A 57,671-nucleotide genomic window follows, 5' to 3' on the forward strand; every position below is an offset into this window, starting at 1 on the left:
CTTCTGATGGATCGGACTACGTTGATTGCAAATACCTCCAATATGCCGGTGGCGGCGCGTGAGGCAAGCATTTATACCGGCCTAACTCTGGCAGAATATTACAGGGATATGGGCTATCACGTGGCGATTATGGCAGATTCCACTTCCCGCTGGGCGGAAGCGCTGCGGGAGCTTTCGGGACGTCTGGAGGAAATGCCGGCGGAGGAAGGATTTCCGGCTTATCTGGCCAGCCGTCTCTCTGCCTTTTATGAACGGGCCGGGTATGTGGAGAACTTAAATGGCACAGACGGAAGCGTTACGATTATTGGGGCGGTTTCCCCCCAGGGCGGTGATTTTTCTGAACCGGTAACCCAGAATACCAAGCGTTTTGTCCGCTGTTTTTTGGCGCTGGATAAATCACTGGCTTATGCAAGGCATTATCCTGCCATCAACTGGCTTACCAGCTATACAGAATATCTGAATGATTTGGAAGGATGGTATGGGGCCAATGCAGGGGCGGATTTTATTCCCTGCAGGAATGAACTTCTGAATATTCTTACCACAGAGAGTCGCTTGAATGAGATTGTCAAGTTAATCGGAAGCGATGTGCTGCCGGACGACCAGAAGCTGATTCTGGAAATTGCAAGAGTGATTCGGCTGGGCTTTCTGCAGCAGAATGCATTTCATGAGGAAGATACCTTTGTGCCTCTGGAAAAACAGCTTCGGATGATGAAGGTAATCCTGTATCTTTATGATAAATGCAAAGAGTTAATCGAGATGGGAATGCCTATGGCGCTGCTGCGGGAAAACCGTATTTTTGAGAAAATAATTGCCATTAAATATGATGTGGCCAATAAAGATTTGTATAAATTTGATGAATACCGGCAGATGATCGATGAATTTTACCGGAGTCTGCTGGAAACCAATGCATAGGAGGGTGGATATGTCAATTGAATATTTAGGATTAAGCGAAATCAATGGCCCCCTGATTGCATTGGAGGGCGTGAAGCATGCCTTTTTTGAAGAAATGGTGGAATTCGTGGTAGAGGGCGGCAAGCGCAAAAAAGGGAAAATTGTTGCCCTGGATGAAGATAAGGCAGTGATTCAGGTCTTTGACACTACCGATGAAATGTCTTTGAAGAACACCCATACCAGGTTAAGCGGCCATCCCATGGAAATTGGCCTGTCACCAGAGATTCTGGGAAGAACCTTTAACGGGTTGGGAGAGCCTATCGACGGACTGGGAAGAATCAATCCGGAGGTGACTCTGGATGTGAACGGACTGCCTTTAAATCCCTGTGTCAGAGAATATCCCAGGAACTATATCCAGACAGGAATCTCTGCCATTGACGCATTGACGACGTTGATTCGGGGACAGAAGCTTCCGATTTTTTCCGGAAACGGACTGCCCCACGATCAGCTTGCCGCCCAGATTGTAGAACAGGCGTCTCTGGGAGAAGGCTCCAAGGAAGAATTTGGCATTGTGTTTGCCGCTATGGGAGTGAAATATGATGTGGCAGAATTTTTCCGACGGAGGTTTGAGGAAAGCGGCGTAAGTTCCCATGTAACCATGTTTCTGAACCTGTCTAATGACCCGGTGGCGGAGCGTTTGATTACGCCTAAGGTAGCGCTGACTGCAGCAGAATATCTGGCGTTTGAGAAAAACATGCATATTCTGGTAATCCTTACGGACATGACTTCATTTGCAGAGGCTATGAGGGAGGTGTCTTCTTCCAAAGGAGAAATTCCCAGCCGGAAGGGGTATCCCGGATATCTCTACAGTGAGCTGGCAACCTTGTATGAGCGCGCCGGAATTGTGCAGGGGAGAAGCGGTAGCGTAACTCAGATTCCGATTCTCACCATGCCCAATGATGATATTACCCATCCCATTCCTGACCTGACCGGATATATTACGGAAGGACAGATTGTACTGGAGCGTTCTCTGCATCAGAAGAATGTCTATCCTCCCATCAATGTGCTGCCTTCTCTGTCCCGTCTGATGAAGGACGGCATTGGGGCGGAATATACCAGGGAGGATCATCAGGATGTAGCCAACCAGCTCTTTTCTTCCTATGCTCGTGTGGGGGAGGCGAGAGATCTGGCAAGCGTTATCGGTGAAGATGAATTGTCGGAAACAGATAAGAAATATCTGGAATTCGGCATAGGATTTGAACAGGAGTTTGTGTCTCAGGGAGCCAGTGAGAACCGTACCATTGAAGAAACATTGGACATTGGCTGGAAGCTTCTGCATATCCTGCCCAAAGAGGAATTAGACCGGATTGATACAAAAATATTAGAAAAACACTGGTGAGGTGACTAGATGGATCCGAATACATTTCCAACAAAAGGCAATTTAATGCTTGCGAAAAATTCCCTGGCGCTGTCCAGGCAGGGCTATGAATTGATGGATAAGAAGCGGAATATCCTAATTCGGGAACTGATGGATCTGATAGAGCAGGCAACGGATATTCAAAAAGAGATTGACGTGACCTTTACCAGCGCTTATCAGGCATTGCAGAAAGCCAATATCCAGATGGGGATTCATGAGGTGGAGGCGTTAAGCCTCAGCGTGCCGGTGGAAAATTCCATTTCCATTAAGCGCAGAAGCGTGATGGGAACGGAAATTCCCAAGGTGGAATATGAGGAAAGCAAGCTGCAGCCTTCTTATCCTTTTTATGGGACGAAAATGTCCCTGGACGAAGCTTGTGAGAAATTTCAGAAAGTAAAGGAATTAACCATACGGCTGGCTCAGGTGGAAACCTCTGCCTACCGTCTTGCCTATAATATCAAGAAAACTCAGAAACGGGCCAATGCGCTGCAGAATATCACAATTCCCAAATATGAGACGCTGACCAAGAGCATACAGAGTGCCCTGGAGGAAAAAGAAAGAGAAGAATTTACCAGATTGAAAGTCATTAAGCGGATGAAGAGCCGTTAATAGGAAGAAGCACTGGGAATGAAGGAGATTTACTGGAAGAGGTTATGAAAGCGGTATGGAAAAAGCAGAAGGAATGGAAGCATACAGGCAGCAGATGCCTGCATTTGAAGTAATCAATGAAGTGAAGAAAGCGATTATCGGAAAAGACGACTGTATTGTGAAGGCTGTGGCGGCAATTCTGGCAAGAGGGCATATCCTTTTAAACGACATTCCGGGAGTGGGCAAAACCACCCTCGCTATGGCCTTGTCCAAGTCTATGTCCCTGCAGCAGAATAGAGTGCAGTTTACCCCGGACGTGCTGCCCTCAGATTTGACAGGATTTTCCATTTATCAGAAGGAATCCGGAGCCTTTGTCTATCAGCCGGGAAGCGTAATGTGCAATCTGCTGCTGGCGGATGAGATCAACAGAACTTCTCCCAAGACCCAGTCGGCTCTTTTGGAGGTAATGGAGGAGCAAAAGGTAACAGTGGACGGTATCAGCCGGCAGGTTCCCTCTCCGTTTATTGTGATTGCCACCCAGAATCCGGTGGGAAGCGCCGGCACCTGGATGCTGCCGGAGGCTCAGCTTGACCGTTTTATGGTCTGTCTCCGGCTGGGATACCCCAGGATAGAGGATGAAATTGATATTTTAAAAGGAAAGCAGATCCGGGAAGAGGTAGAGGCAGTGATTTCCAGAGAGGAACTGCTGGAAATGCAGGAGATGACAGAGCAGGTGTTTGTCCAGGATGAAATCTATCAATATATTGGAACTCTGGTAACCTCCACCAGAAATCATCCTATGGTGGAGCTGGGAATCAGCCCCAGGGGTTCTATTAATATTTTGCAGATGGGCAAGGCCCTCGCTTTTTTGCGGCAGAGGGAGTATGTGATTCCAGAGGATGTCAGGGATGTGTTTCTTTCTGTCTGCGCACATCGGATGGTATTGAATGCCAAGGCAAGAGTGGCCCATATGGATGCAGAGCAGATTCTGCAGGAAATGTTAAGGGCCATGCCGATGCCGAAAGCCGTAAAGGGACGAAAATGAGAAAAATACTTTTGTATGCGCTTGCAGCGGCAGGCGCAGGTTATGCGGCAATAATTTATAACAGTAAAGGGTTTCTGATGTTGTTTGGGGCTGCGGTATTACTGCTGCCTTTTTTGCTATGCATGTTGTGGTACAGCAGAAAACATATGGATTGTGAGCTATTGTTTTCCTCTTATCCGGAGGAAGATGGCAGGTATCGAGTGAGACTTTTCGTAAATAATAACAGTCCCTTTTATCTGGCGGAAGTCCGTGCAAAGGTAGTGCTGAAACGTCTGGAAAATAAGGAAAAGTATACCGTAAAGATTGCGGGCAGAGTTGGCGCCGGGAAAAAAGTGAAGCTGGAGGGAAACGCAGGAAGTCTGGAATTCGGGGCGTGGCAGGCAGAATGCCGTTATTTGGCCTGTTATGACTGTCTGGGGCTGTTTGCCTGGAAAAAGAAAGTGAAGCAGAAAAAACAGGTGATGATTTTTCCGGCATGTTATGAGACCAATGTTAAGGCAGGCATTCGTACCAGGTTGTTTCTGGCGGATGGAGAAGTTTACCATCCACAGAGCAAAGGGGATGATCCGGCGGAGGTTTTGAAACTGCGGGGCTATCAGAAGGGGGATCGGCTGAATAGGGTTCATTGGAAGCTGTCGGCCAGAAATGAGGAATTAATCGTGGCTGAGATGAGTATGCCTATCGGCTGCAATGTGGCATTGTTTTTAGACGCCTGTACGAATACGATAAACCGGGAAATGCGCAGAGCTTACTGGGAGGTATTGAACACTGTCTCTCAGGAATTGCTGATACAGGAGTGCTTTCATTATCTGGTGTGGTACAATGAAGGGGAACAGAGACTGCAGCGTAAAGCGGTTCGGGAGTTTCAGGATTTGACGGATTTCTGGAGTGGGATTTTAAGATACCGGATGGGGCGGTGTGCTTTTCAGAAGGAATACGGACAGGAATTTCGGGGAGAAAGCTACGTTACCGGGATTTTGTGGAATCAGGAACTGGAACTGTATTGTAATGGGGAGTTTCTGGTGAAAGCGGAACCTGGGCGGGTGAAGGAACAGTTGTTGGAGTTGGAATTGACAGTATGATTTTTCATACAAGGAGGAATATTATGAATCCAATGATCAAGTACAGAGGCGGCAAATCAAAAGAGATTTCTCATTTTATCAATCATATGCCGAAACAATATTCCAGGTACATAGAACCTTTTTTGGAGGAGGGGCTTTATATTTTTACCTTCAGCCAGAAAAGGTGATTATAAATGATGTTAATTTTTATGCTGTATTCTTTTTATAAAGAAATGCAGGAAAAATATCCTGATGCCAGAATTCAATTAGATAGGCTACAGAAAATATATGAAGAAAATCAGGCAGCATATTTTTATTTTCTTAGATCCACCGTATGATTGTATTTTCAGTGATTATGGAAATGACAATTATAGAGATGGATTTGGGGAAGATGAACATAAAAGACTGGCCAGTGATTTTAAAAATTTGTCAGCAAAGGCATTGTTGGTTATTGGGAAAACGCTGTTAACGCAAGAATTATATGGTAAGTACATTGTAGAAGAATATGATAAGCGGTGAATATATGCGCAAAGAAGTAGAAAAAATCTTTCAGGAACAATTGATTCAGGAAAAACTCAGACAAGGGAATCGAAAGATAATTCATTGGATAAATTTGTAAGAACCAAAGTAAGTAATTTACGTGATTATACAGATGCATGTTACAGATATTTGCGTGCAACAGGCATGGTTGAAATATCCCAAAGAGGGAATTCGCTGTCAATTATGTATGAGAAAAAACAAGAGGTAGAATTCTTTTTAGATCATGTTGATAGAAAACCAATTTTTGTAGATGATGAGGCAAAGTATAAGGATTATCTATTTAATGCGTCGCTGTCAATATTGTATTCTGATGATCGGGAACGGTTGTTGACGCAAGTTTCTGAATTTATGGAAACGTCGCTTGATTTCACTCAAATTATGACATAACAGTTGAAAGATAAATTAGAGGAAGTGATTCAAAATAGAAAAACAGCAATTATTGAGCAGCAGGTGAGGGATTTAAAAGAATATAAAGAGTATAGTGATATAATGGAAGTTTTTAATGATATTAAGGATAATACGTTATATGATGCGCCGTTGATGCTGGAATGGAACACATGGCGGGCGATGACGATGCTTGATGGCGGTGAGATAAAAGCAAATTATGGTGGACAGTCTGTAATAGTGCCTGTGGAATTAGATGTATTTATTAATATGGTTGAACAGTCATATAGGGCAGGATATGTTCCAGATGCAGAACAGATAAAAGGGATTTTTAAGTATTCAATAGAACAGGCAAAGTTAGCGCAGGATGAAAATGAATGGTATGCAAAAGTGAAGAATAAAATGTTGAATTGGTTATAAAGCAAGCATATCGGAAACAACTGTAATTAAAAGAAAATTGGAGATAGAAATGGCAGCAAACCTACATGATAAGAAAGCGTCAACTGAATATGGCAGGATACCATTCTTTTACCGGTTAAAAGCCGGAATCTCTTTGTTTTTGGCAATTTACGGCATATTCCTGTGTATGGAAAACCTTTTGCTGTCTGGAACGGCCAATCGTGGCCTGCTTTTATTGGCAGGCCTGATCCTGATTCTGACAGAAATCATGTATCTGGGGAAAAAACAGAGGGTGATAGTCAGTCTGTTGTTTGTAATGGTTCTTGGAACAGCAGTGCGTCTCAATCAGCCGATTTTTTCAGAGGGAGGGAAAGAAATTGCCAACCGCGTACTGGAATTGATTAACAGATATTACCGGACGGAATACCTGACCTGGTTTGTGAAGCCAGAGGGCTCAGAAAAAATCTGGTGTTTTATGCTTTTGTGCGCTCTGCTGGGATTTTTAGAGAGCTTGTTGGTCGTATCAGTCAGCAGCCGGGCTTATGAAGAAAATAAATCTTATTTTAAGAAATGGAAGGTGCGTGTTGCTTTTTTAATCGTTCCGGCGTTGATTTTTGTGCTGGGAAGCTATGTGGGAATTCCTCCTTCTGAGACAGAGGTGCTGCTGATATTGGCGGGATTTCTGGCATGGAACCTGGAGCTGAAGGAGAAGGGAGCATGGATTCCAGGAACGGGACTTGCAGTGATTCTTGTGCTGGCGGCGATTTTTTCTGAAAGCGGTCTGGCCCGGCAGCTGATGGCCCGCTGGCATACTCCTTGGTATCAGAACCAGCTTCAGTTGGAAGATCAGCTGCTGGAACTTGTGGATAAAGTCAGCGGTATTCAATTGTTTTCGGGTAATAAAGCACAAAGTGAGTATATGCTTGGCAATGACAAGCCAAATCAGACTGGAAAAGAATTATTCCGAATTACAACGGATAAACGGCCGGAACAGACGTTTTACATCCGGGGATTTATTGGCGGGGATTATGCGGGAGGAAGCTGGAAAGCAGTATCGAAGCAGGAGTTTTCTGACTGGGCCCAGAACCAGGGGATTTCCAATCAGGCAGGAAGGGAAGCGGTGCAGAATTACCCTTACCAGACCTTAAAAGAGCGTGAAAAAACAGATCAGGGCTATGTGGCCCGGGATGTAACCATAGAACTTAAGAATCCTGTTTCAGGTTATACCCTGTCTCCTTATTATAGTGAAATTCCTGAGGATCAGCCTGCAGAGGGAGATGGAATGCTGTCGCCCCAGGGGCAGAAAGAATTTATGTGGAACAGCTTTCTGTTTCTGAAAGACTGGCAGCGGGAAGGATTTCACTCTGTCAGCGCCTGGGAACAGAAGGTATCAGTCCGTGACCTGTCAGGTCAAACAGAAGAAGAGAGAATCTGGGAGAATTATTGTTCTTATGTGCAGCAGGTCTATACCCGTCTGCCAAAGCAGGGGTTGGAACGGGTGAAAGAACTGGCAGAGCCTTATGCGCAATTAAATTTGTGGGGCAATCAACTGGATTTGGACAAACTGCAGGGAAAAGAGGACTCCCAGGGAGCTTTTGAAGAAGAGAATCAGGAAGAGGGGGTTTTTGAAGAAGAGAATCAGGAAGAGGGAGTTTTTGAGGAAGGGAGCCAGGAAGAGGAAACTTTTGGGGAAGAAGGGGAGCCAGGTCAGGAGATTCAGCCAGGTCAGGAACTTAGAATTCCGGAATACAGGATTATGCAGGTAAAGATGCTTCTCTGGTCTAATACGGAGTACAGCCAGAATCTGGAACCGGTGCCGGAGGGAGAGGATTACACAGAGTATTTTTTGCTGGAGCAGAAAAAAGGATTCTGCGTTCATTATGCTACGGCAGGGACGCTGATGCTTAGAATGCTGGGAGTTCCTGCACGATATGTCAGCGGATATGTGGTATTTCCGGAGGATTTTCATAAGAACAAAGACGGTACCTTTACTGCTGTGGTAAAGGATCAGCGAGGTCATGCCTGGACAGAAGTTTTTCAGAATGATACAGGGTTTTATCCTTTGGAAGTGACGCCGCCATCCTACTTAACAATTCTGGCGGATTTGGAGCCTGGAGAGGATGTGGAGGAAGCGCTTCAAGAATGGGAACAAGGAGGAGAGGAAGAAGCGTTAAATGAGCCGACTCCTGAGTCAAAACAGCAGGAGGAAGAGAATACCCATCCTCCTGCATTAGAAGAGGAGCAGCCAGAGGATCAAGAACCGGCAGCAGCAAAGACGGAAAGCAGCGCCAAAAGGGATGAAAACAGAGACGCTGCCATTCCAGGGCCAGTAAAAGCAGCCAGCGTCAGTCTGGCAGGAATTGTGCTTATTTGCGGGATGTTCTGGAGTTGGAAGAAATATATGCAGAGGAAGCGGCAGGCGGAATTTTATCAGGAAAATCGCAGCAAAGGTGCGCTGGCTATGGGAAAAGCCCTGGAAACATTACTGAAATCAAAGGGGTTGGAGCGTGAAAAAAGTATGGGGGATCAGGAGTATGGAGCATATTTGGCTCAAAAGCTGCCGGAGTTGGAGTGGGAGAGGGCAGTTTCTATTTGGCAGAAAGCGGCCTTTTCCCAACAGGGCATTACGGAAGAGGAATTCCTGGCAGCGGAGGAATTTTATCAGAAATCGGTGAGAGCGCTGAAGAAATAGAGGGTTTGGAATCTATACAGATTTTCCAAGAAAAATTTCTCTTGACAAGAAAATGCATAAATGTATACAATAATCCATGGAAATTATTTTCCAGCAAGGAGGGTCTGGTTTGAATGGAGCAAGTCATTCACTGGGACAGCAGGTCTTTCAGAAAATCAGGGAAGATATTTTAAATGGAACATATTCCAGAGGAAAAGAATTGAAAGAAAAGCCGATAGGAGAAGAACTGGGCGTGAGCCGTACGCCGGTGCGTGAGGCCCTGCGGCAGTTGGAATTGGAAGGATTAATTACGATTATTCCCAACAAAGGAGCCTTTGTAGTAGGATTTTCCGGTCAGGATATCCGGGACATTTATGAGATGCGTTTGGCCCTGGAAGTGCTGTGCGCCAAAAGGGCGGCCCTGTCTGCCGATAAGATTCAGATAGAGATGATGGAAGAAATTCTTTATCTGGCAGATTTTCATCTTAATAAGGGGCATATGGAACAGATGATGGGGCTGGATGATAAATTTCATGGAATACTTTATGAAGCCGGTGGAAGCAAGATGCTGGAGCATGCATTGAAAGACTATCACCATTATCTGAGCCGGGCAAGGAAAATCAGCCTGGCAGATTCAAAGAGGGCTCATCAGTCTAACCAGGAACACTGGAAGATTTTAGAGGCCGTGAAAGACAGGAATACAAAAAAAGTGGAACAAGCAGTCAATCTGCACATCAGCAGAGCAATTCAAAATATGGAAACATCAGGAGGAAGAGAGCATGGATAAAATTAAAATGACAACGCCGCTGGTAGAGATGGATGGGGATGAAATGACCCGTATTCTCTGGAAAATGATTAAGGACGAGTTATTGTGCCCGTTTGTGGACTTAAAGACGGAATATTATGATCTGGGACTGGAATATCGGAATGAGACGGACGATCAGGTAACCTTTGATTCCGCCAACGCCACGAAGAAATACGGCGTTGCTGTGAAATGCGCTACTATTACGCCCAATGCAGCCCGCATGGAGGAATATGATTTAAAGCAAATGTGGAAAAGTCCCAATGGAACCATCCGCGCAATTTTGGACGGAACGGTATTCCGCACCCCCATTACCGTAAAGGGAATTGAGCCATGTGTGAAGAACTGGAAGAAGCCCATTACCATTGCAAGACATGCTTATGGGGATGTGTACAAGGCCAGTGAGATGAAGATTCCGGGAGCAGGGAAATGTGAACTGGTCTACACGGCAGAGGACGGCACTGTGACCCGGGAGCTGATTCATGATTTTACCGGAGCAGGCGTGATCCAGGGGCAGCATAATCTGAATGGTTCCATAGAAAGCTTCGCAAGAAGCTGCTTCAATTATGCATTGGATACCAGACAGGATTTGTGGTTTGCAACCAAGGATACTATTTCTAAGAAATATGACCATACCTTCAAGGACATTTTCCAGGAGATTTATGATAAGGAATATGATGAGCGATTTAAAGCAGCTGGAATCGAATATTTCTACACGCTGATTGACGATGCAGTAGCGCGTATTATGAAAGCGGAGGGAGGATTTATTTGGGCATGTAAGAATTATGACGGAGATGTCATGAGCGACATGGTAAGTTCTGCCTTCGGATCCCTTGCCATGATGACTTCCGTATTGGTATCTCCCGAAGGGTATTATGAATATGAAGCAGCCCACGGAACCGTACAGCGTCATTATTATAAGCATCTGAAGGGAGAGGAGACTTCCACCAATTCCGTAGCCACCATTTTTGCATGGACGGGAGCCCTTCGTAAGAGAGGAGAACTGGACAAGCTGCCGGAACTTTCTGCATTTGCAGACAAGCTGGAAGAGGCTTGCCTGTCAACCATTGAATCCGGCAAAATGACAAAGGATCTTGCGCTGATTACCACATTGAAGGATGTGACGGTATTAAACAGCGAAGGCTTTATCAAAGCAATCCGGGAGAAATTGGAAACATTACTGTGAAACCCCTAAATTTTCCCAGTAAGGATGGCAGAGTATGAGGATAGTTATTGTTAAGGAGAGAGAATTATGATTTTAGCCTGCCAAAATATCAGCAAAGCCTTTGGCACCGATGAAATCATACAACATGCTTCTTTTCATATTGAAGAAAATGAAAAGGCGGCGATTGTAGGAATCAACGGAGCAGGAAAAACCACCCTGCTCCGGATTATTGTGGGAGAATTGGAGGCAGACGAAGGAAATGTGATTCTGGCAAAAAAAAGAAGCCTGGGATATCTGCCCCAGAATCCGGATATTGAAGGAAATCGGACGATTTATGAAGAGGTGCTTTCCGCTAGGGAAGAATTGGTTGCCATGCAGGAAGAATTGATTGGCATGGAGCGGGAAATGAGCCGTGTCACCGGGAAAGAGCTGGAACGGCTGATGGAAAGCTACAATCGCCGGAATCTGGAATTTGAACAGAAGGGCGGTCCATCTTATAAAAGTGAAATTGTAGGGGTGCTTAAGGGGCTTGGATTTGAGGAAGAAGAATTTGCCAAGCATATGCAGGAATTGAGCGGCGGACAGCGTACCCGGGTGTGTCTCGGCAAGCTTCTGGTGACGAAGCCGGACGTCATTCTGCTGGACGAGCCAACCAACCATCTGGATATCGGTTCCATTACCTGGCTGGAGACATTTCTTCTGAATTACAAAGGGGCGGTGGTGATTGTAAGTCATGACCGCTATTTTCTGGATCGGGTGGTACGGAAAGTGGTGGAAGTGGATCGCTGTAAGGTATCGGTGTTTTCTGGCAATTACAGCGATTACGCCGTGAAAAAAGCCCAGGTGCGGGAGGCCCAGTTAAAACAGTATTATAACCAGCAGCAGGAAATTAAACATCAGGAGGAAGTGATTGCAAAACTGAAATCCTTCAATCGGGAAAAGTCCATCAAACGGGCGGAAAGCCGAGAAAAAATGCTGAATAAAATTCAACGTTTGGAGAAGCCCACAGAGGTAAATACAGATATTCATCTGCATCTGGAACCGGGGATTGTAAGCGGAAATGATGTGATTTCTGTGGAAAATCTGGCAAAAGCCTATCCAGGTCAGCCGCTGTTTGCGGATTTGTCCTTTGAAATCAAGCGGGGGGAACACGTTGCGTTGATTGGGGATAACGGAACGGGCAAAACCACGATTCTGAAAATCATCAATGATATGGTAAAAGCGGATCAGGGTACCGTCAAACTGGGAACCAATGTGCATATCGGGTATTATGATCAGGAACATCAGGTGCTCCATTCGGAGAAAACCCTGGTGGAGGAAATTTCAGATGAATATCCTTATCTGACCAATACGGAGATCCGAAATGTGCTGGCGGCTTTTCTCTTCACGGGAGATGAGGTATTTAAGCGGATTTCAGAATTAAGCGGCGGAGAGCGGGGCCGTGTGTCCCTGGCAAAGCTGATGCTTTCAGAAGCGAATTTTCTGATTTTGGACGAGCCCACCAACCACCTTGATATTACCTCTAAGGAAATTCTGGAGCAGGCGTTGAATTGTTATACGGGAACGGCTCTCTTTGTAAGCCATGACCGGTATTTCATCAATAAGACAGCCACAAGGATTCTGGATTTAACTGGTAATACGCTGGTAAATTATATCGGAAATTACGATTATTATCTGGAAAAATGCAAAGAACTTACCGATATTTATGTATCGGGCAAAGAAACCGTTCAGAAAGCGGAAGCTGTCAGCAGCAATAAGGCGGATTGGAAACAGAAGAAAGAAGAACAGGCAAGGCAGCGGAAGCTTGAAAATGACAGGAAACGGACAGAAGACAAGATTGAAGCAGCAGAGCAGCGGATAGGAGAACTGGAGGAAGCATTTTCTGACAGTGAGATTGCAACGAATTCAGCAAAGCTGCAAGAGCTGCATCAGGAATATGAGGAGAAGCAAAAAGAACTGGAAGCGCTGTATGAGCATTGGGAAACATTGATGTAACCCAAGATTGCGGTTAAGAAATAAATAGAAAGTTTCACACATTGACATATATTATCAGATTCATTATAATAAAATGAAGTGAGAAAAGCGGCGAGCGGATGCCCGTGAGACAGGAGAAGAGAGAATGGAAAAAGAAATATCACAGGCAGTGATCCGAAGAATGCCAAGATATTACAGATACCTGGGGGAACTTCTGGATGACGGAGTGGAACGGATTTCCTCCAATGAATTGAGCACAAGAATGCGTGTGACTGCATCTCAGATCAGGCAGGATTTGAATAATTTTGGTGGGTTTGGACAACAGGGCTATGGTTATAATGTGAAGTATCTTTATGATGAGATTGGCAAGATTCTGGGAATGAATCAGCGGCACAATATCATCATTGTGGGCGCCGGCAATCTAGGGCAGGCGTTAGCCAATTACGTCAAATTCGAGAAATGGGGATTTGTGATTATCGGATTATTTGATGTGAATTCGGCGTTGAAGGGGATTTCCGTCAGGGGAATCGAAGTGCGTATGATGGATGAACTGGAGGAGTTTCTAAAGAAGAACCAAGTGGATATTGCAGCGCTTACTCTGCCTAAGGAGAAGGCGGATGAAGTTGCAAACTGGCTGGTGAACCTTGGAATCCGGGCGATCTGGAATTTTGCACATTTGGATCTGGAGCTGCCGGAGCATGTGGTGGTGGAAAACGTGCATCTTTCAGACAGCCTGATGCAGTTATCCTATAATATTGTGAGAACAGAGAAATCAAAAGATAAGAAGTGAGCATATGAGTAAAAGGAAAAATACAAGCCCCGGATTTGACAAAATTGCACAGACAAGAGAGCTTCCGCCGCTGGTGCTGGATCAGAAATGGCACCAGCTGTTTCTGGATGGCAGCAAGCCTGCAAAGGTGGCGAAGCTGGAGCAGAAAGTAAGCGGCCATTTGTCCCGTCAGGGCCACTTGACCCAGGAACTCAAAGAACTGAAATCTTTGAAAAACAAACTGATGAAAAATATAGTTGCAAACATGGATGAAATTGGGGAAACAGGACAGGAGACCAGGAAGCTTCAGGAGGATAGAAGGCTGATTACAGAGATTAATCAGCGGATGGACTCCTGCCGTCAGGAATTAGACGAACTGCAGGAATTGATGAAAAAGGACAATGAGGAGCTGATGACGGAGACCTTGGAGTACTGCTATGGAATTATGAACAGCAATGAGAAGGAACAGGAAGAACTGGCCCAGTGGATTGCAAAGACCCGGACGGAGCTGAAGATAAAGATTATCCGTAAGGACGCCATTGAGGATCAAAGCAGGGCAATCTATGCGTATCTTCATGATATTTTCGGCGCCCAGGTGATTGGCGCGTTTGATTTGAAATATGGAGAGGAATATAAAAAAGCAAACAAATAAAAGGCAGTCTTGGCAGAGAAACGCCGGGGGTGTCTTTTTTCGGAATTTGCAATGGATTTTTCCGGAAAAATCCAGTCTTTTTGCAGAGGTTTTGCGGAGAATCCAGGCAGGAGGTTGAGATGAAGATTCTGGTAAACAGCAGGCAGATGAAGCAGTGTGATAAGAATACTATAGAGCGTTTTGGCGTGCCCTCTCTGGTGCTGATGGAGCGGGCAGCCTTAAGCACAGCGGAAGAAATTGACAGATATTTCCAGGTAAATCAGGGACAGGGCACAGTTTTAAGCCCAGCGAAGAAAACCGACAGATTTTTCCAGGTGAGTCAGCAACAGGGCACGGCCTTAACCACAGTGGAGGAACCTGGCAGGCAGCTTTGCAAAAATCACAGGAAGAAATTATCAGTCCTTGCAGTTTGTGGATTTGGAAATAACGGCGGAGACGGACTTGCCATCGGCCGTTTGCTCTGGCAGCGTGGATATGAGGTTACAATTGTTATGCCGTCGGAATCGGGAAAACTTTCCGAAGAGACAAAAATTCAGAAAGAGATATTATGCAATTACGGACTTGAGATAACAGATTCCATGCCAGAGGGGGAATTTGACGTTGTGATAGACGCGCTGTTCGGGATCGGGCTCACCAGAAATCTGGAGGGAGCATACCGGGAATACATTACAGAAATGAATGAAAAATCCGGACTGAAAGTGGCGGCAGATATTCCTTCCGGCATCCATGCAGATACCGGGGAAGTGATGGGCGTTGGGTTTCGGGCAGATGTGACAGTAACCTTTGCATTTGCCAAGCCTGGGCTTTTGCTGTATCCAGGCGCGGAATATGCCGGGAAAGTTCTGGTAAAGGATATTGGAATTGATGCTTGCAGTTTCCTGGAAGCGAAGCCGAACCTGTTTGCTGCCGAATCGGAGGATTTGATGCGGATTCCCCGAAGGAAAAATCATTCCAACAAGGGAAGCTACGGGAAAGTCCTGACGGCGGCAGGACATAAGAATATGGCGGGAGCTGCTTTTTTAAGCGGAAAAGCCTCCTATCTTACCGGGGCAGGGCTTGTAAGGATATTTACAGAAGAACAGAACCGGGTGATTCTGCAGGAGCTGCTGCCGGAGGCTATTCTGACCACCTGGGAAGGTACGGAAGTTTTGGAAGAAACGCTGTCAGAGGCTCTTTTCTGGGGAACGGTAATTGCAGTTGGCCCGGGGCTCGGCACAGAAAAAAACGCTGGGAAAATAATAGAATTAATCTTAAAGAAAGCGAAGGTTCCGGTCATTCTGGATGCAGATGGATTGAATGTCATCTCAGACCATTTAAAATGGCTGAAGGAAGCGGCGGCTCCTGTAATTGTGACGCCCCACCTGGGAGAGATGGCAAGGCTGACGAAGAAAAGCATTTCTGATATACAAAAGAATTTATTGCAGGCTGCACAGGAATTTGCAGAAGAATATCAGGTAATATGTATTTTAAAGGATGCAGGAACTATCACAGCATTGCCGGACGGCAGGGCCTATATCAATACCAGCGGAAATCACGGGATGGCGACGGCTGGTTCCGGAGATGTGCTGACCGGAATTCTGGCGGGGCTGGTTGCCCAGGGAATGGCGCCTTGGGAGGCGGCTTTTACGGGGGTATATCTCCATGGGGCGGCTGCGGAGAAACAGGTGCAGCAGACTGGAACCTACGGAATGATGGCCCGGGATATTCTGGATGGAATCAAGATGGTTCTGAAAGAAAAGGAAGGGATATCACAATGAAATCATACAGCAGGGCGTATGCGGAAATAAATCTGGATGCAGTCATTCATAATATTTCCCAGATGGAAAAAGCTATTGGGAAGGATACGAAGATTATAGGAGTAATCAAGGCGGACGGATACGGGCACGGCGCTGTTCCAATTGGAAAAGAACTGGAAAGGTTGGAATCTGTCTGGGGGTATGCAGTTGCCACTGCAGAGGAAGCGGCAATTCTGCGCAGAAATGAATTAAAGAAGCCTGTATTGGTTCTTGGCACTGTTTTTCCGGAGCAGTATGGAATTTTGGCAAAACAGGAGATCCGGGCTACGGTATATTCCATGAAACAGGCCAAGGGGCTTGAGGATTTTGCAAAAGAACAAGGTCAGTCAGTGAGGATTCACCTGAAAATAGACACGGGCTTAAGCCGCCTTGGATTTCAGGTGACGGAGGAAGCGGCAGATGAACTGGCACAGATTGTTAAGATGCCACATATGATAGTGGAAGGGATATTTACGCATTTTGCAAAGGCGGACGCCCAGGATAAAACCATGGCGAAAGACCAGTTCAGGCAGTTTCTGAAGATGAAAGAAATGCTGGCGCAGCGGGGAATTTCCATTCCTGTCAGCCATTGCGCCAACAGTGCGGCTATGATTGATATGCCAAAAACCAACATGAGCCTGGTGCGGGCGGGAATAAGCCTTTACGGCTTGTGGCCTTCCGATGAAGTCAGGAAAGAACATCTTGATTTGCAGCCGGCGCTGTCTTTAAAGAGCCGCATTGTGTTTCTGAAAGAACTGAAACCGGGGAGGACTGTCAGCTACGGGGCCACTTATGAGACGAAAAAAACTCAGAGGATTGCCACAATTCCTGTGGGATATGCAGATGGGTATGCCAGAAGCCTTTCTAATCGAGGCTATGTGCTGATACATGGAAAAGCAGCGCCTATTTGCGGCCGCATCTGCATGGATCAGTTTATGGCGGATGTTACAGATATCCCGGAGGCGGCTGAGGGGGATACGGTAACCCTGATAGGCAGGGATGGTTCTCGGGAGATTTCTATGGAAGAAATCGGAGATTTGTCCGGCAGATTTAACTATGAATTTGCCTGTGACCTGGGAAAACGCATTCCAAGGGTATATGTACGGGAAGGGAAAGTGACAGAAACCAGAGATTATTTTGGAGAATAAACTGTATACACACGAAAAAATTGGGAAGAATAGGAAATAACCTATAAAGTTTTGGAGTGTGAGAAAAGTGATTATTCATCGAGGAGATATTTATTATGCGGATTTACGGCCGGTGGTAGGGTCTGAACAGGGAGGGGTGCGTCCGGTGCTGATTATACAGAATGATGTTGGAAACCGGCACAGCCCTACGGTAATTTGTGCGGCCATTACCTCAAAAATGAACAAGGCGAAACTTCCAACTCATGTAGAGCTGGAGGCGTCAAGGTATGATTTGATGAAAGATTCTGTGGTGCTGTTAGAGCAGCTTCGCACCATTGATAAACAGCGGCTGAAGGATAAAGTATGCCGCTTGGACAGTGAGATACTGAAAAAAGTAGACAGAGCGCTTGAGATCAGCCTGGAATTGTATACATAAATCTTGACTAATATGCATGAAAATGGTATATTTCAAGTGTTTTAGAATACAAATGCAAAAGGAGCATGAAAAATGGATGATGGCGGGAGTCCGGTCATAGGGCTTATAGTATTTTTGGTTTTGGTGGCAGTCAGCGGAGGATTGTACGGCTTTCTTACGGCATTGGAAGAGGTGACGGAGAGCCAGGTACAGAAACGGGCGGAAGAAGGCAGCAGGCATGCGGCCTGGCTTCTTTTAGTGATGGACGATCCTTACAAAACCAGGCACGCAATTCAGATTATGGTAACTTTTGTCAGCGGTATCTTCGGAATTTACCAGATACGCATGTTGGGAAATTTTCTGGTCCACAGTTTATCGCAGGAGGGGGCAGACCCGGGAATCCGAAGCTTATGCTTTGTTCTGGCGACGGTGGCGGGAATTTTCTTTTTTGCGGTAGTCGGAATTATTGCGCCTCAGAAGATTGCGGCAAGGAAACCGGAGCAATGGCTCTTTGCGCTGGCGGGGATTCTTCACGGTATGGTGTCTGTGCTGAGATTTTACACTTACCCGGCGGAGAAGATTTCCAATCTGGTAGTCAGGCTTGCGGGTGTGGACCCAAATGCAAGTTTTGACGATGTGACGGAAGAAGAAATTATTTCCATGGTAAAGGAAGGACATGAGCAGGGAGTTCTGCAGGCCAGTGAAGCGGAAATGATTCACAATATTTTTGCCTTTGATGACAAGGAGGCCAAAGATATTATGACCCACCGCAAGCATGTGGCGGCCATTGAAGGCAGGACGCAGCTGAAGGATGCTTTGGAATTTATTCTGGAGGCAAATAATTCCAGGTTCCCGGTATACAAGGACGATATTGACAATATTATCGGAATCATACATATGAAGGACGTTATGATTGAGAGCCGGAGAGGGGAGCATCTGGACTGGGCCGTACAGGATATCCCGGGACTGGTCCGGGAAGCGTTTTTTATTCCGGAGACAAGAAATATCAATGACTTGTTTAAAGGCATGCAGTCGAAAAAAAACCATATGGTAATTGTGGTGGACGAGTACGGACAGACAGCGGGCATTGTGGCCATGGAAGATATTCTGGAAGAAATTGTCGGAAATATTTTTGATGAATATGATGAAGAGGAAACTACCATCATAAGTCAGCCGGACGGAAGCTTTATGATGAGCGGACTGGCGCCTTTTCAGGAAGTCTGCGGAATTCTGGAGCTTGCTTTAGAGGAAGCGGAGTATGAGACTTTAAACGGATTTCTGATTTCCCTGATTGGAAGGATACCGGGGGAGCAGGAACAGTTTGAACTGGACTGTGAGGGGTGGCGTTTTCATGTGCTTTCCGTCAGGGACAAGATGATCCATACGGTAAAAGTGACAAAACACGAGAGGATTTTCCGGGAACCGGAGGAGAAACTACAACAGAATGTAGAAGCTGAAATCAAATAGCATACTAAATCTTGTCATATTTGCCAGAACATGATAGAATACAGAATAGAGAGAAAGAGAAGCAGAAAAGAGGAAAACATATGTCAGGACATTCTAAATTTGCCAACATCAAACACAAGAAAGAAAAGAATGATGCGGCAAAAGGGAAAATTTTTACGATTATTGGACGCGAAATTGCAGTTGCGGTGAAAGAAGGCGGCGCAGATCCGGCGAATAACAGCCGTTTGAGAGATGTAATCGCAAAGGCAAAGGCCAATAATATGCCCAATGATACCATTGACAGAGGAATTAAGAAAGCGGCGGGAGACGCCAATGCTGTCAATTATGAGTTTGTATCATACGAGGGCTATGGGCCGAATGGGACGGCGATTATTGTGGATGCTTTGACAGACAATAAGAACCGGACAGCGGCAAATGTAAGGAGCGCATTTACCAAGGGAAATGGGAATGTAGGGACGCCCGGGTGCGTATCTTATATGTTTGACAAGAAAGGACAGATTATCATTGACAAGGAGGAATGCCAACTGGAACCGGATGATCTGATGATGACTGCGCTGGACGCAGGAGCAGAGGATTTTTCCGAAGAAGAAGACAGCTATGAAGTTATTACAGATCCGGACTCTTTCAGCGAAGTCCGGCAGAAGTTAGAAGATGAAGGAATACCCATGGCTTCGGCGGAGGTAACCATGATTCCTCAGAACTGGGTGGAATTAACGGATGAAACTGCAATTAAAAATCTTCAGAAAACGTTGGATCTTTTAGAAGAAGATGATGATGTACAGGCTGTGTATCACAACTGGGACGAATAAAGTATTGAGTTTATGTGAAGTTACAAAACCGAATTTTAGAAAAAAAGTACAGGGGGACCAAAATGAAAAACTTAAAAATAGGTACAAAATTATTAATAACATTTATGCTTATCATCATTTTATTCTGTGCGACAGTGGTAACTGCAATTAACGGATTAGATGAAAGCGCCGAAAAGTATTCAGAATTTTACAATGTGGGATATCAGATTACCAATAAAGTTATGAACATGCGCCGCGGACTGCAGATTATTGTAAAAGATATTTCCTTTGTGACGATGGAAGAGGATGCAGAGCAGATCGAGGTTTACAAAGCAGATTTAGAGAAGGAGCTGGATCTTCTGTCAGAAAACGGCGACTGGCTGTTCCAGAATTTTACAGGAGATAATAAGCTGCTGGAAGAATTTTCCGCCTATATCACAGAGGCGGTGGAAATGCAGAAAACCGTGATGAAGCTGGCTGAGACGGATCGGCCGGGGGCCCAGAAAATGCTGTTGGAAGAATATCAGCCCATGGTTGAAAAAGCTGTAAATTCCCTGATTAATGTCAGTGATGTGGCAGAGAAAAATGCAGAGTCAGATTATGAACTTACGGTTAATATGCAGAAAAATCTGAAGTTGATTCAGTACGGCATGGCAGGCGGGGCTCTGCTGATTACATTGATTCTTTCTCTTTATCTGACAAGGGCAATTACCAAGCCTTTGAAGGAACTGGAAGATTCTGCAGAGAAGATTGTATCTGGTAATTTTGACATTAAAGTAACTTATGAGTCAAAGGATGAGTTGGGCAGACTGGCAAAGGCGTTTAAGAAGATGACAGACACATTGGAGGATATTATTACAGACGCTTCCAGGCTTCTGAGCGAAATGGCAGACGGCAACTTTGACGTGCGCACCCATGCGGAAGAAGAATATGTGGGAGAATTCCAGGGCTTGTTATCCTCCATACGCAGGCTGAACCGTGATCTGAGCATAACGCTGGGACAGATTAACCGAAGCGCCGATCAGGTTGCAGCAGGTTCCGATCAGGTGTCCATCGGCGCCCAGGCTCTTTCTCAGGGTTCCACGGAACAGGCTGCTGCAGTGGAAGAGTTGGCTACTACAATTGCGGGTATTTCCACCCAGGTGAAGGATACGGCGGAAGATGCGCTGAAGGCAAAAGAACAGTCTACCACAGCGGGAGACGAAGCGGAAGAATGCAACAGACAGATGCGTGATATGATGTCTGCAATGGAAGAAATTACACGTACTTCCGATGAAATTGGAAAGATTATTAAGACCATTGAAGATATTGCGTTCCAGACCAATATTCTGGCATTGAACGCGGCAGTGGAGGCTTCCAGGGCAGGTACGGCAGGAAAAGGATTTGCAGTGGTTGCAGACGAGGTGCGCAACCTTGCAAGCAAGAGTTCTGCCGCTTCCCAGAATACGGCAGAATTAATTGAAAGCTCCATCAAGGCAGTGACCCGAGGCACCAAGATTGCAGATTCTACGGCTCAGTCCCTGGTGAAAGTAGTGGACGAAGTTCGTTCTGCTTCCGGCAAGGTGGATAAGATTGCAGATGCGGCAGAAGAGCAGGCAGGCGCAATTGAACAGGTTACTCTGGGGATCAACCAGATTTCCAGTGTGGTACAGACCAACTCTGCCACCTCCGAAGAGAGCGCAGCAGCCAGTCAGGAGCTTTCCGAACAGGCAGATATGCTGAAACGGCTTGTTGCAAAGTTTATTCTCCGTGCAGAATATGCCCTGGCTTCTACTCCGGATCAGGGATATGATCAGGGCGGACACTCCGGCGATTACATAAATCTGGATTAAGAACGAAGATAGGAATCAATCAGGCAATCGCCGTTTTTCCGAACAGGAAGGCTGTGCGGCAGGAGGAGAAGGCACATGAGCAATTATCAGATAGAGACAAAATGTATTCAGTCCGGCTGGCATCCTGGAAAGGGAGAACCGAGAGTTCTCCCCATTTACCAGAGCACTACATTTAAATATGACACCAGTGAACAGATGGGCAGGCTGTTTGATCTGGAGGACAGCGGGTATTTTTATACCAGACTGCAGAATCCCACCAACGATGCAGTGGCAGAGAAGATCTGTGAACTGGAAGGCGGAGTGGCTGCGATGCTTACGTCGTCCGGACAGGCTGCAAATTATTATGCAATATTCAATATTTGTGAAGCGGGAGATCATATGATATGTTCTTCCACTGTGTATGGCGGCACCTTTAACCTGTTTGGGGCAACGCTGAAGAAACAGGGGATTTCATGCACTTTTGTGGATCCTGACGCTTCTCTGGAAGAGCTGTCCCAGGCGTTTTTGCCTAATACAAAAGCAGTGTTTGCAGAATCCATTGCCAATCCGGCATTGGTAGTTCTGGATATTGAGAAATTTGCTAAGGCAGCCCATGATCATGGAGTTCTCTTGATTGTGGACAATACATTTCCAACGCCTATTAATTGCCGTCCTTTTGAATGGGGCGCAGATATCGTCACCCATTCCACCACCAAATATATGGATGGACATGCAATGTGCGTGGGAGGCTGTATTGTGGATAGCGGGAATTTTGACTGGAATCAGCATGCGGAGAAATATCCGGGGCTGACTCAGCCGGATCCCACCTATCATGGGATTGTTTATACGGAGAAATTCGGCAAAGGGGCATATATTACCAAGGCAACGGCGCAGATTATGAGAGATTTGGGTTCCATCCAGTCTCCCCAGAATGCGTTTTTGCTGAATGTAGGATTGGAGACACTGCATCTGCGAGTGCCAAGGCATTGTGAGAATGCCAGAGAGGTTGCGGAATTTTTGAACGGCCATGAGAAAGTGGCATGGGTAAATTTTGCAGGTCTCAAAGACAATAAGTATTATGATTTGGCGAAGAAGTATATGCCAAATGGCACCTGCGGCGTAATTTCCTTTGGGTTAAAAGGAGGAAGAAAAGTTTCCGTAGATTTTATGGATAGGCTGAACATGATTGCAATTGTGACTCACGTTGCAGACGCCCGTACCTGTGTCCTGCATCCTGCCAGCCACACCCACAGGCAGATGACAGATGAACAGTTAGTGGAAGCAGGCGTGGCGCCGGATTTGATTCGTTTGTCCGTTGGAATTGAAAACGTTCAGGATATTCTTGAGGATCTTGCGCAGGCTTTAGAAGGCGTAGACAATGATTAATTTTGGAGGAGTAGATATGAGAAAAATTCTGTTTGCAGCATCAGAGTGTGTACCTTTTATTAAGACAGGCGGATTGGCCGATGTATGCGGCGCTCTGCCCAAGGAATTTGATAAAAACGAATGGGATATCAGAGTTGTGCTTCCGAACTATACTTGTATTCCGGAAAAATGGCGGAACCAGTTTGAGTATGTCACTCATTTTTACATGAGCTGCGGAAGTTACATACAAAATAAGTATGTGGGCGTTTTACAGTATAAGCTGGATGGAATTACTTATTATTTTATTGATAATCAGGAATATTTTGATTGTTTTCTGCCGTATGGAGACATCAGATTCGACGTGGAGAAATTCGTGTTCTTTGACAAGGCGGTATTGTCCATGCTTCCGCTGATTAATTTCCAGCCACAGATTATTCATTGTCATGACTGGGAGACAGGTTTTATACCAGTGTATCTGAAAACAGAGTTCCAGGGAGATATGTTCTTCTGGGGCATGAAATCCATTATTACCATTCATAACCTGAAGTTCCAGGGAATCTGGGATGTAAAGACCATGAAGGGCCTGACAGGCTTCCCCACAGATTTGTTTGTGCCGGATAAGCTGGAATTTAAGAAAGACGCCAATATGCTGAAGGGCGGTCTGGTATATGCAGATTATATTACCACAGTAAGTGATACCTACGCACAGGAGATTCAGACCAATTATTATGGCGAAGGATTAAACGGGCTGCTGGCGGCAAGACACATGGATATGCAGGGAATTGTCAACGGCATTGATTATAATGAATATAATCCGGCAGCGGACAGCAAGATTTATGTGAACTATGATGCAGGAAGCCACAGGAAGAAGAAAGCCTTAAACAAAGAAAGGCTGCAGCAGGATCTGGGACTTGCGGTAGACAAGAAGCGTTACATGATTGGACTGATTTCCCGTCTGACGGATCAGAAGGGTCTGGATTTGATCAATTATGTGATTGAGCGGATTATTGATGATTATACCCAGTTGGTTGTAATCGGGACCGGAGATCCTCAGTATGAGAATATGTTCCGTCACTTTGCATGGAAATATCCGGATAAAATTTCCGCAAATATCTGCTATTCTGATGATTTGGCCCATAAGCTGTATGCGGCGGCAGACGCATTCCTGATGCCCTCCAGATTTGAGCCCTGCGGCCTGACCCAGATGATTTCTTTCCGCTATGGAACCATTCCGATTGTGCGTGAAACCGGCGGTTTGAAGGATACAGTACAGCCTTACAATGAATATGATAATGTAGGAGACGGATTCTCCTTTACCAATTATAACGGAGAGGAAATGCTGAATATCATCAATTATTCCAAGCAGATTTTCTTTGATAAGAAGCGTCAGTGGAACCAGATGATAGACCGCGCTATGGCCAATGATTATTCCTGGAATGCTTCCAAGTTCCGATATGAAGGACTGTATAAGTATTTGATGGGCGAGTGTTAAGAGATTTTGATTGCCCAGGAGGTGGAAAATATGCCTGTGAATGAAAAAGAAATCAATTGCAATCTGTTTGATCAGCTTTCTTTGTTGGAAGAAATTGAAGAAATTGCAGAAGAAGAAAATGCAGTAAAGACGTTAAAGATGATTGCAAAGAAAAAGAGACAGGTGGAAAGAAAATTATACCAGTCACCGCCGTTAGGGAAAGAAGAATAAGAGAATAGAAAAAGAGGCTGTCGGAAAATGACAGTCTTTTTTTGTCACATTTCCTATTCTTCCGATGGAATTTTTAAAACAGTACCCAAAATGAGTGGGTTCCAATACAGTGATTTGAAGAAAAATTACGATATAATTTATTTACATGGAGGGAATGGCAATGATAAGCCAATATCACAAAAGGGCTTCTACATTTTGCAGAGCAGGGAAATTTGGCAGCTGAAAAGCCTTGACGCAGGAACAGGCTATTCATTTTTCTGGAAAATAAAGAGCTTGCTTGCCAGGTAGTTCAGAATAATTACCAGTACGTTGGATAAAATTTTTATCAGCATATCATTTTGATGCAGCAGATCTACGAAGAACGCCATCATTGCCAGATCCAGGATTCCGGTAGCCAGGCGGCAGGAAACAAAGGCCAGCCCTTCACGAAAAATACCGGCATTTCAACAGCGGCGGCAGAAACCAGGAATTTCCATATCAGCTTTGTATAAATTTTTATAGAATTTTCGATACTATGATTAAGAAATTATGCGAAAATTCTATAGAATGGAGAAAAATATGGAAGAGAATTTAAAACAGCAAGATAAGAACCAGGGGGAAAATGAAGAAATCAAGGAAATGGGACAGCTTACCTTAGAGCAGGGAAAGGATCGCCACAAGATCCATCTGTTGTCCATTATCGGAGAGATTGAGGGACACGAGAGTCTTTCTCCCAATACTAAGACCACCAAATATGAACACGTATTGCCCAAACTGGCTTCCATTGAAGACGATGACAGTATAGACGGCGTTATGGTAATTATCAATACGGTGGGCGGGGATGTGGAATCCGGTCTGGCTATTGCAGAAATGCTTTCATCCCTGAGCAAACCCACTGTTTCCCTTGTATTGGGGGGAAGCCATTCCATTGGGGTGCCCTTGGCAGTTTCCACAGATTATTCTTATATTGTTCCTACAGGCACAATGGTGATCCATCCGGTTCGTCTAAACGGACTGGTCATCGGTGCGCCTCAGACTTATGATTATTTTCAGCAGATGCAGGATCGGATAACCGGATTTGTTGCCAGCCATTGCTTTGCCAGCCAGGAGCAATTGGAAAAAATGATGATGAATACCAGTATGCTGACGAAGGATCTGGGTACGATTTTGGTAGGCAGCCAGGCAGTGTCTGAGGGGATTATCAATGAAGTGGGAGGCATTGATGAAGCCATGAAGAAACTGCATCAGATGATTGAGGAAGGAAGAGGGCAAAACAGCGAAGAAGCATAGGACAATCCTTCTTCATATGCGGAAATTTTTGCACAGGATCAAGATAATTTCCGAAACCAGTTGAGTTTTTAGCGGTTATGAGGTATATTATTAGTAAGAGGAGCAATAAGTGACAAGTAAAGGACAGGTGACGCGTATGAAGAAATATATGAGATGTTCTCTGGAGGTAGAAGCGGTAAAATATGAACTTGGCAAGGGCCTGGAAGACGGATTTATGCCATGGACTTCTGTGATAACTACTGGTTGGATTAAGTCGGATAATCTTATTCAAATTACCCGTGAGGACGGCGTAGTGGTTTGTCCCTTTGTTCAGAACCGCAGGGGACTTACGTTTCTTCGGGAAGACGACTATATTATCGTGGAGAAGGATATGGAGCGGCATGTGTGCGGGAAGGATAAATTTTCCAAACGTTTTCAGCCAGTGGAAGAATAAGGAGATTGCCTGTTGAATTTTAATTGAAAAACATCTTTAATGGGATTTCGGAACGGAACAGTTCCTAAGTATATAAGATTTTGAAAATTCCATTCAGGATGTTTTTTTAATTAATGGAGGCGGATGGAAAAGAAGGCGGAATGATATGGAAAGTTCTGTTTCTGTGTATGAAAGCCGGAAAAACTTTCTCAGACATAGGAGGTACATAAATGTCATTGCAGTTGATTTTTGGAGGTTCCGGCAGCGGAAAATCAGACTATGTATACCGGAGGCTGTTGGAGCAGTCAAAAATAGAAAAGGATAAGACATTTTTTGTCTTAGTGCCGGAGCAGTTTACCATGCAGACCCAGAGGGAGCTGGTAAGGCGGCAGGAAAACCACAGTATTATGAATGTGGATGTGGTCAGCTTTCCCAGGCTTGCATACCGGGTTTTTGACGAGCTGGGTATGGGAAAGCTCAGCATCTTAGAGGAAACAGGTAAGAATCTTCTGCTGCGCCGGGTGGCGGAGGAGCAGCAAGAGAATCTGAAGCTTTTGAAAGCCAGTATGAAAAAAACTGGATATATCAGTGAGGTAAAATCTGTAATTTCTGAACTGACGCAGTACCGGATTCTGCCTGGGCAGCTGGACGCCTTTATTCAGGATGAAGAGCAGTCGCCGCTGTTTCGCCATAAGATTCAGGATATTCAGACGATGTATCAGGGATTTTTGGATTATCTGGAAGGAAAATATATTACGGCAGAGGATCTTTTAGAAGTTCTGGCGCAGACGGCGGACCGTTCCCAGATTCTGAAGGGTTCTGTCATTGTGCTGGATGGATTTACCGGATTTACCCCAGTGCAGTATTATCTTTTGGAAACGCTTTTAAGGCTTACTGATGAGATTGTGGTGACGGTGACGCTGGATGAACGAGAAAACCCCTATCAATGCCAGGGGATTCAGGAGCTTTTTTATATGAGTAAAAAGACCATTGGAACGCTGCTGAGTCTGGCGGAGCGCAATCATATTGAAGTAAAGGAGCCATATTGGGTGCGCCATACAAAAAACAGCCGGTTTGCAGCTTCCCCTGCACTGCTGTGGCTGGAGCGGAATTTGTTCCGCTTTCGGCCCAAGCCCTATTTGGTTTCCCCTGCTGCCCAGCATAGGGAAGCAGAGAAAGTCAGCCTTTCTGCTGAGACGGCGGGAAACCATCAGGATATCCGGTTCTTTTCCCTGTTAAACCCCAGGCAGGAGCTTCATTTCATTGGCAGAGAAATCAAGCGGCTGGTACGGGAGGAGCATTACCGTTACAAAGACATTGCTATTGTATGCGGAGATGTGGAGTTGTATGGAAATTATGCAAATGAGATATTTGACGCTTATCAGATTCCCTTGTTTTTGGACGCCAGAAAAAATATTGTGTTCCATCCCATGACAGAATTTATCAGGCAGTCCCTTCTGCTGCTGGAGCAGGATTTTTCCTATGAAACAGTGCTGGGTTATCTTAGGTGCGGCCTGTCAGGATGGGACAGGGAACAGGTGGATTTACTGGAGAATTACCTTCTGGCAGAAGGAATTCGGGGATTTAAGAAATGGCAGGAGCCTTGGGTGCGAAGAGGCTGCGTACAGTCTCAGGAAGAACTGGATCGGATCAATGAGCTGCGGGAGCAGTTTGCGGAACAGTTTGCGCCTCTGCGGGAAAGTTTTCAGAAGGAGAAGGGGAGTTATCATACAGTGCTGGAGGAATCCAGGGCTTTTTATCTTCTGATGTATCAATTGAATGTGGAAGGCCAGTTAAAAGAATATGAAGAGCAGTTCAGCCAGGAGGGAGAGAACGCTCTGGCCAAAGAATATGCCCAGATTTATAAAATTGTGATGGATTTGCTGGATAAGATGGTAGAGCTTCTGGGAGAAGAGCGGATGGGCGTTCGGGAATACAGGGAGATTTTGGAAGCGGGCCTGGAGGCCGCTGCTGTGGGGATTATACCTCCGGGATATGATCGGGTGGTATTTGGTGATATAGAAAGAACCAGGCTTTCCGATGTCAAAGTTCTGTTTTTTGTGGGCGTGAATGATGGGCTGATTCCCAAAGCGTCCCAGCATGGGGGAATTATTTCTCAGTCTGATCGGGAGTGGTTTGCTTCCCACGGCATGGAGCTTGCGCCGACGGACAGAGAGCGGAGTTTTATCCAGAAATTCTATCTGTATCTGAATCTGACCAAGCCTTCGGAAAAATTATATATAACCTGGTTTCGGGTCAGCCAGGATGGAAAGGAAGCCAGGAAATCTTATTTAATCAGCGCCATGTTTAAAATGTTTCCGGATATTCTGCCGGTGCGGGTGGAAGAAGCTTTGGGCATGGAGCAGATTGTAACGCCCAAAAGCAGCCTGAAATTTTTGGTGGAGGGCCTGAAAGCGGCCCAAAAAGGAATGATGTATCCCGAGTGGAAGGGGCTGTGCCGCTGGTATCTGTCTGAGGAGCTGTGGAAAGAGAAGGCGTCCCGGTTTTTGGAAGCGGCGTTTTATCAGTATCATGCGGCGCCTGTGGGGGCCAAGGTAGTTCGCGCCTTGTACGGTAAGGTGCTGGAAAACAGTGTGACCCGCTTAGAGCAGTTCAGCGCCTGCGCCTTCGGGCATTTTCTCCAGTATGGGCTGAAGCTGGAGGAACGGAGTCTGGGAGAATTTGCGCCGGTGGATATGGGGAATATGTTTCACGAGGCATTGGAGCGTTATTCCAATCACATGGAGGAAGAGGGCTACCATTGGTTTGATGTGCCGGAGGAAGTAAAAGAAAGGCTGATTCAGCAGGCAGTGGAGGAAACGCTGGGGTCAGGCCTTGGCAGCATGCTGTTTCAGGAGGCCAGAACTGCCTACCTTTTGGAACGGATGAAGCGGATTTTAAGGCGTACCATTGAGGCCATCACAGAGCAGATTCAGACCAGCCATTTTACGCCGGAGGGATATGAGATTTCCTTTTCTTTTGTGGAGAATCTGGAAGCGGTGAATTTTGTGTTAAGCGAAGAGGAACGAATGCGCCTCAGAGGCAGAATTGACCGGATAGACGCCAGAAAAGAGGGAAATCAGGTCTATGTGAAGGTGATTGATTATAAATCAGGAAACCGGGAATTTCAGTTGTTGTCGTTGTATCACGGATTGCAGCTTCAGCTTGTAGTTTATCTGAATTCCGCCATGGAGCTTATGAAACGGAAATACCCGGACAAAGAAGTGCTTCCCGGCGGCATGTATTATTACCATCTGGACGATCCGGTGGTGGAAGGAAACTCCGCCAGTACGGATGCAGAAATCCAGGAAAAAATATTGGAGGAACTGAAGCTGAAGGGAATTGCCGGGGAAGGGGAAGATTCAAGCGTCAGCAAAAAATCAAAAAAAGCCGGGACAGAGGAATTTCAGATTCTCTCCCGCTATGTCAGCCACAAAATCCGTGATATCGGAAGGAAAATTTTTGATGGGGAAATCGGCGCAGAACCTTATCAGCTGGGAGACAATACCGGCTGCGATTATTGTCCCTACCATGGCGTCTGCGGATTTGATCCATCCTCCCCAGGCTGGAATTACCGGAAGCTGGAGAATATCAGGGATGAAGCAGAGATTTTGGAAAAAATGCGAAAGGAGCTGTAGGAGACGTGGAAAAGCAGTGGACCAAAGAACAACAGCAGGTCATTGAACTTGAGAACAGGAATCTCCTGGTGTCTGCAGCGGCGGGAAGCGGAAAGACCGCAGTGTTAGTGGAGCGGATTATCCGGAAAATTACGGATGTCAGCCGTCCGGTGGATATTGACAGGCTTTTGATTGTGACTTTTACCAATGCGGCGGCTGCGGAAATGCGGGAACGTATCGGCCTTGCCATAGAAAAGGCTTTGGAGCGGCAGCCGGAACACAGCCATTTGCAGAAGCAGCAGACTTTGCTGCATAATGCGCAGATTACCACCATACATAGTTTTTGTCTCTATGTGATACGCAATTTTTTCCACCGGATTGAGCTTGATCCTGATTTTCGGGTGGCAGAGGAAGGGGAATTGAAACTGCTGAAAAGCGATGTGCTGGATCAGGTTTTAGAGGAATATTACAAAGAAGCAAAGCCGGAATTCCTTGCCCTTTCAGAAACCATTGCCACTGGAAAAAATGATCTTCCTCTGAAAGAAACGGTGCTGAAATTATTTGAGTTTGCCATGAGTTATCCCTGGGTGGAGGAGTGGTTAGAGGACTGTAAAAGGCCTTTTCAGGCAAAAAACATGGAAGAGTTTGAAAGCCTTCCTTTGGCAGAAGAATTGCTGTCTTACTTCAACAGTATTGCCGGCCAGTGGGCTTTGCAGATGAAAATCTGCAGAAATCTCAGCCGGGAAGAAGACGGGCCTCTGATGTATGAAGAGCTTTTGACAAAAGAAGCCCAGGCCATGGAAAGCATTGCAAAGTGCCGAAGTTATTCCCAGTACTATGAGAAAATTCGTGGATTTTCCTTTGGACGGCTGCCGGCTGCCAGGAAATTTGACGGAGATCCGGCCAAAAAGGAACGGGTGCAGAAGCTGCGGAATGAAGTAAAAAATTCCGTCAAAAAAATTACAGAACAGTTCTTTTTCCAGAGCCCGGAGCAGATGCTTTGGGATATGAAAAAAAATCGGCCGTCTGTGGATATGCTCATCCAAGTGACCCTTTCTTTTATGCAGAAGTTTGCAGAGAAGAAACGGGAAAAAAATATGATGGATTTTAATGATTTAGAGCATTTCGCTTTGAAGATTCTGGTGGAGGATACGGCTGGAAAGCCCTCAAAAACAGCTTTAGAGCTGAGAAAAAATTATGCGGAAATCATGGTGGATGAATATCAGGATTCCAACTATGTGCAGGAGACAATTTTAAAGGCTGTTTCCAAGGAGTCAGAGGAAATTTTCAACATTTTTATGGTAGGAGATGTGAAACAGAGTATTTACCGGTTCCGAATGGCAAGGCCGGAGCTTTTTATGGAAAAATACCATACCTATACCCGGGAGGAAAGTAACTGTCAGAGAATTGATCTGCATATGAATTTCCGCAGCAGGCCAGAGGTGCTGCAGAGAGTGAATGATATTTTTTATCGGATTATGAAAGAGGATATTGGAAATATTACTTATGATAAGGAAGCGGCTCTTTATCCGGGCGCAGTGTTTCCGGAAGGGGAACCGGGAATGTTTGAGCCGAAGCTTCTGGTCATTGAGCCGGAGGAAGAGAATAAGGATCTGAAAGTCCAGGAGCTGGAGGCAAAAGCCGTAGGGCTTGAAATCCAAAAGCTGATGCAGACACAGCAGGTTACTGCGCAAATGCCCCAAAAGGATCATCCGGGAACGCTTCGGCCGGTTCGTTATTCCGATATGGTGATTCTTCTCCGTTCTATGACTGGCTGGGCAGATGCGTTTGTAAAAGTTCTCGGCGAAATGGGAATTCCTGCAAGGGCTGCTGCCGGAACAGGATATTTTTCGGCGGTTGAAGTGCAGACGGCATTGAACTTGCTGCGGATTCTGGATAATCCAAGACAGGATATTCCTATGGCTTCTGTGCTGGCTTCCCCCATTGTGGGGCTTGAGGGAGAGGAGTTGGCAGTGATACGGACTTCCTGTCCCGATGGCAAATTCTACCAGGCGGTTATGGAATACGCCAAAACCAGAGCCGGAGAGGAACAGTATACAAAAGGAATATCGGAAAGCAAGCTGCAGAAAAAATTAAGAGAATTTTTGTGCTTTGTGGAAAAGTTCCGGAAAAAGATCAGCTATACACCGATTCATGAACTGCTCTGCCAGGCATTGGAAGAAACCGGGTATCAGGCTTATGTATCTGCTCTGCCGGGAGGAGAAATCCGGCAGGCAAATCTGGAAATGCTGATAGAAAAAGCGATTGCTTATGAAAATACCAGTTACCGGGGGCTGTTTCATTTTATCCGTTATATGGAACAATTGCAGAAGTATGATGTGGATTTTCCCCTTGCAGAGGGAGAGGAAGCAGAAGATGCAGTGCGGATTATGAGTATCCACAAAAGCAAGGGGCTGGAATTTCCAGTGGTATTTGTGTCAGGTCTTGGAAAAATGTTCAATGCCCAGGATATCAGGGAACGAGTAGTGCTGCATCCGGGGCTTGGCATTGGCATGGATGTGGTGGATCTGGAACGCCGCCTGCGGACGCCGGGGCTTACCAGACAGTTTTTAGCCAGAAAAGTAACCATGGAAAACATTGGGGAAGAGCTGCGTGTGCTTTATGTGGCGTTAACCAGGGCAAAAGAAAAACTGGTATTGACGGGAGTGCTGAAAAAGGCCGAAGAAAAGCTGGAAACTTTGCAGGCCATTCCCACAGAAGACGGTTTTCTTACGTTTTTAAGCCGCCTGAACAGCAATACCTTTCTGCAGTTTTTACTGCTGGCGGCAAGCAGTATGAAGGATAACCTGCCGGTTACGCTGATAAAGCAGAGGGAGCTTGAGGAGCTGGAAGTTCAGGAGGCCGTTCAGGAAGGGCTAACCAGAATTCAGCTGCTTGCCGGATTAAAGGAGGCCCAGCCGGAATGGGAGAAACGGATTGAGGAACGTTTCTCCTATGAATATCCATATGAAAATGAGGTGACGATGCAGACGAAGGCGTCGGTATCGGAAATCAAGCACCGGGCAATGGAGCGGTTTCTTGAGGGAGAAACTGTGTTGTCAGTTCCGATTACAGGAATGCAGCAGGAGGATTTTCAGCGATATATTCCTGCATTTATGGAAGGCGTGCAGGAAGAGAATCTTGGAGCAAAACGGGGAACTGCCATGCACCGTGTTCTGGAATGCTATGATTTTACCAGGCCCTTGGAAACATTGCAGGGGCAGCTTCAGGAAATGGAAGAACAAAAACAGATGGAACGGGAGCTTCTGGATCTCATTTCTATTCCTGCATTGGAAAAATTTCTGGGAACAGATTTGGGAATACGGATGCAGGAGGCGGCAAAGCAGGGGAAATTATATCGGGAGAAACCTTTTGTGATGGGGAAGCCTGCCAGTGAAGTGTTAGAGGACAGCGACAGTGAGGAAATGATATTAATTCAGGGAATTATTGACGTGTTTTTTGAAGAACCGGACGGAATCGTACTGCTGGATTATAAAACAGACCAGGTGAAAGCCGCCTGGGAGCTTGCGGGCCTTTACCGTGCCCAGCTGGGATTGTACCAGGAAGCCATTGAACGTTCTGTTGGAAAGAAGGTAAAGGAACGGCTGCTGTATTCCTTCTGCTTGGGAGAAGTGGTTCCTGTGTAAAATTTTCTATTAAGGAAGAGAAAGGAAGGATAATTTTGATTTATGATAATAAGCGAGTGAAAATCGGCGAAAGGACTATTCTTTTGCGCAGCGCCAGGGAAGAGGACGCAGAAGCGCTGCTGTCCTATATGAAAATCATTTATGGGGAAACGCCGTATCTGATCCGTGAGCCGGGGGAAGTTACTCTTACCCTGGAACAGGAAAAGAATTTTATCAGGGAAAGGGAAGAGTCAGCCCGGGACCTGCTGCTGCTGGCCTTTGAAAATGGGGCGCATATTGGCAACTGCTCTGTCTCAGGTCTTGGCAATTTTTCCCGCTATGCTCACAGGTGCGATGTGGCCATTGCGCTGTATCAGAAATACTGCGGCAGCGGAATTGGCAGAAAAATGATGGAGGAAGCGTTATTTGCAGCCCGTAATATGGGTTACGAGCAGGCAGAGCTGGAGGTGGCGGCTAGCAATCTGCGTGCCATCCGGCTGTATGAGAGTCTTGGGTTTCAAAAGTATGGGACCTTTCCGAATAATATGAAATATAAGGATGGCGCCTATGAGGATGCTGATTGGATGATGAAGAAGCTGGTACAGTGATTCTTGTAGTGACGGAAAAATAGCAGGAGGCTGCTGTAAATGAAGAAAAGTTTTAATGTGACAGGATTGTGTATATCGGAAAAACATTATATGGTGGATTTGACGGACCGAATCAGCCAGATTCGGAAAATGGTGGATGCCGGAGATTATTTTACCATAAACTGTGCCCGCCAGTATGGAAAAACAACCACATTGACTGCATTGGCAAAAGCGCTGGATCAGGATTACCTTGTAGTAAGTCTTGATTTTCAGGTTCAGGGAAGTGCAGCGTTTCAAAATGAGAATGCGTTTTCTCTTGCATTCCTGAAAATTTTCCTGAGGGAAATGAAAAGGCAGGAAAACAAAATAATTGGTATGGAAGAGCTGATTGCAGAAATGCAGGAGGCATTTCAGAGAAGAGATGGAAGATTTGACTTGCTGGCGCTGTTTGAATATCTTTTGTCAGTTTGTGGAGATTCTGAAAAAGCGCTTGTGCTTATGATCGATGAAGTAGACAGCGCGTCGACTCATCAAGTGTTTTTAGATTTCCTTGCTCAGCTGCGGAGCTATTATCTGGAGCGGGACACGAAGGGAACAAAGACCTTTCATTCTGTGATTCTTGCAGGAGTATATGATGTGAAAAACCTGAAAAGGAAATTGCGTTCTGAGGATGAACATAAGAGAACCAGCCCATGGAACATTGCAGCAGATTTTGATGTAGAGATGAGCCTGTCGGAACAGGGAATTGCAGGAATGCTTCGGGAATATGAGGAAGAATGCCATACAGGAATGGATATAGAGGAATTGGCAGGGCTGTTGTATCATTATACCTCCGGTTATCCATATCTGGTATCCAGATTGTGTAAATTGATGGATGAAAAGATATGTTCCACTGATATTTGGAAACAGTCTTCAGACAGGGGCAAAGCTTCAGCGGCTGTGGCAGAAAAATATTCAACAGAGATTTCCGGGCATTCTCAGAATGTGTGGACGAAAAATAGTTTTTTGGAAGCTGTGCGGATGCTGCTTTCCGAAAATAACATGTTGTTTGAATCTTTGATTGGCAAGCTGTCGGACTATCCCGAATTAAACCGAATGCTGAGAGAACTTCTGTTTTTGGGAAAGAGCATTACTTATAGTCCTACCAATCCAGCAATTAATCTGGCAAGTATGTTTGGCTTTATAAAAAATGAGAGCGGAAAAGCTGTGCCGGCAAACCGTATTTTTGATACTTTGCTATATAACCATTTTCTTTCGGAAGATGAGATACACTCTTTGGAAATCTATAAGGCGTCTCTTCAGGATAAGAGGAAATGAATATAATACCCGCGGCGAAAATCAGTTGGCAGGATATTTGGCTGATTATGGGCTGGATCAGGGATATATGCTCAGCTTTTGTTTTAATAAAAAAAAGCAAATAGGCGTTCATGAAGTTATTGCAAAAGGCAAAGTGATTATTGAAGCAGTCGTATAGACCACAGAAAGGCGGTAAACGTGAAAAAAGTAATGATTTTTGATTTTGATTATACATTAGGAGATTCCACAAAAGGAATCATTGCAAGCATTAATTTTGCATTGGAAAAAATGAACCTGAAACCTGCGCCAGAGGACCGCATTGTGAAGACTGTCGGCCTGTCTTTGGAAGAAATTTATGAAGTTCTTACCGGCAGGAGCGACAGTGGGGAAATGGAAACCTTTAAACAGTATTTTCGGGAAAAAGCTGATGAAGTGATGGTAAATAATACCAAACTCTACGGCGGGATAAAAGAAATGCTGGAGCAGGTACATAGCAAAGGGCGTAAGACTGCCATCGTTACAACCAAGTACCACTATCGAATTAAGCAGATTCTTGCAGCTCATCAGATGGAGCATTTGATTGACTCTATTATCGGGGTGGAGGATGTAAAAAAACCAAAACCCGATCCGGAAGGAGTCTGGAACATCAAAGAGCAGTTTGGGGTTTCTTTGGAGGATATTCTGTATGTGGGAGACAGCCTTGTAGACGCTAAAACAGCTCAGGGAGCAGGCGTAGATTTCATTGCAGTTTTGACAGGAACCACTGTCGCAGAAGATTTTCAGGAATATCCGTATTTGAAAATATTAAACAGCGCGGCGGAGCTTGGCAGTCAAAAAGAGGCGATGCTGTGAAAAAACAGCTTTCCGTTATCGCTTTAAGAAAATGAAAGGAACAGGTGAGTGTCATTGAAATACAGATTAATTCTTGCTTCCGCATCTCCCAGGCGGAAAGAGCTTCTGACGCAGATTGGCGCAGAATTTGAAATAATTCCGGCAGTGGGGGAAGAAGTGATTGTCAGTGCAAAGCCAAAACAGGCAGTGCTGGATTTATCCCGCCAGAAAGCAGAAGAAGTGGCCCGAAAGTTTTATCAGGAAGCCGGAAATATTGTGATACTGGCAGCGGATACAATTGTGGCTTTTGACGGAGAAATACTGGGGAAACCCAAAGATCCGGAAGATGCAAAAAGGATGCTGGGAATGCTTAGCGGCCGGGAACACAGCGTATTTACCGGAGTGACAATGGTTGTAAAAGCTTCTGGTTCTGAAAAAATAATTTCTTTGTATGAAGAAACGAAAGTTTTTATGTATCCCATGACAGAGAAGCAGATTCAAGCTTACATAGAAACGGGAGAACCCATGGATAAAGCGGGAGCTTACGGGATTCAGGGAAAATGCGCCGTTTATATTGAAAAGATTGTGGGAGACTATAATAACGTGGTAGGACTTCCAGTGGCGGCAATTTTTCAGAAATTGGAAAAATCAGGCATTGAAATTTTGTGAGATTCATACTATCATAGAAGCAGCAGGAGGGAATAATATGAATGAGTATGATGAAATTTGTCTGGAATATTTTTTAAAGCATCAACTACAGTTATTTGATGAAAAAGTAGTCAGGAATCCTGAAGAAGCGGAGGAATTTCTGGAAGACTGCATGGCGGTGATATGTGGGAATATCCGTGAAGTGCGGGAGTATTTCGAAGAGGAAGGGGCTGACATTGCCCAGATGAGTGATGAAGATCTGGAAGATGCATCTGAAGTATTTGCACTGCCGGACGGAAGATATCTGGTGGTAGAAGCCTAGGAAAGAGAAAACGCCACGGAGAGTTTCTGGTGATGGAAGCAAAGACAGGAGAAAACTATGAGTAACTATGACGTAATTATTGTAGGAGCAGGTCCTTCCGGGATATTCTGCGCCTACGAGCTGATTCATAAAAATCCGGATCTTCGGGTATTAATGTTGGAGAAGGGAAGAAGAATTGAAGAACGTCAGTGTCCCAAGCGGAAAACGAAAGTCTGTGTGGGATGCAGGCCCTGCTCCATTACCACAGGATTTGCGGGAGCAGGCGCTTTTTCCGATGGAAAGCTGTCTCTGTCCCCGGATGTGGGAGGGAATCTGCCGGAGATTTTAGGCTATGAAAAGGCGGTGGAATTGATTCAGGAATCCGATGAGATTTATCTGAAATTCGGTGCAGACGACAGTGTATATGGATTGGGAAAAGAGAAAGAAATCCGGGAAATTAGGAGAAAAGCCATCAACGCCAATCTGAAATTAGTAGAGTGTCCCATCCGGCATCTTGGCACAGAGGAAGGCTACAAGATTTATATGCGGCTTCAGGAGCATTTACTGGAGCAGGGCATAGAGATGAAGTTTAAAACCATGGTGGAAAATATCATTGTGGAAGACGGCAGGGCCAAAGGCGTGATTACAGATCAGGGCGAGACATTTTACGGAGATGAAATTGTCTGCGCCATCGGACGGGAAGGCGCTGACTGGTTCAGCCATGTATGCAAGGAGCAGGGAATAGAAACCTTGGTAGGGACTGTGGATATCGGAGTCCGCGTAGAGGTTCGGGATGAAGTGATGGAATTTCTGAATCAGAATCTTTATGAGGCGAAATTGATTTATCACACGCCTACTTTTGATGATAAGGTAAGGACTTTCTGCACCAATCCTTCCGGCGAGGTGGCGGCGGAATATTATGACAACGGCCTTGCAGTAGTCAACGGACACGCCTATAAGTCCAGTGAATTGAAAACCAGCAATACCAATTTTGCCCTGCTGGTTTCCAAGAATTTTACCAAGCCTTTCAAGACGCCTATCGAATACGGCAAGCAAATTGCTCAGCTTTCGAATATGCTTTGTGACGGCAAGATTCTGGTGCAGACCTTCGGTGATTTCCGGAGAGGAAGGCGCACTACGGAAGAGCGCCTTTGCAGGAACAATTTGATTCCCACCTTGAAGGATGCGGTGCCGGGGGATTTATCCCTGGTATTTCCCCACCGGATTATGGTGGATATTGAGGAGATGATTCTGGCTCTGGATAAAGTGACGCCGGGAATTGCCAGCGATGAAACGCTGCTGTATGGGGTGGAAGTGAAATTTTATTCCAATAAAGTAGTGGTAAATAAAGAGTTTGAGACAAATATTGCAGGACTGAGGGCTATTGGAGACGGAGCTTCCGTCACCAGAGGGCTTCAGCAGGCGTCGGCCAATGGGTTAAGCGCAGCCCGCAGTATTTTAACGAAAATGAATTAACAGGTGAGATACAAATGAAAAAATATATCAAATATACAGTGACAGCGGTAGTATGCAGTTTGTTTTTTCTATGTCTGGCGGGATGTAAACTGGGGAAGACTCAGGTGACTGTCAGCGCCGGATTCAGTGAAAATGATGTATTTAAAATCAAAGATGAAGTCTGCACTCTGCCGGAAGCCAGGGTGGTTTTGACAAATTATCAGAATATGTACGCTACGATGTACGGAATTGAATTGTGGAAGCATGAATTTGGCAATCATGATCTGGAGGAATATGTGAAGGATCTGACGATTTCCAGACTGGCTCAGATTATGTCCATGGATTTTCTGGCGGCAGAAAATGATATTGAATTGTCAAAGGAAGAGAAGGAGAAAATCAAAGAGGCGGCAAGGGAATATTATGAATCGCTGAATGAAACTGAGCGGGAATATATGCATGTCAAGCAGGGAGACATTGAAATTCTCTATAAACGCTACGGCCTTGCAAATAAGCTGTACACGTATCTGACCCAGGGGGTGGATGACGAGGTCAGCGATGATGAAGCACGGATTATGGAAGCCCAGCAGATTTTTGTCACAGACAAGGAAAAGGCAAAGAATGTCCAGAATCAGCTGAAGGAAGATGCAGATTTTCTCTCTGTGGCCAATATTTACAATGAGGCTCCTGAGATCGAGGTAACCTTCGGCAGAAATGATGTGCCGCCGGAAGTGGAAGAGGTGGCCTTTGCACTGGAAAATGATCAGGTCAGCAAGAGAATCAAGACGGAGAAGGGCTATTATTTCTTTAAGTGCATCAACCATTACAATCAGGAGAAAACAGACGACAATAAATCCGTCATTTTGGAAAACCGCAGGAAAGAAGCCTTTGATGACGTATATACGGAATTTCTGGATACCCTTTCCTCAGAGTTTAATGAAGAGGTCTGGGATAAAGTAAAAGTGGAAATCAACAAGGAAGTGAAAACAGACAGTTTTTTTGATGTATATGAGAAATATTGTACCTGGTAACGTCATAAGAAGATAATGCCCCGCTGCCTAAGCGTTCTGGAAGAAACCGGATGCAGGCAGCGGGGCAGTTTATTTCGCCTCTTTGCAGGAAAATAAGAACAGTCCTAAGGGGCGGGAAGCAGTTTTCTATTGGATATCTGCAAGGAGCATCATAATCTTATTGCTTCTTGCCACAAATTTACTCATGGCGTCGGTAGGCAATGGGTGATTGCTCAGCATGGCAAGGTCATACAGCTGTTCACAGAATACCGGAACATGTTGGGAATCCTTATGCTCTAAAATGTATTTCACAAGGATATTGTTGGCGTTTAGGATGAGGGTTTGATCTCCGCCGAACATAGAAGGATCCATTCCTGCCATACCGTACATTTTCATCATATCCTGCATCCGGCGCCCTTCTTCGGAGAGCGTGATGACAGAAGAAATATCTGCATTTTTTAATTTTTCTACAGATACCTTCAGGTTCTCATTGCCCAGGGCTTTACGGAAGGTTTCTGTCAAGGCGTCTTTTGCTTCTTTCAATTCTTCTTCTGAAACTTCTTCTTTCAGTGATTCCGTCAGATCAGCGTCAATGCGGACAAATTTAATTTTCTCATTTCTGCGCTCTAACTGGGTGATGAAAGAGGTATCAATGTTGTGGTCTAAAATAACGGCGTCCATGCCCTGTTCTTTGAACATATTGATATACTGTCCCTGCTGCTGAACGTCGGTGACATAGTATACTGGTTTGCGGGTGTCTTTTTCTTCTGCAGCTTCTTCAGAGGTATCTTCACTGTTGGAAGCTTCTTCCTGTTGGGAAGCGTCAGCGCTTTCAGAAGCATCTGTATTCTCAGCAGCGTTGCCGCTTTTTTCTTCTTCTGTTTTCAGACATTCCGGAAGCGTGAGATATTTGTCATCCAGGTTTTTAAACAGAATGTAATCGTTCATTTTGTCGCAGAATTTCTCATCCTTTAAGCAGCCGAATTTGATAAAGGGGCTGATATCGTCCCAGTATTTTTCATAGGCTTCTTTGTCGGTTTTGCACATGCCGCTTAATTTGTCTGCCACTTTTTTGGTGATGTAATCAGAGATTTTCTGGACAAAACCATCGTTTTGCAGCGCGCTTCTGGATACATTCAGCGGCAAATCCGGACAGTCAATGACTCCTTTTAACAGCATCAAAAATTCCGGGATTACTTCCTTGATGTTGTCAGCGATAAATACCTGATTGTTGTATAATTTGATAATTCCCTCTATGGAATCGTATTCTGTATTGATTTTGGGGAAGTACAGGATTCCTTTCAGGTTAAAGGGATAATCCATGTTCAGATGAATCCAGAACAGGGGCTCCTTGTAATCCTGGAACACTTTCCGGTAAAAGGTTTTGTACTCCTCGTCGGTACAGTCATTGGGATGTTTGGTCCAGAGGGGATGGGTATCGTTTAAGGCAACCGGACGTTTGATGATTTTGGCTTTTTCCGTTCTGGGAGATACCTCTACCTGTTCCTTGGTTCCGTCTTCCTTTTCTTTTTCTTCAAATTTTGCTTCTTCAATGATGGTTTCGACAACAGTGTCTTTCTCTGTTACTTCCTCTGCAGGAATTGTCTCGTACTCAGTTTCTGCATTTTCTTTGTTCAGGAAAATTGGGGTAGGCATGAAGGAGCAGTATTTCTCAATGACCTCCCTTGCCCGGTATTCGTTGGCAAATTCCAGACAGTCTTCATTCAGGTATAATGTGATTTCTGTTCCCACGGTTGCTTTGGAACCGTCCGTCATGTCGAATTCGGTGCCGCCGTCACATTCCCAATGGACAGGAACAGCGTCTTTCTGGTAGGAGAGAGAGTCGATATGCACTTCATCCGCCACCATGAATGCAGAATAGAAGCCCAGTCCGAAATGACCGATGATTTGTTCCTCGCTGGCCTTGTCCTTATATTTTTCCAGAAAATCCGTAGCGCCGGAAAATGCAATCTGGTTGATGTATTCTTCCACTTCCTCTGCAGTCATTCCCAGGCCGTTGTCAATGAATTTCAGTGTTTTTTCTTCCGGATTTACCAGGATCTGAATCTTGGGCTCAAAGTCCTGGGGCAGTTCATATTCTCCCATCAAATCCAGCTTCTTTAACTTGGTAATGGCGTCGCATCCGTTGGAGATTAATTCACGGTAGAAAATGTCATGGTCGGAATACAGCCATTTTTTTATAATGGGGAAAATATTGTCGCTGTTAATGGAAAGGTTTCCATGCTTGTTGCTCATAATGATTACACTCCTTTATATTTAATCTGGTTGCTTCATTCTATAGAAGATTGTAAGCCTCATTTTTTTAAAAGTCAATAGATATTTAGCACTCTTCTTACCTGAGTGCTAACAAAACACGAAAAAGCCAGTAAAATCAAGGGGTTGGATAATTATTAAAAGTTTATAAACTGACGGATAGGAGGGCGGGCTTCTGTTGTATCAGGTTACAGCATTTCCGTAAAAGAAATTCTTCGAATGCCGAATTCCTCTGCCAGCTTCTTGGTAGTTTCTTCAAATCCGGATTTGGAAAATACATAATAATATTTTTCAGGATAGGAAAACAACGTTCCGCATTCTACTAAAGTCATTAAAACATCTGCACCGACTTTCCCATTTTTCCATTTGCATTCTCCCAGAAGAATTCGGTTTTCCCCAATGGCGGCAATGTCAATTTCTTCCTGACGTTTTTGAGCTGGATTAGATCCCCACCATCTGCCCAGCGTTCCAAAAGGAAATGGAAGAGTGGGATAGATGTCCGGCCGATAGAGATATTGCCGGCAGATATCTTCAAAAATGCTGCCCATAAAATCGCTGAGCTGCGGCTTGATATAGTTTTCATAGAGAAATGTTCCGGCATTCATGGAAATGGTTGTAATATTTGGACGTACAAAGCGATACCAGAACAGAAACATGCTGTCTTCCAAGTGGTAAATGGTTTTTCTGCTGTTCTCTTTCTCTGTCACAGGGCATTCCTTTTTTATAATTCCCAGTTGGGGTTCAAATCCATTTAATAATTCTCTGGACTCAAAAAAGGTGAAGGGTTTGAGTTTAAACTGTGCTGTTCTTCTGCCGTATAAGGGGCTTTTGTAACCAAGCACCTGATGTTCCATAAAGCTCATAGAAGAGCCGCATAAAATCAGGAACAGATTGGTGTTTTTCCAGCAAGCGTTAATGTGTTTCTGTAACAGGGATGAGATTGCCGGATAGGATGCAGCCAGATAGGGATATTCGTCAGTGGCAAAAATAATTTTTCTTTTTGGCACAGCAGGTCGATGTCTTCCAGAAGAACTTCAAAGTCCTGATATACGGCATTCTGTTCCGTTACCTGCATCATGGCGCCAGAAAGTCCCATGAGATTTTCTTTCATGGTTTCCTCTATGGCGATATAGGAAATTGCTGATTTTTTTTGATAAATTCTGCAATCAGAGTAGTTTTCCCTACCCTTCGCCTTCCGTAAATTACTGCAAATTGGAACGAATCCTCCTGGTACATAAGTTCTAACTTTTTTCTTTCCTTCTGCCGGCCTGCAAACATGGTTTTCCTCCAAATTAATTTAGGGAAAGAAACAATTCGCAATGGTTCCCTTGGTTCTTTGTATAGTCAGAATATCACAGGTAAGAGGGAAAGCAAACCTTTTCCTTTCCCTTCGGTTTATGGGCGGTTTTATGCATTTGTGCCGTAATTCTTTTCTAAAAACTGTACAATTGGTAACATTTGTATGAAAATTGCTGTTAATCTCCATGAAAAAAATACAAAATGATTGAGTTAATTATTTAACAATGTTATACTGTGGAAGTAGGAAACAAGTAGGAGTTCGGAATATGTGAAACAAGGAGGAGAAGGATTGGAAGCAAAGGATCAAAAGATACTGGATGAGATTTTGGAATCTCACAGCTATGACCAGACGGCAGTTATCGGAATTATGCAGGATATCCAGAAGGTTTACCGTTATCTGCCGGAGGAAATGCTTTGCTATATTGCAAAAAAACTGCATTTAAGCGAAGCAAAAGTATATGGGGTAGCCACGTTTTATGAGAATTTTTCCTTAGAGCCCAAGGGAAAATATATCATTAAAATCTGTGACGGGACGGCCTGTCATGTGCGTCAGTCCACGGCGATTCTGGATGAAATTCGGGGGTTTTTGGGAGTGACCGGGGCAAAGCCCACCACGGAGGATATGATGTTTACGGTTGAGACAGTCTCCTGCCTGGGAGCCTGCGGGCTGGCGCCGGTCTGTACGGTGAATGATGTGGTGCATCCTGCCATGACCCCGGAAAAGGCCAGGGCGTTGATTCAGGAATTGAAAGAAAGCCCAGAGGCTGGAGAGGAGGCCAACGATGAAAATTAATCGAAGGGATGGAAAAGGCCGGAGAGGAGGCCAGCAATGAGAATTAATACGAGAGAAGAATTAGAAGCCAGAAGAAAAGAATATGCAGCTTCGCTGAAGACTCAGAAAAAGCAGATTTTGATCTGCGCTGGAACCGGCTGCGTGGCAGGAGGTTCTCTGAATATTTATGCAAGAATGCAGGAAATTCTGATGGAACGGGGCATTAAATGCGCCCTGGTGCTGGAAAAGGAGCCTCACGGCGATAGTATAGGACTGAAGAAATCCGGCTGTCATGGATTCTGTGAAATGGGGCCTCTGCTTCGGATTGAGCCGGCAGGTATTTTGTATATTAAAGTAAAAGCAGAAGACTGCAGGGAAATCATTGAAGGGAGTATTGTAAATGATCGTGTAATTGAGCGTCTGGTGTACCATGATCAGGAAGGAAAATCCTATGAAAAGCAGGAAGAAATTCCATTTTATAAGCAGCAGACCCGCGTTGCATTGGAGGACTGCGGGCGGATCAATGCAGAATCCATTAAGGAATACATAGCGGTAGGCGGTTACCGTGCAGTGGCGAAGGCGCTGTTTGACATGACGCCCAAGCAGCTTGTAGATGAAGTGTCAGAGGCGTCCTTAAGGGGCCGGGGCGGCGGCGGATTTCCCACCGGCCGGAAATGGGCACAGGTGCTGGCCCAGAAGGAAGAAGTGAAATATGTGGTCTGCAACGGCGACGAAGGCGACCCGGGAGCCTTTATGGACCGGAGCATGATGGAGGGCGATCCCCATCGGGTGATTGAAGGCATGCTGATTGCCGGAATTGCAACAGGAGCTCATTACGGCTATATTTACGTGCGGGCTGAATACCCTCTGGCAGTGGAGCGGCTGCAGACAGCCATCAACAAAGCAGAGGAAAAAGGGCTGCTGGGTAAAAATATCCTGAATTCCGGTTTTGATTTCGATTTGAAAATCAGTCAGGGAGCCGGAGCGTTTGTCTGCGGAGAAGGCTCTGCATTGACGGCCTCCATTGAAGGAAACCGGGGTATGCCCAGGGTGAAACCGCCCCGCACGGTGGAGAAGGGGCTGTTTGAGAAGCCGACAGTTTTGAATAACGTGGAAACTTATTGTAATGTGCCGCCAATTATTGTGAAAGGGGCGGAATGGTATAAAACCATAGGACCGGATAAAAACCATGGAACCAAGGCTTTTGCCTTAACGGGAAATGTTATGAATACTGGTTTGATCGAAGTGCCTATGGGAACTACGCTTCGGGAAGTTATTTTTGATATCGGAGGAGGAGTCAAAGGCGGGGAATTCAAAGCTGTGCAAATCGGAGGGCCCTCTGGAGGATGTCTCTGCATCAATCCTACAGAAGACCATCTGGATCTTCATCTGGATTTTGATTCCCTGAAAAAAGTGGGGGCGATGATTGGAAGCGGCGGCCTTGTGGTAATGAACGACAAGAGCTGTATGGTGGAAGTGGCAAGGTTTTTTATGAATTTTACCCAGAATGAGTCCTGCGGCAAGTGCATTCCCTGCAGAGAAGGCACCAAGCGGATGTTAGAGCTGCTAAATGATATCTGCGAAGGCAGGGGAACCATGAAGCATATCACGCTGTTAGAGGAACTGGCAGAAACCATTTCCGCAACGGCTCTCTGCGGACTAGGCAAGACGGCGGCGTTTCCTGTGGTAAGCACCATGAAATATTTCCGGGAAGAGTATCTGGCCCATGTGGTGGATAAAAAATGTCCTGCCGGGCAGTGCAAGGCGTTGGTATCCTTTCAAATTGATCCCGAGCAGTGCAAGGGCTGCAGCAAATGTGCGAAGCTTTGTCCCGTTGGAGCTATTTACGGTGAAGTCAAGAAGCCGTTTACCATTGATACCTCGAAATGTATTAAGTGCAAAGCCTGCAAAGAAGGCTGTAATTTCCACGCAGTAAAAGAAGTGTAGGAGGCCTGGACATGGAAAAATATATGATCATTGACGGCGAACGTGTATCGTTTACCGATGAAAAAAACATTCTTGCAGTCATTCGGAAAGCAGGAATCATTTTACCGACCTTTTGTTATTATTCAGATCTGTCCATTTACGGCGCCTGCCGTATGTGCGTAGTGGAGGATCAGTGGGGAGGGATTATTGCCTCCTGTTCTACGCCGCCGAAGCATGAAATGGAAATTCGCACCAATACGCCGCAGCTTTACTATCACAGAAAACGTATTCTGGAGCTGCTGTTAGCGGCCCATTGCAGGGATTGCACCACCTGTGAGAAAAATGGAAAGTGTAAATTGCAGGAGCTGGCTACCAGATTCGGAATTCCTGGGGTAAGGTTTGAAAATACCAATCCCATCCGTCCCACTGACACTTCCTCTAAGGCCATTGTCCGCAATCCCAATAAATGCATTTTGTGCGGGGACTGTGTGCGGGTGTGCAGTGAGATTCAGCATGTAGGAGCCATTGATTTCGCCCACCGGGGTTCGAAAATGGAGATTTCCACTGCCTTTGGAAGGGATATTGCAGATACCAACTGTGTAAGCTGCGGACAGTGCGCGGCAGTCTGTCCTACAGGCGCCATTACCATTAAGCGTGACAGCCATGATGTGTGGGAGGCAATTCACAATCCGAAAAAGCGGGTGGTGGTGCAGATTGCCCCGGCAGTCCGTGTGGCAATCGGCGAGGCTTACGGGTACGAGCCGGGAGAAAATACCATTGGGAAATTAGTGGCTTCCCTGCGTAAATTGGGAATAGACGCTATTTTTGACACCTCTGTGGGAGCGGATCTTACCATTATGGAAGAATCGGAGGAATTGCTGGAAGCCCTGGAGGAAGAAGACAGGAAATATCCCCTGTTTACCTCCTGCTGTCCCGGATGGATTCGTTTTGTGGAAACGCAGTATCCCCATCTGATGAAATATGTGTCCACTTCCAAGTCTCCCATGGAAATGTTTGGCGCAGTGGTAAAGGAATACTACCGGAAACAGGATAAAAAAGAAGGAAAAGAAACAGTATCCGTGGCAATCATGCCCTGTACGGCCAAGAAATTCGAAGCGTCCAGGGAAGAGTTTAAGAGAAAAGGAGCGCCGGATGTGGATTATGTGCTGACCTCCGAAGAAGTGATTACCATGCTGCAGGAAATCGGTATCCGGTTTGACCGTTTAGAGCCGGAAGCCTATGACATGCCTTTTTCTATTTTTTCCGGAGCCGGAGTGATTTTTGGAGCTACTGGCGGAGTGACGGAAGCGGCCGTGCGCCGGGTGGTGGAAGATAAGAGTCCCAAGGCGTTAAAAGAGATTGAATTTATCGGCGCCCGGGGTATGGACGGAGTCAAAATCTGTGAGCTTCCTTTTGGAGAGCGGCAGATACGGATTGGCATTGTCAGCGGTCTTGGCAATGCAGATAACCTGCTGCAGAAAATAGAAAGCGGGGAAGAGCATTTTGATTTCGTGGAAGTGATGGCCTGTCCGGGAGGATGTGTGGCCGGAGCGGGCCAGCCCTTTGCCCGTTCCACAGAGAAGCGGATGCGCGCGGAAGGCCTGTATAAGAATGACAAGGCAATGCAGATTAAGCGCAGTGAAGAAAATCCTCTGGTGGAAACATTGTACAATGATCTGCTGAAGAACCGGGAGCATGAGCTTCTGCATGTGCATTATGCGCCGGAAACGTAATATGTTGTATTCTGCATAATTTGGCAGTAAAATTGGCAAATGGGGCTGTCGGAAATTGAAATGTACACATAATCTATTACAGGAACTCAGATATTTTCCGACAGCCCTGCCATTCATTTTTGAATATTTATGCACAAAGGCATGTTCGTTTCGTCAAGACGAATGATGACGGATTTATCGTATCTTGATGTTTCCACTTTCACATCGGACCGAAATTTCATGTTTGATGTTGCTGTCTTGTTTTTGGTAATGGACGGTTCCGTCTTCTTTTGCATCTATATTTTTTCCGTTGATTTCAACGGTTCCGTATTCTGCCTCCAGATCATAATTGTAATCTGTAACTTTATCCGTCAGTTCCAGTGTCACGTCCCCGTATTCTGCGTTGACTTTTGTCCGTTCCAGGACTGCATTCTTAAGGTTCAGACAGCCGGATTCCAGAGAAAATGTGCTGTTTCCTGCCTGGAAACGGTCAATGGAGCAATTGCCATAATCGGCGTCAATGGAGCAGGCGTCTGCTGTCAAGGAAGAAATTTCCAGGTTGCCGGATTCCAAACAGAATTTCCCTTCTCTGGAGGCTGAAACGGAGCTGCCTGTAAAGTTTCCGTAGGAAGCAGAAATGTTTAAGTTTTCACAAGTGAGGGCATTCACATCAATATTGCCGGATTCGGAAGAAATGTTCAGAGTATTTCCGGTAAAATCCCCAAGGGTCAGGTTGCCGTACTCCAGGGAAAGATCCGCTTTTTCGGCATTGAGCTGTTCTATTTCCAAATTTCCGCTTTCTATGGACATGCTCAGCAGATCAAAATAGTGGTCTTTGGGGACATAGAGATTTAAGTATAGGGGTTTTTGATTGACCGGATTTCCGAACAAATTCAGGGAAATAAGGTAGCGATTTTTCGTCTGGCCTTCCTGAAAATGAAATTTTCCGTTGGATACGCCGTAATCTGGTTTGCTGCTTTTGCCGTCCAGCTGGTATTCCAGATAAAAGCCGTCGGATGGCAGTATGGACACATTGGCGTAGTCTAAATCAATGGAAATTTCTGAAAATTCTTCCAGTGTTGTTTTCTCCAGTGTGTGAGGCTCCGGATATTTTTCCCTGCGGGGCGAATCTCTGCGTGCGGAAGCTGCGGAGCCAGTTCGGATACCATCAGCAATGATTATGCCGGAACACAGAATGCCGGCAAAGACAGCGACGCCGATGACAAGGGCTAACAAGTTGTTGTATTTTTTCATAACGTATCCTCCTTCTTAAGTCTGTATCTTCTCTCTGTTAATTAAAACGATACAGACTGGAGGATGACTTCAGGATCAGAAAGAATTATTTGGATTTATTCTATGCAGCGCTGAAAGGCAATGCGGGGACTTTTGTCTTCCACATGAATAATCCCGCATTCCTGAAATCCGTTCTTTTTTAACAGATGCCGCATGATAAGATTGTTTTCATGAGTGTCGATTCTGAGGTTGCAGGTGAAGGCGCTGCAGAACGTAAGGCATTCAGCCAGGATATCTTTTTGCCGGCCGGCGCTGGCAATGCGGTGTATGACTCCATAGGGAAAATCATTGAGCCATCTGCCCTGAATGATCTGGTAGGTGGGCTCCTCTCCGATCTGAAATGCAAATACTCCGGCGATCTGTCTGCCGGAAGCATCCGGCAATTTGATATCAGCAGTTTCTTCCGGCGCATCTTTTAGTTTGATATCAGCAGTTTCTTCCGGCGCATTCTCTAGTTTGATATCAGCAGTTTTTTCCAGCGCATTCTCCAGTTCAGATTCCATCACAAACAGTCTGCCTTGTTCTATATCCTGCCGGATTGTTTTGAGATCTGGTTTCTCTGTTCCCCACTGGCTGGGGTTGCCGCTTAACGCCATTTGCTCTCTTGCATAGGAGTAGATGGATAAGATTTGTTCCAGATCCTGAACGTCTGCTTTTCTGATAGTCATTGCGGTTCTCCTTACGTACTGCTTTTCTGTCAGTTATTGCGGTTCTTCTTATGCGTGCTCTTCTGTCAGTTATTGCGGTTCTCCCTGCGCCCTTCTTTTCAGATTGTTATGGAATCTTTTCTGTTTAGGGCTTTTAGAGACAGTGTATTTCCGAGCTTTCTGCTCTGTTTTCTGGGGGTTGCCGGAAGCTTCATCTGCCAGATTTTTCTGGGCTGTGGACAGCATCAGTTTAATGCGGTTTAGCTGGTTTACCTCAGAAGCTCCAGGATCGTAGTCAATGGCTACAATATTGGCGGCAGGATAGCGATGCCGTATTTTCTTAATTACGCCTTTGCCCACCACATGGTTGGGCAGGCAGCCGAAGGGCTGGGCGCATACGATATTATTGGTGCCGGAATGAATCAGCTCTAACATTTCACCGGTCAGAAACCAGCCTTCCCCAGTCTGATTTCCCTGGGATACAATGGGAGAGGCATAGCTTGCCAGCGTACGGATCTGTGCAGGCGGATCAAAGTGGCGGCTCCTTTCAAATTCTTTTCTTGCTGCGCCGCGCAGCCACTCCAGAAGCTGAATGCCAAGATTGGCAATTCTTGCAGCGGATTTTTTCTGTCCCAGCTTTTCTACACGGAAATTCTGATTGTAGAAGCAGTAGAGCAGGAAGTCAGTCAAATCAGGAACTACAGCTTCCGCACCTTCCGCCTCTAATAATTCCACCAGATAATTGTTGGCTGCAGGCAGGAATTTTACCAGAATTTCGCCTACAACGCCTACCCGGGGCTTTCGTTCCCCTGTGACTGGCAGGTTGTCAAAGTCCTGAATAATTTCCCTGCAGTAGCGTTTGAAGGTTCGGTGGGAAACCATTCTTGGGGCGGAGACAAATTTCATGCATTTTCGCTTCCATTTCTGATGAAGCGCATTGGCTGCGCCGGGGACTGTCTCGTAGGGTCTGGTGCGGTACAGGCAGCGCATGAAAATATCGCCGAAAATTAAAGCGTACAGCCCTTTTTGCAGCAGGGGCAGGGTGAGCTTAAAGCCAGGGTTGGCTTCCAAACCGCTTAAGTTCAGGGAGATCACCGGGATATCCGGGCAGCCTGCTTTTTCCAGGGCCCGGCGGATGAAGCCGATATAGTTGGAGGCCCGGCATCCGCCTCCGGTCTGGGTGATTACCACAGCGGTTTTTGTTAAATCATACTTTCCGGATAAGATGGCGTCCATAATCTGTCCTACTACAATCAGGGAAGGGTAGCAGGCGTCGTTGTTTACATATTTTAATCCCATGTCCACCGCAGATTTCCCGTCATTGTCCAATACCACCATATTGTATCCGGCAGACCGGAAGGCAGGCTGCAGCAGTTCAAAGTGGATGGGCGACATCTGGGGGCAGAGGATGGTGTAATCTTTGCGCATTTCCTCTGTAAATACCACACGCTGGTAAGCGGCTGGCAGGACGGTGCAGCAGCTTTTCTGCTTCTCCTTCACCCGCAGGGCGGAAAGGAGGGAGCGGATGCGAATTCGGGCGGCGCCCAGGTTATTTACTTCATCTATCTTTAAGCAGGTGTAGATTTTCCCTGCTTTTGACAGTATATCATTGACTTGATCCGTGGTGACGGCGTCCAGCCCGCAGCCGAAAGAATTCAGCTGGATCAAATCCAGGTCTTCCCTTGTTCGGACAAAGTTTGCAGCGGCGTATAGCCTGGAATGGTACATCCACTGATCCATTACAAGCAGAGGCCGCTCCACTTCTTTCAGATGGGAGACAGAATCCTCCGTTAATACGGCAATGCCGTAGGAATTAATCAGCTCTGGAATGCCGTGGTTGATCTCCGGATCCGTATGGTACGGGCGTCCTGCCAGAACAATTCCCCGGCGGCCGTTTTTCTCCATATATTCCAGGGTTTCCTCTCCTTTGTGGCGGATATCCTCTCTCATACGTCCAAGTTCCTGCCATCCGGCGTCCACAGCAGCCTGTGTCTCTTCCGGGGAGATGGAAAATTCCCGGGCAAACAGGGGCAGCAGCTGCTCAGCCAGAGTTTCTTTGGAGGCAAAGGACATAAAAGGATTGAGAAAACGCACCTTGCCGGAGGTAATTTCGTCCACATTGTTTTTGATATTTTCCGCATAGGAGGTGACAATGGGACAGTTAAAATGGTTGTTGGAATCCGGAAATTCATCCCGTTCATAGGGGATACAGGGGTAGAAAATAAAGTCCGCCTGATGCTGTATCAGCCAGGATACATGTCCATGGGCCAGCTTTGCCGGATAGCATTCGGATTCGCTGGGAATAGATTCAATGCCCAGCTCGTATATCTTTCTGGTGGACTGGGGGGACAGCATCGTGCGGAAGTTTAAAGTCTTAAAAAATACCGCCCAGAAAGGATAATTTTCATACATGTTCAGCACTCTGGGAATTCCAACGGTTCCCCGATGGGCCTCTGCCTCGGAAAGGGGTTCATAAGCAAACATGCGGGTGTTTTTATACTCAAAGAGATTGGGAATCTGCTCTTTGTTCTTTTCTTTTCCCAGGCCTTTTTCACAGCGGTTTCCAGTGATGAACTGACGGTTACCGGAAAAACGGTTAATGGTTAACAGGCAGTGGTTGGTGCAGCCCTGGCATCTGGTCAGTTTGGTGTCCACCTTTAAGTTCTCGATTTCTTCGATTGGGAGCATGGTGGTGCATGGATTATCTTCATAGCGTTCCTTTGCAATCAGTGCCGCTCCGAAAGCTCCCATAATACCGGCAATGTCCGGCCTTATAGCTTCACAGCCGGAGATTTTTTCAAAGCTGCGCAGAACGGCGTCGTTGTAGAAGGTTCCGCCCTGGACTACAATATGTTTTCCAAGATCTTTGGCGTCGGATACCTTGATGACCTTGAAGAGTGCATTTTTGATGACAGAGTAAGCAAGCCCGGCAGAAATGTCGGACACTTCCGCTCCTTCTTTCTGGGCCTGCTTTACCTTGGAATTCATGAACACGGTACAGCGTGTGCCAAGGTCAATGGGATGTTCTGCAAACAGGGCGGCCTGTGCAAAATCTTCCACAGAATAATTCAAAGACTTTGCAAAGGTTTCAATAAAGGAACCGCAGCCGGAAGAGCAGGCTTCGTTTAACTGTACGCTGTCCACAGTCTGGTTCTTGATTTTGATGCATTTCATGTCCTGGCCGCCGATATCCAGGATACAGTCCACCTCGGGGTTGAAAAATGCGGCCGCATAGTAATGGGCAACCGTCTCCACTTCCCCTTCATCCAGCAAAAATGCGGATTTTAACAATGCTTCCCCATATCCGGTGGAGCAGGAGTGTACGATATGCGCATCCTCCGGCAGCAGGGAATAGATTTCCCGGATAGCCAGGGTTGCGGTAGCCAGAGGATTGCCGTTGTTGCTGCTGTAAAAAGAGTACAGAAGAGAGCCGTCTTTCCCTACCAGGGCTACTTTGGTGGTGGTGGAACCGGCGTCTATGCCTAGATAGCAATTTCCCCGGTAAGTGGACAGATCTCCTGTTGCCACGTGATGTCTGCTGTGGCGCCTTTGAAATCTGTCATAGTCCTTTTCAGTGGAAAACAGAGGCTCCATCCGCTCCACTTCAAATTCCATTTTAATTTCAGAGGAAAGCTTCTTTAAAATACTTTTCAGCTCCATGGATACTTCCGGCTTGCAATTTAAGGCAGAGCCCATAGCTGCAAACAGATGGGAGTGGTCAGGAGCGATAATATGTTCTTCATCCAGCTTCAGGGTGCGGATAAAAGCCTCCTTCAGCTCCGGCAGAAAGTGAAGGGGACCGCCCAGAAAGGCAACATGTCCCCGGATAGGCTTGCCGCAGGCAAGACCGGAAATGGTCTGATTCACCACTGCCTGAAAAATAGAAGCGGACAAATCCTCCTTGGAAGCTCCTTCATTGATCAGGGGCTGGATGTCTGATTTGGCAAATACGCCGCAGCGGGCGGCAATGGGATAAATTGCCTTGTAATCCCTGGCGTAGGTATTCAGTCCTGTGGCGTCTGTCTGAAGGAGAGAAGCCATCTGATCAATAAAGGAACCGGTGCCGCCGGCGCAGATTCCGTTCATGCGCTGTTCTACATTGCCTCCTTCAAAGTATATGATTTTGGCGTCCTCGCCTCCCAGTTCAATGGCAACATCGGTCTGGGGCGCATAATCCTGCAGTGCGGAGGCGACTGCGATTACTTCCTGCACAAAAGGAATGCCAAGATGCCTGGCCAGGGTCAGTCCGCCGGAGCCGGTAATCACAGGCGACAGTAAAAGATTACCCAGTTCATCCTGCGCCCTTGCCAGAAGATCAGAGAGGGTTTCCCGGATATTGGCGAAATGTCTCTGATAATCTGCAAAGAGTATCTCATTCTTGTGGTTTAATATTGTAATTTTCACGGTAGTTGAGCCAATGTCAATGCCCAGCTTGTGTAAAGTATGCTGTTCCATATCATTTCCTCCAGTTTCCTGTAGAATCTAAATGGTAAATTTTGCTGTTTCTTCCTATTTATTATAAGGGTTCAAAAATCGAACACCGCTTATTATACGACAGGAATTTACAAAAAACAATTAGTTTTTTTTATTTTTAGCAATTTTATAGATTATTAAGATTTCATTTCTCCGCTCTGCAAATGTATGGATGAACTTGTAATATTTGCAGAAAAGTAATTGCTTTATCCCAATATATGTCTAAAATAAAAATACAGAACAGAGATAAAAGCTGAAAGCAGAACCCATTTCTTTTCCGGGAATATAATAGTAGAGAGATAACGGAAACAAAATGGAGGAAACTTATGGCAAGAATTATTCCGATTCCTATCGGGCCGATTTACAATGAAGGGTCCTGCCGGGGAATGGTGCATGTAGTTGAGAAAGGAGATACCCTGTATCAGCTGGGAAAACGGTATCATGTCAGTGTGGGTCAGCTGATGTTTGCAAATCCTTTTGTAAATGTATACAATTTACAGATCGGGGATGAACTCTGCATTCCCATCAGCATTCAGCCCAGAACTCCAGAAAACAGGATGCAGGGAGAATTGATGCAGCCGGAGGAATTATAAACTTTTTATGAAACTGTGCAGCTTTCGTTGACAAACCAGAAAGGAAAATCTATAATGGATACTTGAAGACGGCTTGTCTATAGAGGAGGATGTTATGAATTTTCTGAATAAAATGGAGCGTAAGCTTGGAAAGTACGCCATTCAAAATTTGACTTTCTGGTTGATTGGAGCCTGGGTTTTGGGCTTTATTATACAATATACGATGCCGGAGGTTCAAAGGATGCTGATTTTAGAGCCTGCGTTAATTCTGCAGGGACAGGTGTGGAGAATTGTTTCCTGGCTTCTGGTTCCGCCTCCAGTGAATCTTCTGTTTTTGATTTTCTTTTTATCCTGCTATTATTTTATTGGCAATTCCATTGAGCAGGCAATTGGAACCTTCCGTTACAATGTGTACTTAATCGGCGGTATACTGTGTTCCATTCTGGGAGCTTTTCTGTTATTTGGATTTTATTATTTTTTCAGAGGAGTGGCTGTGACAGGAATCGGATACTATTTCAGCACACAATATATTACCATGTCGCTGTTTATGGCTTTTGCGGTGATTTACCCCAATGTGGAATTCCGGCTGTATTTTCTGATTCCCATTAAGGCCAAATGGATGGGAATTGTAGATGCGGTATGGATGGCGTTTATGCTGATTGCCAGCAATGCGGCAGGACGGACGGCGATTCTGGCTTCTTTGATGAATTTTCTTATTTTCTTTTTCAGTACAAGGAATTACCATCGGGTTTCTCCTAAGGAAATACACAGGAAGCAGGTTTATCGGCAGCAGATGCGTCAGGCCCAGAGCGTGACCAGGCATAAATGCGCCATCTGCGGCAGGACAGAGCGTGATGGGGCAGATCTGGAATTCAGGTTCTGTTCCAAATGTGACGGGAACTATGAATACTGTCAGGATCATTTGTTTACCCATCAGCATATGAAGCAAAGTTAAAGGCCGCTTCAGACAGCGAAAACGGCAGAAAAAGCCCGATAGACGTCAATAGATGGGAGCCATCCATTGACAAACGCAAGATAAGAACTTATAATATCCATAATGTGGCATATCAGAAGTACTGAAGCTTCCGATATGCTTCATTACTCTTATGGGAAATTAATTTGTAAATACGAAACTCAGGAGGAACACAGATGGAAAATGAAGTGATTTCCAGGAACTTTATTGAACAGGAGATTGAAGAGGATTTAAAGGAGGGACATTACGAAACGATTCGAACACGTTTTCCACCGGAACCGAATGGTTATCTTCATATAGGACATGCCAAATCCATTCTTTTGAATTACGGCCTGGCCCAGAAGTACAACGGAAAATTTCATATGCGTTTTGATGACACCAATCCTACCAAGGAGAAGACAGAATTCGTGGAATCCATCAAAGCGGACATCCAGTGGCTTGGAGCGGACTGGGAGGATCGTCTCTTTTTTGCTTCTGATTACTTTGAGCAGATGTATGAGGCGGCGGTGAAGCTGATCAAAAAGGGCAAGGCATATGTGTCTGACCTGAATCCGGAGCAGATCCGGGAATATCGCGGAACGCTGACAGAGCCAGGGAAAGAAGATCCCAATGCAGCAAAAAGCGTAGAGGAGAATCTTCAGCTGTTTGCGGATATGAAGAATGGAAAATACGAGGACGGCGCATTGGTGCTCCGGGCAAGGATTGATATGGCTTCCCCTAATATCAATATGCGGGATCCGATTCTTTACCGGGTGGCTCATATGACCCATCACAATACCGGAGATAAGTGGTGCATTTATCCCATGTATGATTTTGCCCATCCCATTGAGGATGCCATTGAGGGGATCAGCCATTCTATCTGCACCCTGGAATTTGAGGATCATAGGCCCCTGTATGACTGGGTAGTGCGGGAACTGGAATATCCCAATCCCCCCAGGCAGATTGAATTTGCCAAGCTGTATTTAACCAACGTGGTGACGGGAAAACGATATATCAAGAAGCTGGTGGAGGAGGGAATCGTAGACGGCTGGGACGATCCCAGGCTGGTGTCTATTGCTGCGCTGCGTAGAAGGGGATTTACGCCGGAATCCATTCAGAAATTTGTAGAGCTGTGCGGAGTTTCTAAAGCTAACAGTTCTGTGGATTATGCGATGCTGGAGTATTGTATCCGAGAAGATCTGAAGCTGAAGCGTTCCCGGATGATGGCCGTGCTGCATCCCATTAAGCTGGTGATTGACAACTATCCCCAGGGGCAGGTGGAATACCTGGACGCAGCCAACAATCTGGAAAATGAGGAATTAGGCACAAGAAAGATTCCCTTCTGCCGGGAACTGTATATTGAGCGGGAGGATTTTATGGAAGAGCCTCCAAAGAAATATTTTCGGCTGTTTCCGGGAAATGAAGTGCGCCTGATGCATGCATACTTTGTAAAATGCGAAAGTTTTGTAAAGGATGAGAATGGAAATGTTACCGAGGTGCACTGCACTTATGACCCGGAGACGAAGGCAGGAAGCGGTTTTACCGGCCGGAAAGTAAAGGGAACCATTCATTGGGCTCCGGCGCCTTTTGCTAAGAAATGCGAAATAAGATTATATGAGAATCTGGTGGATGAAGAAAAAGGAGTATATAACAAAGAAGATGGAAGCCTGAACCTGAATCCGGAATCGCTGACCGTTTTAACGGATTGTTATGTAGAGCCTGCTTTGGCAGATACGAAACCATATGACAGCTATCAGTTTGTAAGACAGGGATTTTTCTGTACGGACGCAAAGGATTCCAGGCCGGATGCGCTGGTTTTCAACCGAATTGTATCGTTAAAGAGTTCTTATAAGCTGCCAACGCAAAAATAGCAGCGTACAGGAGGAGAATTTAT

Annotated in this window: 52 protein-coding genes (2 of these 52 cut by a window edge); 44 read left to right on the plus strand and 8 right to left on the minus strand. The window is 45.7% G+C overall.

Annotation, left to right across the window (positions count from 1 at the left end):
• The 24 genes from E5329_RS01410 to E5329_RS01520 form a co-directional block, all read left to right on the plus strand.
• Window positions 1-912, plus strand: partial view of a V-type ATP synthase subunit A gene (locus E5329_RS01410; protein ID WP_135987800.1) — the 3' portion only. Its footprint begins 855 nt before the window's first position; the window shows 912 of its 1,767 coding nt (coding positions 856-1,767); its start codon lies off the left edge, out of view; it ends in the stop codon at window positions 910-912.
• A gap of 10 nt (window positions 913-922) precedes the next feature.
• Window positions 923-2,290 (plus strand): V-type ATP synthase subunit B, encoded by a 1,368-nt coding sequence (locus E5329_RS01415; RefSeq protein ID WP_135987801.1) that lies wholly within the window; start codon window positions 923-925, stop codon window positions 2,288-2,290.
• Window positions 2,291-2,299: 9 nt separating this feature from the next.
• Complete coding sequence (locus E5329_RS01420; protein ID WP_135987802.1) at window positions 2,300-2,917, plus strand: V-type ATP synthase subunit D; 618 nt, start codon at window positions 2,300-2,302, stop codon at window positions 2,915-2,917.
• 55 nt (window positions 2,918-2,972) lie between these two features.
• On the plus strand, window positions 2,973-3,941 hold the full coding sequence (locus tag E5329_RS01425) for an AAA family ATPase (protein ID WP_275442906.1): 969 nt from the start codon (window positions 2,973-2,975) through the stop codon (window positions 3,939-3,941).
• On the plus strand, window positions 3,938-5,023 hold the full coding sequence (locus tag E5329_RS01430) for a DUF58 domain-containing protein (protein WP_135987803.1): 1,086 nt from the start codon (window positions 3,938-3,940) through the stop codon (window positions 5,021-5,023). The genes E5329_RS01425 and E5329_RS01430 overlap by 4 nt, the downstream gene beginning before the upstream one ends.
• Before the next feature lie 23 nt (window positions 5,024-5,046).
• Window positions 5,047-5,190, plus strand: coding sequence for a hypothetical protein (locus tag E5329_RS29575; protein WP_168356475.1), 144 nt, complete (start codon window positions 5,047-5,049; stop codon window positions 5,188-5,190).
• A gap of 100 nt (window positions 5,191-5,290) precedes the next feature.
• On the plus strand, window positions 5,291-5,521 hold the full coding sequence (locus tag E5329_RS29580) for a DNA adenine methylase (protein ID WP_168356476.1): 231 nt from the start codon (window positions 5,291-5,293) through the stop codon (window positions 5,519-5,521).
• An 84-nt stretch (window positions 5,522-5,605) separates the two neighbouring features.
• Entirely contained in the window at window positions 5,606-5,929 is a 324-nt protein-coding gene (locus E5329_RS01440; protein WP_168356477.1) for an AlwI family type II restriction endonuclease, read from the plus strand.
• 3 nt (window positions 5,930-5,932) lie between these two features.
• On the plus strand, window positions 5,933-6,346 hold the full coding sequence (locus E5329_RS01445; protein WP_135987805.1) for a PDDEXK family nuclease: 414 nt from the start codon (window positions 5,933-5,935) through the stop codon (window positions 6,344-6,346).
• A 49-nt stretch (window positions 6,347-6,395) separates the two neighbouring features.
• Window positions 6,396-9,017: a transglutaminase domain-containing protein gene (locus E5329_RS01450; protein WP_135987806.1), complete on the plus strand. Its 2,622-nt coding sequence runs from the start codon at window positions 6,396-6,398 to the stop codon at window positions 9,015-9,017.
• A gap of 109 nt (window positions 9,018-9,126) precedes the next feature.
• Window positions 9,127-9,783: a GntR family transcriptional regulator gene (locus E5329_RS01455; protein ID WP_135987807.1), complete on the plus strand. Its 657-nt coding sequence runs from the start codon at window positions 9,127-9,129 to the stop codon at window positions 9,781-9,783.
• Window positions 9,776-10,984, plus strand: a complete 1,209-nt coding sequence (locus E5329_RS01460; protein ID WP_135987808.1) for an NADP-dependent isocitrate dehydrogenase — start codon at window positions 9,776-9,778, stop codon at window positions 10,982-10,984. The genes E5329_RS01455 and E5329_RS01460 overlap by 8 nt, the downstream gene beginning before the upstream one ends.
• A gap of 66 nt (window positions 10,985-11,050) precedes the next feature.
• The gene (gene abc-f / locus E5329_RS01465) at window positions 11,051-12,958 is read left to right on the plus strand and encodes a ribosomal protection-like ABC-F family protein (RefSeq protein ID WP_135987809.1); all 1,908 of its coding nucleotides are present in this window, start codon (window positions 11,051-11,053) and stop codon (window positions 12,956-12,958) included.
• Window positions 12,959-13,082: 124 nt separating this feature from the next.
• On the plus strand, window positions 13,083-13,727 hold the full coding sequence (locus E5329_RS01470; RefSeq protein ID WP_135987810.1) for a redox-sensing transcriptional repressor Rex: 645 nt from the start codon (window positions 13,083-13,085) through the stop codon (window positions 13,725-13,727).
• A gap of 4 nt (window positions 13,728-13,731) precedes the next feature.
• Entirely contained in the window at window positions 13,732-14,358 is a 627-nt protein-coding gene (locus E5329_RS01475; protein WP_135987811.1) for a hypothetical protein, read from the plus strand.
• A gap of 119 nt (window positions 14,359-14,477) precedes the next feature.
• Entirely contained in the window at window positions 14,478-16,115 is a 1,638-nt protein-coding gene (locus E5329_RS01480; RefSeq protein WP_135987812.1) for an NAD(P)H-hydrate dehydratase, read from the plus strand.
• A complete protein-coding gene (alr, locus tag E5329_RS01485; RefSeq protein WP_135987813.1) occupies window positions 16,112-17,281 on the plus strand; it encodes an alanine racemase in 1,170 nt (389 codons plus the stop codon). Before E5329_RS01480 ends, alr begins: the two co-directional genes overlap by 4 nt.
• Window positions 17,282-17,348: 67 nt before the next feature.
• A complete protein-coding gene (locus E5329_RS01490; protein WP_135987814.1) occupies window positions 17,349-17,696 on the plus strand; it encodes a type II toxin-antitoxin system PemK/MazF family toxin in 348 nt (115 codons plus the stop codon).
• 72 nt (window positions 17,697-17,768) lie between these two features.
• Window positions 17,769-19,142: a hemolysin family protein gene (locus E5329_RS01495; protein WP_135987815.1), complete on the plus strand. Its 1,374-nt coding sequence runs from the start codon at window positions 17,769-17,771 to the stop codon at window positions 19,140-19,142.
• An 80-nt stretch (window positions 19,143-19,222) separates the two neighbouring features.
• The gene (locus E5329_RS01500) at window positions 19,223-19,951 is read left to right on the plus strand and encodes a YebC/PmpR family DNA-binding transcriptional regulator (protein WP_135987816.1); all 729 of its coding nucleotides are present in this window, start codon (window positions 19,223-19,225) and stop codon (window positions 19,949-19,951) included.
• 62 nt (window positions 19,952-20,013) lie between these two features.
• On the plus strand, window positions 20,014-21,762 hold the full coding sequence (locus tag E5329_RS01505; protein ID WP_135987817.1) for a methyl-accepting chemotaxis protein: 1,749 nt from the start codon (window positions 20,014-20,016) through the stop codon (window positions 21,760-21,762).
• Between the two features lie 75 nt (window positions 21,763-21,837).
• Window positions 21,838-23,127, plus strand: coding sequence for an O-acetylhomoserine aminocarboxypropyltransferase/cysteine synthase family protein (locus E5329_RS01510; RefSeq protein WP_135987818.1), 1,290 nt, complete (start codon window positions 21,838-21,840; stop codon window positions 23,125-23,127).
• A gap of 16 nt (window positions 23,128-23,143) precedes the next feature.
• The gene (gene glgA, locus E5329_RS01515) at window positions 23,144-24,598 is read left to right on the plus strand and encodes a glycogen synthase GlgA (RefSeq protein WP_135987819.1); all 1,455 of its coding nucleotides are present in this window, start codon (window positions 23,144-23,146) and stop codon (window positions 24,596-24,598) included.
• 30 nt (window positions 24,599-24,628) lie between these two features.
• On the plus strand, window positions 24,629-24,808 hold the full coding sequence (locus tag E5329_RS01520) for a hypothetical protein (protein ID WP_135987820.1): 180 nt from the start codon (window positions 24,629-24,631) through the stop codon (window positions 24,806-24,808).
• 245 nt (window positions 24,809-25,053) lie between these two features.
• On the opposite strand, the gene E5329_RS32485 is transcribed toward E5329_RS01520, so the two are convergent.
• Window positions 25,054-25,179: a GtrA domain-containing protein gene (locus E5329_RS32485; protein WP_275442907.1), complete on the minus strand. Its 126-nt coding sequence runs from the start codon at window positions 25,177-25,179 to the stop codon at window positions 25,054-25,056.
• On the opposite strand from E5329_RS32485, the gene E5329_RS30340 reads away from it, so the two are divergent.
• The 13 genes from E5329_RS30340 (at window position 25,150) to E5329_RS01580 (ending at window position 39,878) form a co-directional block, all read left to right on the plus strand.
• Window positions 25,150-25,299, plus strand: coding sequence for a hypothetical protein (locus tag E5329_RS30340; RefSeq protein WP_275442918.1), 150 nt, complete (start codon window positions 25,150-25,152; stop codon window positions 25,297-25,299). The genes E5329_RS32485 and E5329_RS30340 overlap by 30 nt on opposite strands.
• Window positions 25,300-25,366: 67 nt before the next feature.
• Complete coding sequence (locus E5329_RS01530) at window positions 25,367-26,077, plus strand: ClpP family protease (protein ID WP_135987821.1); 711 nt, start codon at window positions 25,367-25,369, stop codon at window positions 26,075-26,077.
• A gap of 109 nt (window positions 26,078-26,186) precedes the next feature.
• Entirely contained in the window at window positions 26,187-26,510 is a 324-nt protein-coding gene (locus E5329_RS01535; protein ID WP_275442908.1) for a hypothetical protein, read from the plus strand.
• Between the two features lie 209 nt (window positions 26,511-26,719).
• On the plus strand, window positions 26,720-30,127 hold the full coding sequence (locus E5329_RS01540; protein ID WP_135987822.1) for a PD-(D/E)XK nuclease family protein: 3,408 nt from the start codon (window positions 26,720-26,722) through the stop codon (window positions 30,125-30,127).
• Between the two features lie 5 nt (window positions 30,128-30,132).
• Window positions 30,133-33,753, plus strand: a complete 3,621-nt coding sequence (addA, locus tag E5329_RS01545; RefSeq protein WP_135987823.1) for a helicase-exonuclease AddAB subunit AddA — start codon at window positions 30,133-30,135, stop codon at window positions 33,751-33,753.
• A gap of 35 nt (window positions 33,754-33,788) precedes the next feature.
• A complete protein-coding gene (locus tag E5329_RS01550) occupies window positions 33,789-34,340 on the plus strand; it encodes a GNAT family N-acetyltransferase (protein ID WP_135987824.1) in 552 nt (183 codons plus the stop codon).
• A 39-nt stretch (window positions 34,341-34,379) separates the two neighbouring features.
• Entirely contained in the window at window positions 34,380-35,636 is a 1,257-nt protein-coding gene (locus E5329_RS01555) for an AAA-like domain-containing protein (RefSeq protein WP_330571881.1), read from the plus strand.
• Window positions 35,637-35,661: 25 nt separating this feature from the next.
• Window positions 35,662-35,793 (plus strand): hypothetical protein, encoded by a 132-nt coding sequence (locus tag E5329_RS31475; RefSeq protein WP_330571882.1) that lies wholly within the window; start codon window positions 35,662-35,664, stop codon window positions 35,791-35,793.
• A 20-nt stretch (window positions 35,794-35,813) separates the two neighbouring features.
• Window positions 35,814-36,467 carry an HAD family hydrolase gene (locus tag E5329_RS01560; protein ID WP_135987825.1) on the plus strand — a complete coding sequence of 218 codons (654 nt, stop codon included), beginning with the start codon at window positions 35,814-35,816 and terminating at the stop codon, window positions 36,465-36,467.
• 54 nt (window positions 36,468-36,521) lie between these two features.
• A complete protein-coding gene (locus tag E5329_RS01565) occupies window positions 36,522-37,115 on the plus strand; it encodes a Maf family protein (protein WP_135987826.1) in 594 nt (197 codons plus the stop codon).
• Between the two features lie 37 nt (window positions 37,116-37,152).
• Window positions 37,153-37,416 (plus strand): glyoxalase, encoded by a 264-nt coding sequence (locus E5329_RS01570; RefSeq protein ID WP_135987827.1) that lies wholly within the window; start codon window positions 37,153-37,155, stop codon window positions 37,414-37,416.
• A gap of 57 nt (window positions 37,417-37,473) precedes the next feature.
• Complete coding sequence (locus tag E5329_RS01575) at window positions 37,474-38,871, plus strand: NAD(P)/FAD-dependent oxidoreductase (RefSeq protein ID WP_135987828.1); 1,398 nt, start codon at window positions 37,474-37,476, stop codon at window positions 38,869-38,871.
• Window positions 38,872-38,885: 14 nt separating this feature from the next.
• Window positions 38,886-39,878, plus strand: coding sequence for a peptidylprolyl isomerase (locus tag E5329_RS01580; RefSeq protein ID WP_135987829.1), 993 nt, complete (start codon window positions 38,886-38,888; stop codon window positions 39,876-39,878).
• A gap of 126 nt (window positions 39,879-40,004) precedes the next feature.
• Here the strand turns inward: E5329_RS01580 and htpG are convergent, their stop codons facing one another.
• From htpG to E5329_RS32490, 4 genes are all read right to left on the minus strand, one after another.
• A complete protein-coding gene (gene htpG, locus E5329_RS01585) occupies window positions 40,005-42,113 on the minus strand; it encodes a molecular chaperone HtpG (protein WP_135987830.1) in 2,109 nt (702 codons plus the stop codon).
• Window positions 42,114-42,319: 206 nt separating this feature from the next.
• Window positions 42,320-42,994, minus strand: a complete 675-nt coding sequence (locus E5329_RS01590) for a DUF234 domain-containing protein (RefSeq protein ID WP_135987831.1) — start codon at window positions 42,992-42,994, stop codon at window positions 42,320-42,322.
• Window positions 42,995-43,011: 17 nt separating this feature from the next.
• Complete coding sequence (locus E5329_RS30345; protein WP_275442909.1) at window positions 43,012-43,242, minus strand: hypothetical protein; 231 nt, start codon at window positions 43,240-43,242, stop codon at window positions 43,012-43,014.
• Between the two features lie 8 nt (window positions 43,243-43,250).
• Window positions 43,251-43,409, minus strand: coding sequence for an ATP-binding protein (locus E5329_RS32490; protein ID WP_408634636.1), 159 nt, complete (start codon window positions 43,407-43,409; stop codon window positions 43,251-43,253).
• Window positions 43,410-43,698: 289 nt separating this feature from the next.
• Here E5329_RS32490 and E5329_RS01600 point away from each other — a divergent pair, with 289 nt between their 5' ends.
• Genes E5329_RS01600 through E5329_RS01610 form a run of 3 tightly spaced genes read left to right on the plus strand, consistent with a single transcriptional unit; the run spans window position 43,699 to window position 47,861 of the window.
• Window positions 43,699-44,223 (plus strand): NADH-quinone oxidoreductase subunit NuoE family protein, encoded by a 525-nt coding sequence (locus E5329_RS01600; RefSeq protein WP_275442911.1) that lies wholly within the window; start codon window positions 43,699-43,701, stop codon window positions 44,221-44,223.
• 36 nt (window positions 44,224-44,259) lie between these two features.
• Window positions 44,260-46,149, plus strand: a complete 1,890-nt coding sequence (locus E5329_RS01605) for an NADH-quinone oxidoreductase subunit NuoF (protein WP_135987832.1) — start codon at window positions 44,260-44,262, stop codon at window positions 46,147-46,149.
• An 11-nt stretch (window positions 46,150-46,160) separates the two neighbouring features.
• Window positions 46,161-47,861, plus strand: coding sequence for a [FeFe] hydrogenase, group A (locus tag E5329_RS01610; RefSeq protein ID WP_135987833.1), 1,701 nt, complete (start codon window positions 46,161-46,163; stop codon window positions 47,859-47,861).
• A 174-nt stretch (window positions 47,862-48,035) separates the two neighbouring features.
• On the opposite strand, the gene E5329_RS01615 is transcribed toward E5329_RS01610, so the two are convergent.
• The 3 genes from E5329_RS01615 to E5329_RS01625 all read right to left on the minus strand — a co-directional run bounded on the left by E5329_RS01615 (window position 48,036) and on the right by E5329_RS01625 (window position 54,235).
• Window positions 48,036-49,094 (minus strand): DUF4097 family beta strand repeat-containing protein, encoded by a 1,059-nt coding sequence (locus E5329_RS01615; protein WP_135987834.1) that lies wholly within the window; start codon window positions 49,092-49,094, stop codon window positions 48,036-48,038.
• Between the two features lie 95 nt (window positions 49,095-49,189).
• Complete coding sequence (locus E5329_RS01620) at window positions 49,190-49,801, minus strand: N-acetyltransferase (protein ID WP_135987835.1); 612 nt, start codon at window positions 49,799-49,801, stop codon at window positions 49,190-49,192.
• A gap of 69 nt (window positions 49,802-49,870) precedes the next feature.
• The gene (locus tag E5329_RS01625) at window positions 49,871-54,235 is read right to left on the minus strand and encodes a 2-hydroxyacyl-CoA dehydratase (protein ID WP_135987836.1); all 4,365 of its coding nucleotides are present in this window, start codon (window positions 54,233-54,235) and stop codon (window positions 49,871-49,873) included.
• Window positions 54,236-54,579: 344 nt separating this feature from the next.
• On the opposite strand from E5329_RS01625, the gene E5329_RS01630 reads away from it, so the two are divergent.
• From E5329_RS01630 to E5329_RS01645, 4 genes are all read left to right on the plus strand, one after another.
• Window positions 54,580-54,846, plus strand: coding sequence for a LysM peptidoglycan-binding domain-containing protein (locus E5329_RS01630; RefSeq protein ID WP_135987837.1), 267 nt, complete (start codon window positions 54,580-54,582; stop codon window positions 54,844-54,846).
• Window positions 54,847-54,940: 94 nt separating this feature from the next.
• Complete coding sequence (locus E5329_RS01635; RefSeq protein WP_135987838.1) at window positions 54,941-55,780, plus strand: hypothetical protein; 840 nt, start codon at window positions 54,941-54,943, stop codon at window positions 55,778-55,780.
• 194 nt (window positions 55,781-55,974) lie between these two features.
• Window positions 55,975-57,648: a glutamine--tRNA ligase/YqeY domain fusion protein gene (locus E5329_RS01640; RefSeq protein ID WP_135987839.1), complete on the plus strand. Its 1,674-nt coding sequence runs from the start codon at window positions 55,975-55,977 to the stop codon at window positions 57,646-57,648.
• 21 nt (window positions 57,649-57,669) lie between these two features.
• Window positions 57,670-57,671: a 2-nt sliver of a DUF2225 domain-containing protein gene (locus E5329_RS01645; protein WP_135987840.1), read on the plus strand. Its footprint extends 883 nt past the window's final position; a 2-nt sliver of its 885-nt coding sequence is all that appears in the window; only part of the start codon is in view: it crosses the right edge, with 2 bases visible at window positions 57,670-57,671; the stop codon falls past the right edge of the window.

The sequence above is a fragment of the Petralouisia muris genome (assembly GCF_004793545.1).
Classification (GTDB): Bacteria; Bacillota; Clostridia; order Lachnospirales; family Lachnospiraceae; genus Petralouisia; species Petralouisia muris.

Excerpts from the sequence above, each read along its gene's own strand:
- E5329_RS01500 (WP_135987816.1), top strand. The coding sequence starts at position 19,223 with ATGTCAGGACATTCTAAATTTGCCAACATCAAACACAAGAAAGAAAAG.
- E5329_RS01570 (WP_135987827.1), top strand. The coding sequence starts at position 37,153 with ATGAATGAGTATGATGAAATTTGTCTGGAATATTTTTTAAAGCATCAA.
- E5329_RS01605 (WP_135987832.1), top strand. The coding sequence starts at position 44,260 with ATGAGAATTAATACGAGAGAAGAATTAGAAGCCAGAAGAAAAGAATAT.
- abc-f (WP_135987809.1), top strand. The coding sequence starts at position 11,051 with ATGATTTTAGCCTGCCAAAATATCAGCAAAGCCTTTGGCACCGATGAA.
- E5329_RS01640 (WP_135987839.1), top strand. The coding sequence starts at position 55,975 with ATGGAAAATGAAGTGATTTCCAGGAACTTTATTGAACAGGAGATTGAA.
- E5329_RS01505 (WP_135987817.1), top strand. The coding sequence starts at position 20,014 with ATGAAAAACTTAAAAATAGGTACAAAATTATTAATAACATTTATGCTT.
- E5329_RS01635 (WP_135987838.1), top strand. The coding sequence starts at position 54,941 with ATGAATTTTCTGAATAAAATGGAGCGTAAGCTTGGAAAGTACGCCATT.
- E5329_RS01420 (WP_135987802.1), top strand. The coding sequence starts at position 2,300 with ATGGATCCGAATACATTTCCAACAAAAGGCAATTTAATGCTTGCGAAA.
- E5329_RS01555 (WP_330571881.1), top strand. The coding sequence starts at position 34,380 with ATGAAGAAAAGTTTTAATGTGACAGGATTGTGTATATCGGAAAAACAT.
- E5329_RS01615 (WP_135987834.1), bottom strand. The coding sequence starts at position 49,094 with ATGAAAAAATACAACAACTTGTTAGCCCTTGTCATCGGCGTCGCTGTC.
- E5329_RS01575 (WP_135987828.1), top strand. The coding sequence starts at position 37,474 with ATGAGTAACTATGACGTAATTATTGTAGGAGCAGGTCCTTCCGGGATA.
- glgA (WP_135987819.1), top strand. The coding sequence starts at position 23,144 with ATGAGAAAAATTCTGTTTGCAGCATCAGAGTGTGTACCTTTTATTAAG.
- E5329_RS01480 (WP_135987812.1), top strand. The coding sequence starts at position 14,478 with ATGAAGATTCTGGTAAACAGCAGGCAGATGAAGCAGTGTGATAAGAAT.
- E5329_RS30345 (WP_275442909.1), bottom strand. The coding sequence starts at position 43,242 with ATGAAAGAAAATCTCATGGGACTTTCTGGCGCCATGATGCAGGTAACG.
- E5329_RS01450 (WP_135987806.1), top strand. The coding sequence starts at position 6,396 with ATGGCAGCAAACCTACATGATAAGAAAGCGTCAACTGAATATGGCAGG.
- E5329_RS01475 (WP_135987811.1), top strand. The coding sequence starts at position 13,732 with ATGAGTAAAAGGAAAAATACAAGCCCCGGATTTGACAAAATTGCACAG.
- E5329_RS01470 (WP_135987810.1), top strand. The coding sequence starts at position 13,083 with ATGGAAAAAGAAATATCACAGGCAGTGATCCGAAGAATGCCAAGATAT.
- E5329_RS01510 (WP_135987818.1), top strand. The coding sequence starts at position 21,838 with ATGAGCAATTATCAGATAGAGACAAAATGTATTCAGTCCGGCTGGCAT.
- E5329_RS01590 (WP_135987831.1), bottom strand. The coding sequence starts at position 42,994 with ATGAGCTTTATGGAACATCAGGTGCTTGGTTACAAAAGCCCCTTATAC.
- E5329_RS01630 (WP_135987837.1), top strand. The coding sequence starts at position 54,580 with ATGGCAAGAATTATTCCGATTCCTATCGGGCCGATTTACAATGAAGGG.
- E5329_RS30340 (WP_275442918.1), top strand. The coding sequence starts at position 25,150 with ATGCAGCAGATCTACGAAGAACGCCATCATTGCCAGATCCAGGATTCC.
- E5329_RS01415 (WP_135987801.1), top strand. The coding sequence starts at position 923 with ATGTCAATTGAATATTTAGGATTAAGCGAAATCAATGGCCCCCTGATT.
- E5329_RS32490 (WP_408634636.1), bottom strand. The coding sequence starts at position 43,409 with ATGTTTGCAGGCCGGCAGAAGGAAAGAAAAAAGTTAGAACTTATGTAC.
- E5329_RS01495 (WP_135987815.1), top strand. The coding sequence starts at position 17,769 with ATGGATGATGGCGGGAGTCCGGTCATAGGGCTTATAGTATTTTTGGTT.
- E5329_RS01625 (WP_135987836.1), bottom strand. The coding sequence starts at position 54,235 with ATGGAACAGCATACTTTACACAAGCTGGGCATTGACATTGGCTCAACT.
- alr (WP_135987813.1), top strand. The coding sequence starts at position 16,112 with ATGAAATCATACAGCAGGGCGTATGCGGAAATAAATCTGGATGCAGTC.
- E5329_RS01580 (WP_135987829.1), top strand. The coding sequence starts at position 38,886 with ATGAAAAAATATATCAAATATACAGTGACAGCGGTAGTATGCAGTTTG.
- E5329_RS01610 (WP_135987833.1), top strand. The coding sequence starts at position 46,161 with ATGGAAAAATATATGATCATTGACGGCGAACGTGTATCGTTTACCGAT.
- E5329_RS01425 (WP_275442906.1), top strand. The coding sequence starts at position 2,973 with ATGGAAAAAGCAGAAGGAATGGAAGCATACAGGCAGCAGATGCCTGCA.
- E5329_RS01530 (WP_135987821.1), top strand. The coding sequence starts at position 25,367 with ATGGAAGAGAATTTAAAACAGCAAGATAAGAACCAGGGGGAAAATGAA.
- htpG (WP_135987830.1), bottom strand. The coding sequence starts at position 42,113 with ATGAGCAACAAGCATGGAAACCTTTCCATTAACAGCGACAATATTTTC.
- E5329_RS01460 (WP_135987808.1), top strand. The coding sequence starts at position 9,776 with ATGGATAAAATTAAAATGACAACGCCGCTGGTAGAGATGGATGGGGAT.
- E5329_RS01540 (WP_135987822.1), top strand. The coding sequence starts at position 26,720 with ATGTCATTGCAGTTGATTTTTGGAGGTTCCGGCAGCGGAAAATCAGAC.
- E5329_RS32485 (WP_275442907.1), bottom strand. The coding sequence starts at position 25,179 with ATGATGGCGTTCTTCGTAGATCTGCTGCATCAAAATGATATGCTGATA.
- E5329_RS01430 (WP_135987803.1), top strand. The coding sequence starts at position 3,938 with ATGAGAAAAATACTTTTGTATGCGCTTGCAGCGGCAGGCGCAGGTTAT.
- E5329_RS01520 (WP_135987820.1), top strand. The coding sequence starts at position 24,629 with ATGCCTGTGAATGAAAAAGAAATCAATTGCAATCTGTTTGATCAGCTT.
- E5329_RS29575 (WP_168356475.1), top strand. The coding sequence starts at position 5,047 with ATGAATCCAATGATCAAGTACAGAGGCGGCAAATCAAAAGAGATTTCT.
- E5329_RS01620 (WP_135987835.1), bottom strand. The coding sequence starts at position 49,801 with ATGACTATCAGAAAAGCAGACGTTCAGGATCTGGAACAAATCTTATCC.
- E5329_RS29580 (WP_168356476.1), top strand. The coding sequence starts at position 5,291 with ATGAAGAAAATCAGGCAGCATATTTTTATTTTCTTAGATCCACCGTAT.